We start from the raw sequence: 57671 nt of genomic DNA on the forward strand, positions 1-57671 counted from the left end.
ATAATCCAAGCAAGGAAGAAGCTGAGAAAAAAAGTTGATAATAATATGAATAGTTTCTTCATAGTAGACTCCTTGTATAAGAGAATAACCCTATAGAACAAAGATTTCATGTTTTATAAATTCTTAGAATTATTTTCCTAGTTTAATCAATCACACCCTGAACAACAAGACAATAATACTCTTCAAAAATCTCTTCAAACCGCGTCAACGTCGCCTTGCCGTAGATATATGTAACTGACTTCGTCAGTCTTATCTACAACCTCAAAGCAGTGCTTTGAGCAACCTGCGGCTAGCTTCCCAGTTTGCTCTTTGATTTTCATTGAGTATAAATTTAATCCTTTCTTATTTTGAAATCGGTTTCTTATAACATAAATATATCACTTTCTATATAACCTGTCAACATATTGTATCAAGGTATCGTTAGTAATAAAATTTTACAGTTCCCTCAAAAATAGATGTCATTAACGAATTTTATTCCAGTTTTTCCCATTCATATTATCCGAGAAAAATAGATGATATTATAGTAAAAGGCAATTCAAACTATTGTAAAATTTCTACAAAAAAGAGAGCCTAAACTCTCTTTTTTATCTTCTTTTACTTTGATTCATCGACATAAGAGTGATATCACGCAAACTAAAGTAGGCTAAGGCCAGCATAGCGATTGCGACAAAGAATTCTGCTGGTAATTGAAAAATTTGAAAAACTGACAACATAATCAAAATCACGAGTGACATTCCAACAAAAATAATTACAAAGACATTAACGGTTCCCTTAATACTTTGTGGTGTCGCAAATACATAGAGTAGTAATAAGAGGAGCCCTATGATTAAATAGATCATCTTTAACTCTTTCTAGCTCTTACTCAGCTGATTTTTTCTTCTTGTTGGCTTTTTCACGCTCTGCCTTGTTAAGGATTTGTTTACGCAAACGAATAGACTCAGGTGTTACTTCCATATACTCATCATCGTTCAAGAACTCAAGAGACTCTTCAAGTGTCAAGATACGAGGTGTCTTAATAACAGCTGTTTGGTCCTTAGTAGCTGAACGAACGTTAGTCATTTGTTTTGCCTTAGTGATGTTAACGGTCAAGTCATTTTCACGAGAGTTTTCACCGATAATCATTCCTTCATAAACTTCAGTACCTGGGTTGACAAAGATCGTACCACGTTCTTCGATAGACATGATTGAGTAAGTTGTAGCCTTACCAGCATCGATAGAAACAAGGGCACCACGGTGACGACCACCAATTTCCCCTGGAATCAATGGCAAGTATTGGTCAAAGGTATGGTTCATGATACCGTATCCACGAGTCATTGACAAGAACTCAGTTGAGTATCCAATCAAACCACGTGCTGGAACAAGGAAGACCAAACGAGTTTGACCATTACCAGTTGAAATCATATCCAACATTTCACCCTTACGTTCAGAAAGGCTTTGGATAACAGAACCTTGGTATTCTTCTGGAGTGTCGATTTGAACACGTTCAAATGGCTCACATTTAACACCGTCGATTTCTTTTACGATAACTTCTGGACGAGATACTTGAAGTTCATATCCCTCACGGCGCATTGTTTCGATAAGGATTGACAAGTGCAATTCTCCACGTCCTGAAACAGTCCATTTATCTGGTGAATCAGTTGGGTCAACACGAAGGGAAACGTCTGTTTGCAATTCGGCCTGCAAACGTTCTTCCACCTTACGAGAAGTCACCCATTTACCTTCTTTACCAGCAAATGGTGAGTTGTTGACCAAGAAAGTCATTTGAAGAGTTGGCTCATCAATGTGTAGAATTGGAAGAGCTTCTATTGCGTCTGTCGGAGTAATGGTTTCACCGACAAAGATGTCTTCCATACCTGAAACGGCAATCAAGTCACCCGCTTTTGCTTCTTGGATTTCACGACGTTCCAAACCAAAGAAACCGAAGAGTTTAGTAACACGGAAGTTTTTAGTTGTGCCGTCAAGTTTAGAAAGGGTAACTTGGTCCCCAACCTTAACTGTACCACGGAAGACACGACCGATACCGATACGTCCAACGAAGTCATTGTAGTCCAAAAGTGACACTTGGAACTGCAAAGGCTCATCTGAGTTATCTACTGGAGCTGGTATATGGTCGATAATGGTGTCAAAGATTGGTGCCATAGTAGTTTCTTGATCAGCTGGATCATCTGACAATGAAGAAGTTCCATTAATCGCTGATGCATAGACCACTGGGAAGTCAAGCTGGTCGTCATCTGCACCAAGCTCGATGAAAAGTTCCAAGACTTCGTCCACTACTTCTGCTGGACGGGCTGATGGTTTATCGATTTTGTTAACAACCACGATTGGGACAAGATCTTGTTCCAAGGCTTTTTTCAATACGAAACGAGTCTGTGGCATTGTTCCTTCGTAGGCATCTACGACCAAGACAACACCGTCAACCATTTTCATGATACGCTCAACTTCTCCACCGAAGTCCGCGTGTCCTGGTGTATCCATGATGTTGATACGAGTTCCGTTGTAGGCAACAGCTGTATTTTTAGCAAGGATGGTAATTCCACGCTCTTTTTCGATATCGTTTGAGTCCATAGCACGCTCTGCCAATTCAGTACGTGCATCAAGAGTCTCTGATTGTTTCAATAATTCGTCAACGAGGGTTGTTTTACCGTGGTCAACGTGGGCGATAATCGCAATGTTACGGATATCTTCTCTAAGTTTTGTCATGATTTCCTCTATAATATTCAAAATTTATTTTCTAACTGAACGATTATACCATAATTTCAAGTAAATAACATAATTCAAGCAAGTGTAAATGTTTTCACGAAGCTTTTCTTTTCCTGTCAAGACTTTTCAAAGTAAGAGACTTATGATAAGATAGGCACAGTATGCGTTTAGATAATTTATTAGCCCAAGAAAAAGTTAGCCGAAAGGCCATGAAACAAGCCTTACTAAAAGGAGAAATTCTAGTCGATGGTTGCCCAACCCGCTCCCTAGCCCAAAATATCGATACAGGACTACAAGAACTCCTTTTTCAGGACCGAATCATTCGAGGTTATGAGCACACCTATCTTATGCTTCATAAGCCTACTGGTGTCGTTACAGCCAACAAAGACAAGGAACTCCAAACCGTCATGGACCTGCTGTCACCTGACATCCAGTCTGACAAGCTCTATGCCGTCGGCCGACTGGATCGAGATACGACGGGACTCCTCCTCTTGACTGACAACGGTCCCTTGGGCTTTCAACTCCTCCATCCCCAATATCATGTCGATAAGACCTACCAAGTTGAGGTTAATGGACTTCTGACACCTGACCATATCCAAGCCTTTCAAAAGGGAATTGTCTTTTTAGATGGCACTATCTGTAAACCTGCAAGACTAGAGATTCTATCTGCAAGTCCTTCCCTCAGTCAAGCCTCTATCACCATTTCAGAAGGAAAATTTCATCAAATCAAGAAAATGTTCCTCTCAGTTGGTGTTAAGGTCACTGCTCTAAAACGAGTTCAATTCGGTGATTTCACTTTAGACCCAAAACTAGGAGAAGGTCAATATCGTCACTTGAATCCAGAAGAATTAGAGATCATTAAAAACTATTTAGAGATGAGTCGATAAAATAAAAAAGCTTTAAAAATAAAGCTTTTTTAATCTTCTTTAACTCATGTGTAAGATAATTCCAATAATCCAGTTTAGAGCAGAAAGAACAATGCCTACTATAGCTATAATTTTTTCTGTTTTATAATCAAGTCCAGATTCTTTTTGAAGTGAGTTAGCATACAATAAACTGGTAATACTTAAACCAATACCCCCCCCCCACGAAAATAACAAACCAAGAATAATCGACAAGATACCCAGAAAAAGTGGATTTTTCTTCTTTTCTTTCATGTTCTAAGAACTCCTTAAATTTTATACAAATTAATTATGGTATAAAACAATAGCTTCATCCTATCATTCAACTGCTTTTGAAATAAGATTAGCTAGTCTTCACTTTCCCTTTCCAAGAATCCAAGCCATAAGAAAGGATATAAATCTCAGAAAAACCTTGTTTTTTCAAATAAAGGGCTGCATTTGTCACACGTTGCGCACGTTGGTTTTCGTAAAGAAGGACAGGTTTATCTTTACGAAGGGCTGCAAGACTAGTCTTCAACTGACTTGAAGGAATATTGCGGGCACCAAGGATATGTTTTCTATGGAATTCAGCTGGGTCGCGCAAATCAATCAATTGGCTAGTCCGAATCAAGGCCTCAAACTCTGCATTGTCCACAATCTTAGCTGCACGGCGAATACGAAGATAGTTAAAGCCCATCCACGCTAACATTGCTAGTATAAGTATCCACAAAATCCAAGTAACCATTAATTCTTTTCTCCATTTTTCTCAATATAATCCAATTCCACCTTGTGCTCTCTGCGAAGAACCGCTTCTGCTTCTAGATAGTCTAATTTGTCCATCAACCCTGCGTCATAAATCCGAGAGAGTTCCAACTTCATCAGTTCAATATCATATAAGCGTTTTCCCATGTAAACAATAATACCAAATTGCTTGAGGAACTGTTGCACATCATAGAATGTTTTCATAAGACTCATTTTAGCAAAATTTTGTGTTTTTTTCAAGAAGAGACTCACACAAGAAGTATCACAGAAATAATTAAAAAAGCTGCATCTTCTGCAGCTTTTTAATCTGGTGGAAAATAGCCCAACTGCTCAGCGATGTGAATCGCCTCCTGCCTGTTAGTCACTCCTAACTTTGAAAAGATATTGGCCAAGTGATTGGAAACTGTACGTTTACTCACATAGACCTTGTCACAGACATCATCAATGGTCAAGCCATTTCTAACCAGTTCTAGTATCTCGATTTCTCGTGGTGTTAGCACCTCTACCATCACTTCATCTGAAAAGACCTTACCACCTAGATAAATCTTTTCCAGTTTTTTCACCAACTCATCTGGATCCATACTTTTGTCCAGAAAGCCATAAGCCCCCATAACTTTAGCTCGGTGTTCATACATTTTTTTACTGTAACCTGTCAAAATCACAACCTTACTAGAACAACCATTGTCGATAATCTCTTGTGCCAAGGTCAGCCCATCAGCTTGATACAGACTCGTCAGGTTGATGTCAATCAAAATAATGTCGTAGTCATCAAAAGCAATCTCCGAAATAGTCGAAAAATTATCCACTAACTGGACCTTTTTAATGTTTTCCGATAACTCTAAAATCATCTTGATACTTTGGCTAAATAATTTATGATCATCAATTAACAAAATTTTCATAACACAACTCCTTATCAATCGGGAGAGTAATTTCTACACGAAATCTCTTATTATTTTCAAAAATCTGCATTTGACCACCTAAAACACTAATTTTATTAGACATATTTTTCAAGCCATAACCTAAGGATTTTTCTGTTTGAAGGCAGTTATTTTCAGAAATGATAAAAATAGCGTCATCATGCACATCAATCTTCAAAGAAATCCTTCCACCACTAGCGTACTTAACGGCATTTGTCGTCAGTTCCTCAACCAGACGATAGGCAATTTTATCGTAAGGAGATAAAAGCCTAAAGTGGGCAGGAAACTGTGTGACAACTTCATTTTCTGCGTGATAGCGCTTGACAATCCGATTAATCAGCCCTTGATACTGGATGTCTAACTGCTCGTCTGTTTCTACCATTGGCTGATAATAATCCATCCGCTCGCGAATCCGCTGAACCAACTCCTCTGTCACCAGATTGATCTGTTCACCAAAAGCTTGATTGCTACTATATTTATTGAAATTTTTTATTGCCATCACATTTTGCAGGATTTCATTGTGAAGAAATTCGGAGAACTGTTGTTCTGTGTCTTCATTTGCCAGCAGACTTTTCACCATACGGTTACGCTTTAAAAAGAGAACTTTTACATAATCCCTAGCATCTAGCATTTCAGCAGAACGAAAGAGGCGAATCAATTCTTCCGAACAAATCCCGAACAATAGTAACATGATATTCAAGACCAAAAAGCTCGTGTTTAAGTCTAAATGAAAGATGATGAAAATGCCTACTAACAAAAACATAACCAATAAAAACAAGCGTGAAAAAGCTTTTATATAGGACAATTTCAACTCTGATACCTTTTTTTGAAGAGAGCTGACAATCGTTTTGAAGTGTAAAAAAGCTAAGATGCCAAGAATTTCCAGATACCAAACTAGGTTCATCACTCCTGAGCCCGTCGTATTGATATACAAAAAGAAATAAGAAAGAGGCAATATCAAAGCTAATATCCACAAATTTCGTCTCTGATACTTGAGTTTACTTTTCAATTCTTTATGATATAAAATCAGTAAAATCAAGGGAACAAGGTTTAAAAAGAGAGACGCAAACAAGGACAGAAATAGAAAAATTGAAGGACTTAACAGATACGAACTAATGGTGATTAGTGTCAACACAAAGGACACACTCAACAGTTCTTCTCCTATTTTCTCTCCCAGAAAGATAATAGACAGAGAACTATACACCAATAAAAAAGAGTTGAGCGGATGAAGAATATCAAAAAAGTGCAACAGGGTGTTCGCAACTCCTTGATTAAAGATGGATTGCCAGCTAATGAGAAACATCATCAGGAGCAACCAAAGTTTCAACTCACTATACCGAAAGGTCACAATATTACAAATATAGCTAAATACAATTAAAGCAATAATCAGCAATAAAACCATCTGTAAGGAAAAATCTGTCGAAAAGTCCAGAGGAATCCTATAATAAATATAAATCATCAAAGTTAGATGATTAAAAATCGTCAACCACCACAATAAAAGTGAGTTTTTCGAGATCAATTTGACAAACTGTTTCATATGTATCCACTTCCTGAACTACTTTAATATCATTATAACACAATACCAGAATTGTCGGATAGGCAACTCTGGTATTTGACTTAATTTTCAATCATTTGCCAACTTACTCTGTAAGTCACTAGCAGGTAAAGGACAAATAGTAAGACCGCTACTCCCAGATAGGTGATATCAATAGAAATGCTGGTATTAGCGAAATTCTCAAAATAGCCCAAAAGAGCGGTACTCAAGGCAAATGCTAGCGGACCTGCGATGACCAGCGGAACCAAGAAATAACTTAGAATCTGTTGCAAAAGAATAGATCGATTTTGCTTTCTCTTATTCCCGAGAAGGTATAAGATTTGATAATCATTGACACTATCCAAAGCACTTGTAGAAGTTTGAAGTGACAAGATACTGAGGGAAATAATGATAAAAATAACACTGACAAAAATCATGACAAAGACGATGACGCCCATAAATCCAAGATAAATCTCAAAAATTCTTCCTTTCGTTTGATAGGTGAACGAATTCAACTCTGCTCCATCACGGGTGAAGTAGTATTTTTCTATCCACTGACTTAAGAATGTTTCTACTTTCCGTTTGTCGATATTTTCTTTGAAATTGGCAACATAGGTCGTGTGGTCTTCCGTCAATCCAACTACTACCTTATCTGGTACAATTAAGGTTCCTGTGTCATTTGTACCCACTGACGATAAAAAGTAAACTGTTTCAAGTGGCTTTGAAGAGGCAAGGTTGAGAGAATGACCGTTAATCATGAGGGTTTTGGTCGTTGATAGAAATTCCTGAATCTGCTTGGCAGTTCCTTTATAATTGGCATTGACTAGAAATTGGTCTTCTGCCAAGTCAACCGCTTTTTTCCCTTGCAGTTTGCGGAGATGATTGTAGGCAGAAATTCCTAAAATCGGTACTTTTGATTCAGGAAGTTTCTTATCATGCTCCCAGAGATTGCTAGTATCAATCAAATCTTTATAGGTTAAATCACTAGAATAGATAGGATAACTGTACTCCTCTTTGATGAGGTTAAAGTCAAATCCATCTGCTTTCAGCCTATCTTTTACAGAATCCTGAGCAAATTGGAACTCTTGACCACGATAAAGATTGACAGTTACATCATAAGGTGAGTATTTGTTCAGCTCTCGGTTCATAGTCGTATAGGCACTACCACTAAAAACGAGTAAGCTGAGAGCCAGTGTCAAGGTCAAGGATAAGACAGCCAACGTGACCGAATTACTATCAGCTTGTTTTGAAAATTGACGGATTTTAAAAGTGTTTAGTTTGTTATAGTAGGTTTGAGGCAGTTTTCTAAGGGAGACCAAGATAAAATGGCTCAAGGTATTGTAAAATAAAATCACAAAAATCACGAAGACAGATACCAGCAAGATACCCCAGCTTTTCAAGAATGATAGATGGTGATAGTCTGAAAAATAGAGAGCACCAAAACCAATAACAGCTGTCGAAAGAATAAAGAGAAATGCTTGAAGAACTGGCTTGCCTTTTGGCAAGACAGATTTCTTGACCCCATTTTCTTGAATGAGTGCAATGATATTTTGCTTTCTAAAGGTAAGAATGTCCATGACACCAACAATAAAACTGGTGACCAAATAGGAATAAACTAGTAAGATGACAGACTTGCTATCAAAGAAAAGCAGACTACCAAAGTAATTGGCCATAAAAAACTCAGATGCAACCTTAGCTAGAATGACCAGTAAGATCACTCCAAGCAAGAAACCTAGAATCAAGGAAAAGATATTGACCAGCATGGTTTCAAAGAACAGGGTACGGATAATCTGCTTCTTCTTCATTCCCAGCGTTGCATAAAGTCCCAACTCTTTCTTGCGCCGTCCCAACACAAAATTTGTGGCGTAAACGATGAGAAAGGCAATCGCCGATAAAATCAGATAGGAAAGCAAACCCATGTACTGGCTCATCACTGTCGTCAACATTTCCTTTGCTCCTGATAAACTTTGCATCACTGGATGGCTTGGTAAAGCATTAAAAGCGTAGAGCAAGCTATAAATCAAGGTCAGACTGAAAAAATAGATGGTATAGGTCTGTAAATTTCGAAATACATTTCGTAAAATCAATTTTGGATACATACTCTCCCCCTCCTATCTGGTACGGCTGTAAATCTCTTGTAAATACTGTTCATTAGATAAGCTGTTACGTTCCAAATCATCCATAATCTTTCCATCGCTAAGTAGCACCATCCGTGAGGAATACTTTGCTGCAGCAGGGTCATGCGTAACCAGTAAAATGGTAATACCAAAACTTTTATTGATTTCCTGCAAAAGCGCCATCAGTTTTTCAGAATTGGCAGAGTCCAAGGCTCCTGTCGGCTCATCTGCGATAATCAGTTTAGAATCATCAATCAAGGCTCTAGCAGTTGCCACACGTTGTCGCTGACCACCTGATAACTGATTAGGAAACTTATCTTTTAAGTTCTGGATGGCCAGCTTATCCAAAATTTCCTCAATCTTATCCTGATGTTTTTTAATATTTTTCCCCTGAATTTGAAGAGGTAGAACGATATTTTCATAGACCGTCAAGGTTTCCACCAAGTTGTAAGCTTGGAAAATATAGGAAATGTTTTTAGCACGATAGTCAGCTAGTTCATTTTCCTTGGCATGGATGATGTCAAAATCTTCAAATCGAATCTCACCTGATGTTGGTTTATCAATCGTTGAAATACAGTTGAGAAGTGTTGTTTTTCCACTACCACTAGCTCCCATAATTGCCAGAAATTCTCCTTTTTCAACAGACAAGTTCACATCTGATAAAGCATGAACGATATTATCCCCTTGACCAAATGTTTTCGTTAATCCTGTCACGATAAGTTGTTTCATCATTTCATTCCTCCGTTTCTTTATTACTCTCTCATTATACGGTTTCTTTCAAGGTTTGCCATGAGTATTTTGTGCAATATATTCAAGTAATAAAAAAACCGATGCCTTTTTCAGGTATCGGTTGATGTTGATTATTTGCGATCGTTTCTTTTTTTCATAAAGTAAACAATCCCTATGACAATAACTCCTAAGACCAGTACAGGTGCATAGAATTCTAATGTTCCAATAATTCCTTCCATTTTATCCTCCTGTCAAAAAATAGAGAGTTTTATCCACAGCGCACGTTTGGCAAAATACCTTCATAAGAATATGTAAACCACCAACCACAGCGTCCCTGTGCTGTTAATCTAACAGCCCTACCCCCACCCAGCAGCAGATTTTCCATCCAATTCTTGGCTATTAATTTCCATAATCCAAAGAATCAATCTCAAAGTTGTCTTGTTTTATTTGTATTTCTCCCGTAAATATAACACCAAATCAAAATGTTGTCAATGTTTTGTAATAAAACACTAGAATTGTCCTTTTGTTTTATCTAACAACGAACATTATTTCTCGTACACTCATAAGAATAGGTGAAACACAACCCACACAGATTTGCTAGCGTCATTTTAACAGCTGTGTACCACAAGCTTCTGATTTCCCGAAAAGTTCTTGCTTTTCAACCTCAAAACTTAGAGAATCAATTTCTAAACGATTTGTATTTTTAGCTATAAGGTTACCTCCTTCCTTCTTTTGGATGATTATCTTTACAATAACTAGTATAAACTCTAGTATTGGCTAAGTAATGAGTAAATCGTGCAAGTTTCTTATTTTCGAGAGAAATTTTTATAGTTCTCAATTAAAAATAGCTGAACAATCTCTTAATCAGCTACTTTTTTACCTTATTTACTAAATGATTTAGAAGTTTCTTCTTAACTACTTTACAGAGACTCACACAATGCCCCTTATTTTCTTATCTTCTTTGGCGATTCTGACGCAAGTGTGGTACAATTAAATCATGAGAATTCAACAATTACATTATATTATCAAAATCGTCGAAACTGGCTCTATGAATGAGGCAGCTAAACAACTTTTCATTACCCAACCTAGTCTTTCTAATGCTGTTCGAGATTTAGAAAATGAAATGGGTATTGAAATTTTTATTCGTAATCCTAAGGGCATTACCTTGACCCGTGATGGCATGGAGTTTCTCTCTTATGCCCGTCAGGTTGTCGAGCAGACCCAGCTTCTGGAAGAACGCTATAAAAATCCTGTCGCTCACCGCGAACTCTTTAGCGTGTCGTCCCAGCACTATGCCTTTGTGGTCAATGCCTTTGTATCGCTACTTAAGAAAAGTGATATGGAAAAGTATGAGCTCTTTCTCCGTGAAACACGAACTTGGGAGATTATCGATGACGTTAAGAATTTCCGTAGTGAAGTTGGTGTCCTCTTTTTAAACAGTTACAACCGAGATGTTTTGACAAAGATGCTAGATGATAACCATCTGCTTGCCCACCATCTCTTTACCGCTCAACCGCATATCTTTGTCAGCAAAACCAATCCTCTGGCTAAAAAGGACAAGGTAAAACTATCTGATTTAGAGAATTTCCCTTATCTCAGCTATGACCAAGGGACGCACAACTCCTTCTACTTCTCAGAAGAAATTCTTTCACAAGAACACCACAAGAAATCCATTGTTGTGAGCGACCGTGCTACACTCTTTAATCTCTTGATTGGTTTAGATGGCTACACTATTGCGACAGGGATTTTGAACAGTAACCTTAATGGAGATAATATTGTTTCTATTCCATTAGACATTGAGGACCCAATTGAACTTATCTATATTCAACATGAGAAAACTAGCCTATCCAAAATGGGCGAACGCTTTATCCAGTATCTATTAGAAGAAGTTCAGTTTGATAATTAAAAGTAAATAGCAAAGCAGCTTACTTTCTTTTCTTAAGTAAATTCAAAAATTTGAACTACTTGATTACCATATCACCTCCTTTATCTCCGATATCTTAAACAGTCTTGACTTGGAAATTCATCCTAACTAAGATTAGTTATCCTCACTCATCTATTTAGCTAGTAAGTCCCAGCTAAAACTAAGGATACTGATTTATTAAGCTGTTTTCATAGAACTCAGATACATGAATCCTTCCACTTTAAATTTATAGATAAAAGATATTAGACTAGAAACAAAAGAAAATTCCTAAATACACTATCGTCCGAAAGTTAGCTTTTAAATAACTAACTTTTGGATTTTTTGTTTAATGAGACTTGGTGATAAAAGAGCTAATACTCTTCGAAAATCTCTTCAAACTACGTCAGCTTCACCTTACCGTAGATATATGTAACTGACTTCGTCAGTCTTATCTACAACCTCAAAGCAGTGCTTTGAGCAGCTTGCGGCTAGCTTCCTAGTTTGCTTTTTGATTTTCATTGAGTATAAAACATAAAAAATAAAAAAGATTGAGCTCTGCTCTATACAAAACTCAATCCATGACATCATTTTACAATTAAACTTCTAGCTACAAAATCTTTCGATACTGTATTTTTAAACCTAATTTTACGTCAAATTATTAAAGTCCCAGATTTGGTCCATCCAGCCTTCATAAAAGTCTGGCTCGTGACAGACCATGAGAATGGATCCTTTATACTCTTTTAGGGCTCGTTTTAGTTCATCCTTGGCATCCACATCCAAGTGGTTGGTTGGCTCGTCTAGTACCAAAACATTATTTTCTCGATTCATCAAGAGACAGAAACGTACCTTGGCTTGCTCCCCACCTGATAAAACTTGAATCTGGCTTTCGATATGCTTGGTTGTCAAACCACAACGAGCAAGGGCTGCACGGACTTCTGCTTGATTAAGTGCAGGAAAGGCATTCCAAACAGCTTCAAGAGGAGTTTGGCGATTACCACCTTCTACTTCCTGTTCAAAGTAACCGAGTTCTAGGTAATCACCTCGTTCAACTTCCCCAGCAATTGGTGGAATAATGCCCAAGAGACTCTTCAAGAGAGTTGTTTTCCCAATACCGTTGGCTCCAATAATGGCAACCTTTTGATTGCGTTCAAAGGTAAGGTTTAAGGGATTGGTAAGTGGACGGTCGTAACCAATCTGCAAATCCTTGGCTTGGAAGATAAAGCGCCCTGGTGTACGAGCTGATTTGAAATCAAAGGATGGTTTTGGTTTCTCACTTTGCAGTTCGATAATATCCATCTTATCCAATTTCTTCTGACGGGACATGGCCATATTTCGTGTTGCAACACGCGCTTTATTACGAGCTACAAAGTCTTTGAGGTCTGCAATTTCTTTCTGCTGACGTTCGTAGGCTGCCTCCAGCTGTGATTTTTTCATGGCATAAACTTCTTGGAACTGGTAGTAGTCACCAGAATAACGCGTCAGCTGTTGATTTTCCACATGATAGACGATATTGATAACGTCATTGAGGAATGGAATATCGTGTGAAATGAGGACAAAGGCATTCTCATAGTTTTGGAGATAGCGTTTGAGCCAGTCAATATGCTCAGCATCCAAGTAGTTGGTCGGCTCGTCCAACAGCAAGATATCCGGCTTTTCAAGGAGGAGTTTAGCCAAAAGCACCTTGGTTCTTTGTCCACCTGACAAAGAGGTTACATCCGTATCCATGCCAAAGTCCATGACACCAAGGGCACGCGCTACTTCATCAATCTTAGCATCCAAGGTATAGAAATCACGACTCTCTAAACGATCTTGAAGTTCGCCAACTTCTTCCATAAGAGCATCGACATCTGCTCCGTCTTCAGCCATTTCCATATAAAGATCATTGATGCGGGCTTCTGCTTTGAAAAGCTCATCAAAGGCTGTGCGAAGCACATCACGAACAGATTGCCCTTCAGCAAGGACAGAGTGCTGATCCAAATAACCAGCAGTCACATATTTGGACCACTCAACCTTCCCTTCATCTGGCAACATCTTACCAGTTACAATACTCATAAAGGTTGATTTTCCTTCACCATTGGCCCCGACCAGACCGATATGTTCTCCCTTGAGGAGACGGAAAGACACATCTTCAAAAATTGCACGGTCACCAAAACCGTGACTCAGATTTTTAACTTCTAAAATACTCATTTTAATTCCTTATTTGTTTTTATGTAATTGTTTATAAAGGAGCCAAGCTAGATAGCCACCCAAGGTATTGGTCCACAAATCATCAATCTCAAAGACGCGATTAAAATCAAAGAAAAAGTCCAAGACTAACTGCGTACACTCAATTCCAAGACTCAGTAGAAAGCTAAAAAGAAGAACCTTTTTTGTCTTCCGCAGGTTTGGAAAAAGATAAAGGAGTTGGAACATCAGAGGAAAGAGCAAGAAGACATTGAGGATATTTTGTAAAAATATCCAACATAATTGCCCCACATCACTCACTTGGTCCAGTTTCCAGAGAGAATTGAAAGGAGTCAAAAGAAAAACCAGGCGTCCAAGATGCTGAATACCTGGAGTTTCCACTCCCGCAGGAGAATGTTCTTGAGGAGTAAAGCAAAAATAGATAATACAAATGCTATAGAAAATAACTCCCCAAACCAAAACATGATTATAAGTTTTCTTCATCATTAAGGATTGACTGCTGCGACTGCTTTCTGGCGGTCACGTTTCATTGTATTAGAGCGCAATTGTCCACAAGCTGCATCAATATCTGTACCATGTTCTTGACGAACAACACAGTTGACCCCTTTTTTCTTAAGTGTATCGTAGAAGGCCATGACGCGCTCCTTAGGACTACGGCTATATTGGTCATGCTCACTGACTGGGTTATAAGGTATCAAGTTAACATAAGACAATTTCTTGATATTTTTGAGCAATTCAGCCAACTCAAGAGCCTGTTCTACACCATCATTGACTTCATTGAGCATGATATACTCAAAGGTTACACGGCGATTAGTTGTTTCAATATAGTACTCGATAGCGGCGAAGAGTTTTTCAATCGGAAAGGCACGGTTAATCTTCATAATACTTGAACGAAGTTCATTGTTAGGTGCATGAAGAGAAACGGCAAGATTGACCTGAACACCTTCATTAGCAAAATCACGGATCTTGTGAGCCAAACCAGATGTTGAAACTGTAATATGTCGAGCACCGATTGCCATCCCCTTGTCATCATTGATGGTACGGACGAAATTCAAGACATTATTGTAGTTATCAAATGGTTCACCGATTCCCATGACAACGATATGGCTGACGCGCTCATCCTGACCACGCTCATCAAAATATTTCTGAACCAGCATGATTTGCGCTACGATTTCACCGTTATTGAGGTCACGTTGTTTCTTAATCAATCCAGAAGCACAGAAGGTACAACCAATATTACAGCCGACCTGAGTTGTTACACAGACAGACAAGCCATAATGCTGGCGCATAAGCACCGTCTCAATCAACATACCATCTGGTAATTCAAAAAGATATTTAACCGTCCCGTCAGCAGATTCTTGAACAATACGTTGTTTCAAAGGGTTAACCATAAACTGATCATTTAGTTTAGCAATCATATCCTTGGAAAGGTTGGTCATTTCTTCAAATGACTGGACACGTTTACGGTAGAGCCATTCCCAAATTTGATCTGCTCGGAATTTCTTTTCACCTTGCTCGAGCACCCATTCCTGCATGGCTTGGCGCGTTAAACTATAAATAGACGGTTTCATTTTCTCTCCTTATATTCCATTCACTTCTGTCGAATAACAAAATGACGCTGACCCTTGTCCTCAATCTGAGAATGCTGGTTTTTATGGCGACGTTTATTTTTCTTATCTGCATTGGGTTTTCTTTTGTTTTGAATAGCTTTTTTAGCGTTTTTTGAAGGACTTTCTTCTTCCTTCTTACGCATTTTTTTGTCAAATGTAGCCCTCTTAGGTGTCTCATTTAATAAAACAAAATAGGCACAACCATAACTACAATATTCCAAGAGATAATCCTGTAGACGACTGATTTTTTCGAGTTTTTCTTCCGTTCGTTCATCCTTGTAAAAACCTCGGAGACGAAGTTGTTCATTACTCCAATCTCCCACGATATAATCAAATTTGGTTAAAACTTCTGAAAAACGCTGATTAAAAGCTGTTACATCAAAAGCGTCCTTGATATTTTCAACCAAGGTAAAACCTATCCCTTCTGTTTCAACCTTGTCCCCATATAGATGGAACTCTGGGCCAGGAAACTTGTTATAGTTGTATAATTCAGGTGCAATTTCTTTTCGCATACTTATCCTTTTTCCACGATTACTTACCACCTATTCTACCATAAATTCTGCAAGTTAGCACGTTTCTTATGAAAATGAAAAAAGTCTGACGATTTAGTCAGACATCTGTTTGATAACCTTAAAAAGAGAAGAATCATTCTTCCCTCCAACTATCATTATTTAGCTGCTGCATAGAGTTCATCTACTTTGTTCCAGTTAATAACTGAGAAGAAAGCTTTGATATAATCAGGACGAACATTACGGTATTTCACATAGTAAGCATGTTCCCAAACATCCAAACCTAAGATTGGTGTTTTACCTTCTGAGATTGGAGTATCTTGGTTAGCCGTTGAGGTAACTTCAAGTTTACCTTCTTTATTGACAACCAACCATGCCCATCCAGAACCGAAGCGAGTTGTTGCTGCCGCAGTGAAAGCTGCTTGGAATTCTTCAAATGAACCAAATGTTGCATCGATTGCTGCTGCAAGTTCTGCTGAAGGAGCTGTTTTTTCTGGAGTCATTAATTCCCAGAAAAGAGCGTGGTTCAAGTGGCCACCACCGTTGTTGATAAGCGCTTGACGGATATCTGCTGGGATAGAATTAACATCTGCAAGTAAAGCTTCAAGATCTTCTCCGATTTCAGGATGTTTTTCAAGAGCTGCATTAGCATTGTTGACATAAGTTTGATGGTGTTTGTCGTGGTGCAAATGCATTGTTTCAGCATCGATGTATGGTTCCAAAGCGTCGTATGCATATGGAAGTTCTGGTAAGATAATAGCCATCTGTAATACCTCTTTTTCTTTCTATATGAAAATGATAACGTAAACATTCACTTTTTTCAAGTTTTTTGCTTATAGATAAGGAAATCACTGAGATACTTTCTAATAAAATAAGCAAGAAACCCACGACAAGATAATCTTGACGCGGGTTGTAGTTTCAAACTTATAATCAATTGACCTGACTAGCAATCTGCAAGAGTGCTTTTTCAAAAAGGAAACCTTTTTCATAAAGACCTGTCTTAATCTGATAGTCTGTCTCAATCAAATAAGAAATAGCTTGCTTCAAAAAGCTCAAAGAAAGTCCTCGTGAATCTCTCAAGGCAAACTTGATTTGATAGGGATTGGGATTGCGTCCCAGATAACTACCTAGACTACTTGCAATCTGGGCTTCTGTTTGACCAGACTCCGCCAAAATTTTCACCTGAGTAAAAGTCCGAAATTGTCCTAGCATGACTGCAATCAGTTTGATTTCATCTTCACCTTGCAAGGTCAAGTCTCTAATCAAGTCGCGCGCCTGATCCATCTTTTTGGTTAGAATAAACTGAGTTAGATCAAAGATATTGTCTTGTAGGGTCTTGGGAATAGCTTGGATAATATCTTCTTCCTCAATAACCCCATCAGATTTATAAGACTGCAAAAAGAGCAGGTTCTTCTGAATTTCGCTAAATTGAAACCCCGACTTGACGAGAAGATTTTCAAAAGAATGATTGGTAAACTGCAAGCCTTGTTTCTGACTCCACTTTTGAAAATACTGGCGCAGTTCTTGTTCTTTGGCTTCTACTGCATCAAAAATCTTGGCATCACGCTTAAGTAATTTGACCAACCGTCTTTTGCTATCTAGTTTTCCTTCTGCAAATATCAACAACTTGGTTGTTGGCGAAGGATTCTCCAAATATTCTTCAAAAGACTTGAGTTCATCTTCCGTCAAAAAACGTTTCTTAGCAGTCGTTATATCGACAAAATGATCTAAAATCACAATTTTTTCATCTGCAAAGAAAGGAAGACTAACCAGCTCTAATTCCAAGTCCCTATAAGCTGCTTCTTTCATATCAAAATAGGCAAAGTTGAGGTCAGCAGAATCATAACCAATCTGTTTCAACACTTGTCTCTTCATAACTTCAAACTGACCCTGATCTGTCCCTGTAAAAAGGCTCAGACTCGGTAAATTTGATAAAGTCAACTTCTGACTTTCTTCAATGGCTAGCATCTTTTCTCCTTTCTTCTGACTTTTTAGTTCATTTAATCGATATAGCGCAATTTCCCACGGAAATCTTCTAGGCTTTCGTACCCTTTTTCCGCCATGATTGCTTTCAGTTCATTAGTAATGCGTTCAAAAGCACCGACACCTTCTTTGTGAAGGGTGGTTCCTACCTGCACCATACTGGCTCCACAGAGGATATGTTCAAAGGCATCACGACCAGTCAGCACTCCTCCTGTACCGATAATTTGGATTTGAGGGTTTAAGCGTTGATAGAAGGCATGAACATTAGCAAGAGCAGTCGGTTTGATATACTCTCCACCAATACCACCGAAACCATTTTTAGGACGGATAACGACAGACTCATCTTCTATATAAAGGCCGTTTCCGATAGAGTTAACACAGTTGACAAACTTAAGCGGATACTTGTTAAAAATAGCTGCCGCTTGGTCAAAGTGAACAATGTCAAAATAAGGTGGCAATTTAATTCCAAGAGGTTTGGTGAAGTAGGCAAACACCTCTGCCAAAATACGGTCTGTTGTCTCAAAATCATAGGCAATCTGAGGTTTACCTGGAACATTTGGACAGGAAAGGTTTAGCTCAGTCAGACCACGAAAATCACTCTCTTGGACTTTTTTCAAGATAGTATGGGTTTCGTCCGGAGACATGCCGACTAGAGATAAGAAGAAAGTTCGGTTTGGCTCTTTTTCCTGCAAATCCAAAAGATAGTCCAAATAATAGTCTAAGCCATTATTTGGCAAGCCCATAGAGTTGATAGAACCAAGTGGAACATCTTGGTAGCGTGGCTCAGGATTTCCCTGACGGAAGTCCAAGGTCGCTGTCTTAGTGACAAAGGTTCCTGCCGCTGAGTTTTTAACCCCTTCTAACTCCTCTATCGTCATACAAGCCACACCTGCTGCATTCATCAAGCAATTGTTAAACTCAAAACCAGCAATTTTTGTTTTTGTTGATACCATGATTCTAATCCTCCAGATTCCTTTTATTGCTAATATTATACCACATTTTCAGATTTCCTCTCTGAGAAAGATATGTCAAAGAAAAAGGTTCGTATTTTATGAATTAAAGAAAAATCTGGAACTAAATTGATAGAATTTTTAGAAAATTTTTGTTTTTCTCTTTACAGTTAAAAAAAATTCTGCTATAATGACTCATGTAATAAAATATGACAATAAAAGGAGAACCATATGACATCTGCTAAAGAATATATCCAAAGCGTGTTTGAAACTGTAAAAGCTCGTAACGGGCACGAGGCTGAATTCCTCCAAGCTGTTGAAGAATTTTTCAACACTTTGGAACCTGTATTTGAAAAACACCCTGAGTATATCGAAGAAAATATCTTGGCACGTATTACTGAACCAGAGCGCGTGATTTCTTTCCGTGTGCCTTGGGTTGACCGTGATGGAAAAGTTCAAGTAAACCGTGGTTACCGTGTTCAATTCAACTCAGCTGTTGGACCATACAAAGGCGGACTTCGTTTCCACCCAACTGTTAACCAAGGGATTTTGAAATTCCTCGGATTTGAACAAATCTTCAAAAACGTCTTGACTGGACTTCCAATTGGTGGAGGTAAAGGTGGATCAGACTTCGATCCTAAGGGTAAAACAGATGCTGAAGTAATGCGCTTCTGCCAAAGCTTCATGACTGAATTGCAAAAATACATCGGACCATCACTTGACGTGCCTGCTGGTGATATCGGTGTAGGTGGACGCGAAATTGGTTACCTTTACGGTCAATACAAGCGTCTTAACCAATTTGATGCTGGTGTCTTGACTGGTAAACCTCTTGGATTTGGTGGTAGCTTGATTCGTCCAGAAGCAACTGGTTACGGTTTGGTTTACTATACTGAAGAAATGCTTAAAGCTAACGGTAATAGCTTTGCTGGTAAGAAAGTGGTTGTTTCAGGTTCTGGTAATGTTGCCCAATACGCTCTTCAAAAAGCGACTGAGATCGGTGCGACTGTCATCTCTGTATCTGACTCAAACGGCTATGTCATCGATGAAAATGGTATCGACTTCGATCTTTTGGTTGATGTTAAAGAAAAACGTCGTGCTCGTCTGACTGAGTATGCTGCTGAGAAAGCAACTGCTACTTATCATGAAGGTTCTGTATGGACTTACGCTGGAAACTATGACATCGCTCTTCCATGTGCGACTCAAAACGAAATCAACGGTGAAGCAGCGAAACGTTTGGTTGCTCAAGGCGTTATCTGTGTATCTGAAGGTGCCAACATGCCAAGCGACCTTGATGCCATCAAAGTTTACAAAGAAAATGGTATCTTCTACGGACCTGCCAAAGCTGCCAACGCTGGTGGTGTAGCTGTTTCAGCCCTTGAAATGAGCCAAAACAGTCTTCGCCTCTCATGGACTCGTGAAGAAGTTGATGGACGTCTCAAAGACATCATGACAAACATCTTCAACACAGCTAAAACAACTTCAGAAACATATGGTCTTGATAAAGACTACCTAGCAGGAGCTAACATTGCTGCCTTTGAAAATGTAGCAAACGCTATGATTGCACAAGGTATTGTTTAAAATTATAAAGACAGTTACAAAAAGATGCTTTTTCAACTGTAGTTGGTTGAAAAAAAGCTAAAATCAAGAAAGGATAAATCTTGTCCTTTCTTTTTTTTATGTTCAAAGCGATGAAAATACGTTTTTTAAAATTGCAAAGTTTCGAAAACCAAAGGAATTTTGTTATCACATATCGATGTTATTGCATTTCATTATAAATGTTATCATACTTCTTCTACAAAAAATAGACTCCATACTATGAGTAGAGCTTTTACTCACTAATAATAGTATAGAGCCTGAATAATACGAAACCTATTTTCCTTACTTGAACACAAAAAAGAGAGGACACCTTCGTCCTCTCAAATCCTTAGATCTTCTTCAGCTAGAATAAGATCTTGCCAACTACTTTATTAGTTAAAATTTGTTTCATTTAAAAATGGATAGCCTCACGGGTTTTCTCATATGAGCTTACAAAACGCTTAGAAACGCCAGGTTCTGCAACTTCCAGTGCTTCCGAAATCTTATCAAATGAAGCACGGTAATCAAAATCTGTTTCAAAAATAGCTAGAGCTTCATTAAAGGCTTCCTGGATTCGTTCATCAAATGAGCGATAACGGTTAGAATACTGTAGTAATTGTTCTGTCAATGTCGCATATTGGACAATATTATATGTCTCAGTTTCCAGTGTTTCCATATTATTCGTTACAATTTCGAGAATACGAGTAACTGCTTCAATATTAACCAATTTATGATCTAATTCAGCCATTAAATCTTCGGTATTATTGCTTGCTGTAAAGAACAACTTCAAGAAAGACTGTGGAATACCAGGTAAATTTCGTTTTTCCATGTATCTCTTAATGGTATGAAGACGATTAGCATAAATAGTTGCTTTTTGGCGAGCATTATAGTCATCTTTTTCAATACGAGCAAGGCGCTCACTTATTGAAATTTGTTCATCTTCTATTTCTTTCAGTTTTTCCTGTAAAGATTCAAGGTTTTCTTCAATAATCGAATAAGCTTGAGTTGGCTCATCTTGATTTGAAGTCGCTTCTTCAATAGCTAGTTCAAAGCTCTCTAATTCTCTCTGTAAACGACTAACATGACTTTCATCAGATTCAGAAAGCAAATAGTTCTTATTTAAACGCTCAATATCTTTGATTAATAAAGCATTATTTTCCTTCATATGTTTAAAATAAGTAGGAAGTGTTGCTACTAAACCTTCTACCACTTTCTGTGCAGCAATTTCCCTTGTAAAGATATCATAGAGGGAATTAATTTCTTCTTGCACTTGGGTATTTTCGTATTCAGCATTGTCTAGTTCTAATTGAGCAATGTTTTCATTATTTTTCTTCAAGGCTTCATAAAGCAATTGGAAACGAGCCTCAATATCAGTCTCAACAAAATGATAATTTGCATCCAAAAGTTTACGATAACCATCTTCTAGATCTTCCAATTGGTCAGGCAAGTCTTTAGACAATGTTGTTACAATTGCTGGCATACGATCAACAATATGAGTCAAAGCTAAAATATGATTTTCAACATTATCCAAAATGACAGCTGCTTCAACTGGATCTCCAGAAGAATTCAAAGTCACAAATTGAGAAAACTCTGATTGAATATTCTCCAATTGTTTTTCAATCTCAGATAAACCTTGTCCATACTCTTCTGAATGATCCGCAACCCGATGCTGAAGTTCTTCAAATAAATCCAAAGTATGAAGAACACGACCACTATTTTTAGCCTCTTGTTTCTCTAAATCTGCTAAAGCATTTCGAATAGAGGCTATATCCTCTTCAATTAATGTAATTTGACTCTCTATCTGATCGATTTGATGACTTGCCTTGAAAAATCGGAATGAATTATTGTATCCTTCTGCTTCGAAAAGGTTATTCTCGATATCAGCAAAAGAATTGAGTGACAGATCAACCCATTTTTGATTCCATTCACGGAAGGCCACTTGGCTCTGCCCAATCAAATGCATGTTTTTTACAGCTTCAACTTCATCATTTACTGGAAGATTGTAGAGCTCTTCTTTTTTCTCTTCTAAAATGGCTAGTTTGCTTTCATTACGTTTTTTTACATAGATAGCTACAACATATGAAATAAGCAAAAGAATTGCAACTGCAATTATAAGATATATTACCAGATTACCAGACATATTAAACTCCTTTTTCACTTGAAACAATCGTAATGATTATATCATATTTTTTAGACCAAGGGAACTACTTCGCCCTATTTTTTAGATATCCAATGTACTATAGACAGCATTTTCTTCGATAAATTCACGACGAGGTTCAACACGATCCCCCATTAACATATCAAAGATTTTATCTGCTTCAGCAGCATCATCTACCGAAACTCGCGCCATTAAACGATGTTCTGGATCCATAGTTGTTTCCCACAACTGATGGTCATCCATTTCACCAAGACCTTTATATCGTTGGATAGTTGGCTTTGAACGCCCTTCACTATAACGTGCTAGAGCTTCTTGGAGTTTAATTTCTTGATCTGCTCCTGGTTGGATGTATTCTTTGATTTCACTTCCCACCTTCACACCATAAATTGGTGGTTGAGCAATATAGACATAACCTGCTTCCAGGATCGGTTTCATATAGCGATAAATCAGGGTCAGTAAGAGAGTACGGATATGAGCACCATCGACATCAGCATCTGTCATCAAAACAAGTTTTTGGTATCGGGCTTTACTTACATCAAATTCTGCACCGAACCCTGTTCCCATAGCTGTAAAGAGGCTACGAATTTCTTCGTTAGCAAGAATCTTATCCATGGTAGCTTTTTCAACATTCAATATTTTACCACGAATTGGCAAGATAGCTTGAAATTCACGATTTCGTCCAGATTTTGCTGAGCCACCAGCTGAATCTCCCTCAACGATGAAAAGTTCTGTTTCAGCAGGATTATTTGAAGAACAATCTGCTAGTTTCCCTGGAAGATTAGAAATTTCCAAGCCCGACTTCTTGCGAGTCACTTCACGAGCACGTTTAGCAGCTACACGAGCCTTGGCAGCGACAATCCCTTTCTCAACAATACGTTTTGCAATTTGAGGATTTTCCATGAGGAAATCAGAAAAGGCATCACTGAAGAGGCGGTTGGTAATCTTTACAACTTCACTATTACCTAGCTTGGTTTTGGTTTGTCCTTCAAACTGTGGATTTGGGTGTTTAACTGAGATAACAGCTGTCAAACCTTCACGGACATCTTCTCCTGTTAAGTTGTCTTCATTGTCTTTCAGTAACTTATTTTTACGAGCATAATCATTGATAACACGTGTCAAGGCTGTACGGAAACCTTGTTCATGCGTTCCACCTTCATGGGTATGAATATTATTGGCGAAACTCATGACATTCTCATGATAGCCTGTGGTGTACTGCATGGCCACTTCAACGGTAATGTCTTCCATTTCACCATCTGTATAGATAGGTGTCTCAAAAACAACATCCTTGTTTTCGTTGATATATTCAACGTAACTAGCAATCCCACCCTCATAATGGTAACGCTTGGTCTGTTCAAGACCTTCACGCTTATCAGTAATAGAGATTTGCAGTCCTCGATTTAAAAAGGCCAATTCTTGAATCCGTTTATTTAATTTATCAAAGTCAAAAGTTGTCGTTTCAGTGAAGATTTCTGGATCCGGTGTAAAGTGAACTGTTGTTCCCGTTCTATCCGTATCTCCAATCACCTCAAGATCAGCAACAACATGACCACGACGGTATTCTTGGTAATGAATCTTACCGTTTTTGTGGACATGAACGTCTAATTGAGTGGACAGAGCATTTACTACGGACGAACCTACTCCGTGAAGTCCACCTGAAACCTTGTAACCACCGCCGCCAAATTTTCCTCCTGCGTGAAGAACAGTAAATACGGTTTCAACGGCAGGTCGACCTGTTTTTTCCTGGATATCAACAGGAATACCACGTCCATCATCAACAACAGTAATAGAGTTATCTAGTTCAATAAAGACTTGAATATGGTTGGCAAATCCTGCCAAGGCCTCGTCAATTGAGTTATCAACAATTTCCCAGACTAGATGGTGAAGCCCTTCTTTTGAAGTTGAACCAATATACATCCCTGGACGCATACGAACAGCCTCTAAGCCTTCTAAAACTTGAATTTGACTGGCATCATAATCCTGTGCCTGCAGATTTTTGATTTCTTCTGTCATCTTATTCCTTTTTCTTATATGTCTAATACTTGTCTTAATTTCACGATACTCTCAAACAAATGAGTATCTAAACCAGCTGCCTGTCCTGCTTCTACGTCGATTAATCGATCTCCAATAACAAGACCAGAATCTATGTTATATTTATTCTTCAAATAAAGCATGGACTCAGGATTAGGTTTTCTCTTAAATCCTGAACTTGATGTCACCACTTCTGTAAAATAGCTAGCAATCTTTGTTTTCTTCAAAATGTCCAGCACTTGATTATCTCTATGAGAAACCAAAAAATGACGACCACCTTGTTTTGAAATATCTTCCAACAAAGCTGATACACCATCAAACAAGATAGGATGTTCAAGCTCGATGGCCTCGTTTTCCTTATATTTCTCTAAAAAACGCTCTAAATTGGGAGCAAATGTTACAATTGCAAAGTCAGTAGAAACTTTTAAAGCTTGATACACACTATCATGATCTTGGACAATTCCATACTCTGCTAATGTTTCTACAAAAGCAGCTGTAGATGTCTCATAATTATCCAGTAACGTTCCACCTAAATCCCATATGTAATCGTGATATTTCATAGCTTTCATTATAGCATTTTTTTGGTAAAAAAGCGATGATTTCCCTGTCATTTCCACACAAAAAAGCGAGAAAATTCTCGCTTTACTGATTTTTTTCAAAAACATCTCGATAGAGCATTCCTTCTCTCAAACTTGCAGAATCACCACCGAGTTGGTCCACTAACTCATAAGCAAAGGCAAGTGCTGTAGCTGGTCCACGGCTAGTTATTAACTGACCATCTACATGAACGGTTTTCTTAATATACTCTCCATCAGTTATCTGCTTCTCTATACCATCATAGCAGGTAAATTGCTTGTTCTTAAGAACTCCTGCTTGATGAAGGGCAATCGGTGCAGCACAAATAGCTGCTATTTTCTTGCCTGCTTGTTCAAATGATTGGATTTCACAAATCAAGGCATCATTATCACGCAAATGGGTTGACCCTGGCATTCCCCCAGGTAAAACAAGCAAATCATAATCTGATAAATCCCCATCAAAAACACGATCAGCTTTCACTTGAATGGCATGTGACCCAGTGACCTGCTCCTTAAAACCAACCATATCACAATCAATATTTGCTCGACGTAAAACATCCACAACTGTCAGAGCTTCAATTTCTTCAAATCCATCTGCTAGTACAACTGCAACTTTAGACATAATAGACACCTCATTTTATTCGTTTTAGGACAATTTTTTTTCTTCTAGATGGTACTCTTCCACTTATTTCTTCTGCAATTGTTAACTGATAACTCATTGAAAGTAGTAAACCAACACCAATTAGATTACTAATAATTGCAGAGCCACCTTGTGAAATAAAGGGAAGTGGAATTCCTGTCAAAGGAAGCAAACCTGTCACGGCACCAATATTTTCAAAAATGTGGAAAAGCAACATCATGATAAAACCTGTTGAAATATATGTATAAAACTGGTTATTTGATTTTAAGGTAATCTTTAACATACGATAGATAAGTAGTAGATACAGAACAATGACAAAAACCGATCCTATAAAACCGAAGTCCTCTGCTATGACAGTAAAAATCATATCGCTCTCTCTAACTGGAATGAGTAGATTAGAGGCATTAAATCCTTGACCAAATAAACCACCACTACCGATAGCAATCTGACCTTGGGCCTGTTGATAAGTTGTAGTTTGAGCAAAGTCAAAAGGATTAAGCCAAGCTAGGATACGATTTATTTGATAAGTAGGCATGCCTATTTGATAAAGAAAGGCTCTGCCATCTTTATTTATAAAAATGGCAAGAAATCCTGCAATTCCTGTCACAGCTGTTACAAATACTGGAATAATTATTTTCCACGAGACCCCAGATATCAGAACCATTCCTGAAAAAATCGCTACAAAGACTAGCGCTGTCCCCAAGTCACTTTGTAAAGCTAGGAGAATTAAAACAGGAATAGTAAAAGCAATCATCCAAACAATCAATAAGAAATCCAAAGGAATAGTCCGTCGCCAATCCTTATGTTTTTGGGTAAACTGTACGATAAGGCGTGCTAAAATGAGAATATAGGATATTTTCATAAATTCAGATGGTTGAAATAAAGTAATACCATTTATTGATACCCAGTTTTTTGCTCCTGTTGAAGCAACTAAACTGGGGTTATAAAATACTATCGGCAGTACCATCAGTCCCAAACCAAAAATATATAAAAAAGGAGTTACTTTCCAAAGAAATTCTGTGTTAAACAGCATGACTACAAAGCTAATGACAATACCAAGAGCAATCCATGCAATTTGTTGTCCCAAAATAGGTAAAATGTTGTTTGGATAATCATGACTCACAGCTATATAAATAGCTACTACACCGATTACCAGTAGAAAAAAAACTGGCAATAGTAAACTGTAATCGACCCGAGAGTCGAGAGAACGTTTCATATACAATAACCTTATACTTTCATATTAAAATATTTATCAAAGTCCCTTAAAGAAATCCTGAATAACCTTATTTAGTTCAGATCTAGCACAAGTTTTAATGGTCACTTCTTTCGATAGAGAGGTAATTATTTGTTTCGCATATCGTTTTCCAACCATTCTACTATCTAAAATTAGAGTTAAAGCCCGTTGGTGTTCTCGTCTCATACTTCTTCCTAGAGCTTGTTTCAAACGAATGATGGCCATTGGAAGTTGATAATCATAAAAAGGATTTTTCCCTTCTTGGCTAAGTTCCAGATTGATTTTTTTTGTTAGGGGCTCCTGAGGATTCTGAAAAGGTAATCTGGGAACTACTTGAATAACAAAAGGATGAGTAGAAAAATCAACTCCTTCCCAGAAACTAGTAGCACCAAGAAGAATTTGTTGCTCACCTTTCTCAAAGCGTTTTTTTAACTGATGAACATCACCGTTTTTATACTGGGCTAGGTGACTTACAGGCAATTTATCAGAAACTGATAACAAGAGATCTTTAGCAGTAAATAGGACCATAATTGGTTGCTGAAGCTGGTGAATATCCAACAAAAGAGCAACAATTTCATTGGCATAATCTTCTAAAGAGGTTTCTGTTATCGAAGGAAAATCTTTTATCAAAACAAGCTCTTGGTCTTGTTTTCTGTTGGCATCAATCTTAACAAATCTTGCTTCAGGATAGCCCAATAAGGTAGACAATGAAACTCTCTTGCTAATTTCTAGTGTGGCCGAGACTCCCAATAATTGACAAGATTCAGGTAGTAAAGACGATAAGAGAATACGACCTGATTTAGAAGAGGAAATTTGAACTTTATTTTGACTACCGTCATGTAATTCTAACCAATAATCGCAATCAGATGTAAAAAATCGAGTAAGCTCTCCAAGACCTTCTACTCTTATTTCAGAAAAATACTGTTGTAAATTTGAAAGAGAATCTAGAATATTTTTCCTAGGCTTACCTGATTGAAATTGTTCAATCAAGTAAATACACTCAAAACGAATACTTTCCAGTATACGTTGTTGAACCTTGGTTTGTTCCTCCAGTAATGCTGAATCAATTAGATCAAGGATATACTGAAGATCATAGGTCTGTCGAAGTAGATTTTCTAGAGTCAATAATATCTTTTGAACTTCATCAATAATCAACAAACAATCAGCCACAAAATCAGGATCATCTTCTAGTCGAGTTACAAGATAGGCATGATTGGTAAGAACCACCTTACATGCTTTTGCTTTCTCCTGACTTCGCTTCCAAAAATCTTCTGACTCAAATAAACTGTGAGATGAAAGGTAGCCATCATGCCGTAAATCCTTTAGAAAATGTTGGTAACGATAAAGTTGACCAATTTCATCAAAATCTCCCGTTTCTGTCTCTGTTAGCCAGACTAACAGTTGCATTTTAAATCGTGAAAATAGTCTATTTTCATCTTTTCTTTGTAAAGATTGATAAAAGGCGTCCAATTTCAGATAATTCTGAGGCCCCTTTAAAGAATGAATATCAATATGGAATACTTCTTTAAGACGGTTTCCTTCTTGTTCCATAATTTGATTCTGAAGGATTTTTGTAGGTACACTGAGAACAATTTGATGCTGATCAACTTTTGACAATGCTGGTAATAGATAGCCATATGTTTTGCCAATACCAGTCGGAGCTTGAATAAGGGATACCCTTTCATTCTCCAAGAGACTATCAACCTCTACAGCAAAGGTTTCTTGGGTTTCTCTTAATTCTAAATCTAACAAGGAAATATTTTTAGAAAAATCTTGAGATAACTTTCTAGACTTCAAATGCGCTGGAGGTCTCTTAAAATAAATACCTTGTACTTCAAGTAAATCTGATGATTCTATGAGGGATTGATTTTGAAAAATTTCCTCAATAACAAGGTAGGATTCATACAATAAAGCATCGGATAGGCTAAGCAAATGTTCCAAAAGTCCTTTGGGAAGTTGCGACATCTTTTCCCGAAGTAAAAGAAGTAACTCTGCCGTAGCCTGAGCATCTGCGAGAGCAGTATGAGCGTGTTTTAGAGAAATTCCTAATTCTCGACACAAAAAAGACAAATTGTATTTTACTAATGTTGGAAAAAAGACTTGAGCTAATTCAACAGTATCAACTCTTGGAGTTCTCAACTCATAGCCTTCAAAAAAGAGATGTTCAGCTAAAAGATTGGCATCAAACTGAACATTGTGGGCTACAAAAATCCCATCCTCAACCAAGTCAAAGATTTTTCTGGCAACTTGTGAGAAATCAGGTGCTTGCGCCAGACGTTTGTCTGTCAATCCTGTCAGTTCTTTGATATGACTATCCAAAGGTTCGTGTGGATTGACATCCGTCGTGTAGTGATCGACGATTTTTCCGTCCTCAATCACAACAATTCCCACTTGGATAATTTTAGCCTTACTACCTGTGCTAGTTGCCTCTAAATCAACCACAACATAGCGATTACCAATCGTTTTCATTATAAAAATTATACCAAAAAAAGACCAATTTGGCACTTGGAAAATTGGGAAATTTACACTATTAAAAACAGTATTTCCCTTTACAAATCTTCTATTTAAAGCAAAGAAGGCCTTGTATTTACTTTATTCTTTCAATAAAAAAATTAAGAGAAGAAATGTTTTCTTCTCTCAACGAACCATATACTTTATTTAACCATATCAGGATCGTAATCATAGAATCCTGTATCAAGGAATCGGTTTTTAGGGTGAAGTTTACGCACTTCTTCATCCAGCAAGAAGGCTTGGTCATGGCTAAAGTTACCCTCTTGAATCAAACTACGCGCTTGGATAAAGAGCTTTGCAATCTCAACAAAGTTCTGACCAGGAGTGTAGAGCCCTTCTAGTTTCCAGTGAGTAAAACCATGCTCTACCAATTCTGTCAATTTGGTCATCAAATCAAGGTCATTATTAGCAAAAATGTGGGTACCATGATTGTCTTCAAAAATGGAATAGTGGCTCTCAGGATCACTTGGCTCAGCCAAGAAAAGGTCACGCTTGCGAGTCTTTTCATCATCGATATGCGTAAAGTTATAGTAGTTTTGCAGGAGCGGACGCTTAGAATGATGGATAACACTAGCACCATAAACCAGAACTTCAGCAGGAATTTCTAAAATCTCAGGCATTTTGAAGAGTTCAGCCGATGGAATTTCACGCGCCAAAACAGCCTCAGATGCGCCAGCCTTTTGTCCCCAGAAGTTAATCTGACGACTGCTAGTTACCATAGTCGAAGCATCGTAGATGGTCTTAAAGGAATAACCATCGCGGTTAACCACATAAAAGACACCTGCATCCCCAATCGTAATGTAGTCTGTCTTGATTTCTTCCAAAAAGTCTAAGAAAGGCTTGATACGGTCCATCATATCTTGGTGCATGAGGGCATTAACCGCAACAATCAATTCCTTACCAGCATCATGAACCAGCTTAGCAATTTCACGCAATTGGTCATGACTAAAGATCGTTGGCAGACGAAGGCCAAAATCTTTCTCACCTACATAGATACGGTCTACCCCAGCCTCGAGCAGTTGTTTAACTTGTTCAATACTTTCAGCAGTTGCTGTAATGATAATCTTTTCCATAAGAAAAATTATACCATATTTCTCAAAAATCAGCTATTCTTTGAATATGAAAAGAGACTTTATCAATTTTGTAACCTTTCTGTAATAAACATATGGTGAAAAAATGATAAAATAGATAGGTACTGTTAAGGAGAGAATCATGCCTGTAAGAAAATTACAATCCTATGAGGTAGACTATCAAGAAGAACTAAACCATCAGCTTCCTCGCTATCAAGATTACACACCTGAAGCGCAATCTGATGCCAATCTCAAGGAAATCCTATTTTTTGTTAATATCGCTGTTTTTTGTATCTGTATTGCTATCTTTAGTTTTATCTTTTTAGCATTAAAATTATCAACTGCACTCGCTCTTGGTGCAGCCATCCTATCTAGTTTATTTGTTTTAAAACTTCAACGTTCTGTTATCAAACGAAAATTTAAGAAAAAATAAATCTAAAATCTCGCCTATCTAGAGCGAGATTTTAGATTTATTTTTTCTTTTTTGATGGTGTTTGAATGACTACTTTTACTTCAAATATTGTTCCTCTGGGTTTATTGTCTTTGACGGCAATCGTTCCTTTTAAGGCATCTACTATTTGCTTGGCTAAAGACAGCCCTAAACCAAATCCACCTTTTTGACGGGTTCTCGCTTTATCTACACGATAAAATCGATCAAAAATTTTCTTTTTATCTTCCGTTGAAATTCCAACCCCATTATCTGATACTGTTAAATATAGGTGTCTGTCAGTTGCTGAAATAACAAAATCAATTTCACCGTCTTCTTCTGTATACTTTATAGCATTATCAAATAAAATCGTCATCAACTGTTTTAATAGAAGAGGGTCGGTAATGATTGTACGATGGACACGATTTTCAAACCGAAAAATCTTATCATTTTCTGAAGCTATTATCTCATAATTTGTAAAAGTTGTATTGAAAAAACTAGTAGGCACTTCAGCAAGCTCAGGTTTGATCCCGTCATCTCTCCGAGCTAGATTTAGCAAATTAGTTGTTAAAAATCGCATATTCCTCACTTCTTCTAAGCTAGAAGCAATACTTTCACTCACATCCATAATGGTTGCTTCTGGCTTGCGAAAAAGAGTTTCTAGGCGATTCTGTAAAACGGCTAAAGGAGTTCTTAACTCATGACTGGCATTTTCCACAAAAGACTGTTGTTTTTGCATACTTTCTAACAAAGGACGTACACTAACTCTTGCAAGATAGAGACTAGCTATTAAAGATAAAATCCAAAAACTCGCCATAACAATTACAATCAGCTGTTCATGCTTCTGGCTGACTTGCTCTAGCTGGCTGGTATTTATTAAAACAGCAGCATATTTTATATTGCTTGATATAGAACTAAGATTTATTTGCATTAAAATCATTCGATAGATTTCTTCTTGACCATAGCTGTTCAATACTTGAATTTGATAGATATGGCCTAGTTCCTTCTGTTCTAACCGAATCTTTTCCAAGCCTAAAAAACGATTACCGGACAGTAATTGGGTAAAATTCTTATCAAATAAAATGACCTCTGTATTGGAACTAACATTCGGTTTTATATCTGTCTTACTTGCGTCTGCAGTAGCATTCTCTAAGTCTTTAATCTCCTCATTCGCTCTGTTTACAGCAAGCTGAATAACCGCTTGAGGTTTTTCACTAAGACCATGAAGCTTATCATCCACCGAAGTATAAAGACTGGAATGCATAACCTGTAAAATAATCAAGGTCATGGTAGAGAAAATAAAGGTAAATACACCAAAGTTACGGATAAAGTAACTAAAATCATCAGCATACCATGTTTTTTTTAGTTTATTGAACATCTTTTAAAATATACCCAACACTACGCAAGGTCTGTAAATTCTCTGCAAAAGTGGTTCCCTTCAATTTCTTACGAACTTTTGAAACATAAACTTCTACAACTGAAATTGTCGTATCACTATCAAATCCCCAAAGACGATCAAAAATCTGCGTCTTAGGTAAAATGACATTTTGGTTTTGAAGGAAATAAACCAGTAAATCAAATTCTTTTCCTAATAATTCGACAGGAGTATCTGCTACTTTCACTGTATTTGTCGATAGATTAACGACAAGGTTTCCATAAGATAAGGTATTTTCGTTAAATTTTCCTGAACGTTTTAGCAGGGCTTGAATCCGCATTTTCAGTTCTTCAAGATAGAAAGGCTTAGTCAGATAATCATCCGCTCCCAGTTCAAAACCATGTCCCTTGTCATCCAGACTTTCCTTGGCAGTCATGATCAGAACTGGTGTCGTAATTCCTTTTTCACGCAATTCTTTCAAGACTTGGAAGCCATTTTTTTCTGGCAACATCAAATCGAGCAAAATCAAGTCATAGACACCACTCTCAGCTTCGTAGAGACCTTCTTCCCCATCAAATACCTGCATGACATCCGCAAAATCGTCTAAAAAGTCAAATACTGAATTGGACAGGCCTAGGTCATCCTCGACTAATAAGATTTTTATCATGAGAAACTCCTCCTTATTAAAACCATTATACCAAATTTGCCTTAAAAAAACTCAACTCCCTCTTACTTTAAGAGAGAAAGTTGAGTTTTTATTATTTTACGAATGTTTAAGCTTTCCCATATTGAAGAACGACTGCTTCCACCGCAGCTTTTTCACGGTTAATCAAGTCAACACGCGCTGCAATTTCCTTGATTCCCATACCGATGTTACGGCTAAGAGCAAGGTCAGAAAGTTGTGGTTCAAAGAATTCCTTGTATTCCGCCAAGCGTTGCTGAGTTTTAAAGATGTGTGATGGGAAGATAACAAAACTATCAAAACTCATATCACCACCAAGAGCTGCCTTAATCCAAGCCCAGTTTTCACGCGCCCATACCCAAACAGTTTCTTGAGTAGCTTGGTGTCCGAGGAAGTGGAGATACCATGAAGAAAGGTCTTGTGGCTTGACGACAAATTTGTCCTTCCAAGTTGCAAGAAGAGTTTGAATGTTTTCTGCATCTATGCTGTAGGCAAGAGCCGCTGCCAACTGACGTTTAAAGACTGCATCTGTTGCATGAGTGTAGAGGTCAAGATAAGTTGCTACCAAATCCTTGGTCTCATGATGTTTCATCTCATTGATGAGAACTTGTGAGCGGATGGCTGCTGGAAGGCCTGCAAGCTGATCCTTGTTAGCTTCGAAGATTTGGCTAGCGACTTGACTAGCTTCTGCATCATTTGAGCGAATCATCATCGAAACAGCCAACTGACGAACCAATTCATCCTCATCTGATTCTCCATCTTTAGCTTCAAAACCAAGACGATCATAGTTATGACGAGCCAATTTCGCAACCAATGCTTTGAAGGCTCTTTCAGCTTCTGTTCCTTCATCGATAAAGCGCTCAAGGGCAGAAATCACTTGAGAAACAGCTGAAACGACAAGGTAAGATTCTTCTTTAGCAAGTTTATCAAGGACTGGGAGCAAGTCAGCATAAGAAATGTGCCCTGCTTCAGCAAGCAAACGACGTTCTTGAACGATTTGCAGTTTGCTTGTGTTATCAAGCTCAACTAGGTCAGCAAGAACAGCTTCTAACAAGTCTCCTTGATAGTCTGTAATGTAGTGGGCTGTATTTTCAGTATTGAAACGAAGAGCTCCATCATTTTCAGCAAGAAGAGCTGCGTAGCCAGGGATTTCGATACTTTCAGTTTCGAGTGTATCAGGTAAGCCTTTCCAGTTACTATTGAGTGGGACAACCCAGAGACGGTTCTTGTCCTCGTGCTCACCGATAAAGAATTGTTTTTGCGAAATCTTCAAGACATCATTTTCAACTTTGACAGTGAGAACTGGATAACCAGGTTGTTCCAACCAAGAATCCATGAAGGCTGCGACATCACGTCCTGATGCTTGACCAAGAGCATTCCAAAGGTCACGACCAATGGTATTGCTGTATTGGTGTTTTTCAAAGTAGGCATGCAAGCCTTTGGCAAAATCGGCATCACCTAGCCAACGACGAAGCATGTGCATGAGGCGACTTCCTTTGGCATAGACGATAGCGCCGTCAAAGAGCGTATTGATTTCATCTGGATGTTTAACTTCCACGTGAACAGACTGAACGCCATCAGTCGCATCGCGTTTCAAGGCAGACGGAACACCACCTGTTTGGAAATCTTCAAAGATATTCCAGCTTGGTTCAATAGCATCCACACAGACGTACTCCATCATGTTGGCAAAACTTTCATTGAGCCAAAGGTTATCCCACCATTTCATCGTTACGAGGTTACCAAACCATTGGTGAGCCAATTCATGGGCCACAACAAGAGCAACTTCTTGACGGCTGGCAAAAGTTGAGTTCTCATCCACAACCAAGTAAACTTCACGGTAGGTCACAAGACCCCAGTTTTCCATAGCACCAGCTGAGAAGTCAGGGAGGGCGATATGAAGAGATTGAGGAATTGGGTACTTAACTCCATAGTAATCTTCGTAAAACTCGATAGAGCGAACAGCGATATCTAGTGAGAAATCAAGGTTAGATAATGGATGGGCTTTGGTTGAGTAAACACCTACAAGGGTACCGTTCTTAGTTTTAGCTGTCACACCTTGCAAATCACCTGCGACAAAGGCTAACAAGTAAGAAGACATGCGTGGTGTTGTCTCAAACTTCCAGATACCTGTTTCCTTACGGTTTTCAACATCGATTTCTGGCATGTTAGACAAGGCCAATTCACCTTCTGCTTGGTCAAAACGTAGAGAGAGGTCAAAAGTCGCTTTGGCTTCTGGCTCATCCACACATGGGAAGGCTTCGCGCGCAAAATGACTCTCAAATTGAGTAGACAATACTTCCTTCTTGACTCCATCAACTGTGTAGTAAGATGGGTAAATCCCTGTCATGTTGTCTGTAATTTTTCCTGAAAAAGCGATAACCACTTCGACTTGACCTGCTTCCGCAAGTTCGATATGAAGGGCTTCATTGTCATGATCAACTGTAAATGGACGAGTCTGACCTGCAACTTCTACAGAAACGATTTCCAAATCTTTTTGGTGAAGGGAAATACGGTCACTCTGTGCTTGACCAGTGATGGTCACCTTCCCTGAAAACGTCTTGGTCTCACGACTCAAGTCTAAAAATAAATCATAATGTTCAGGAACAAATTGCTTAATAAAATGTTCAACTGCTTGCATAGTTTTCTCCTATCTAAGTTTAAGAGCTAGAGCTCTTCTTCAAACAAACTTATTATATCATTTTTTGCTTGAGAAAAAAGGATTGGACGGTAATTTCCAAAACTTTCTTCCTGCTAACAGTCTACAATGGGTAGACCTTGCGAAATTCTTCTAAAACAACCTTGCTGTTTGGCGTAAAAGTTAGTCCTGCTTGACCCAAACAGTCTGTGAAAAAATCCTCGTGAACCTGACGCCAATAGGTCAGAGATTTGTCTCCCTCACCTTCCTTATAGGCATGTTGCGCAGAAACTTGATTGAAGGGCTGAACGGAAACCCTTGTAATTTCGACAATGCAGACAGCCTGATTTTGACTGTCTAAAATGACATCAAATGTCCCTTCTTGCGGAAGAGATTCGCCTTCTAGTGCGTAGAGATCGTAGGCTGAAGCTGTTGCTGTTTTTTCGCCTTTTAAAACCAAATCCGCTAAAAGGTCTGATTCCTCTCCAAAAGCCCAAGCATCGATTTCATCTCCGATAGAGGGGTTAATTTTCTTGTATGCATTCCACATTTCTTGCGGTGTCATGGGCGCTCCTTTGTATTAAATTTTACTCCCCCTACTTCAAAGACCAGCCACCATCTATTGTCAGAATTTGTCCCTGCATGGCGCTTGCATTTCCACTTGCTAAGAAAAGGCTAAGGTCTGCTACTTCCTCTGGCTCTATCCAGCGCTTGATAGGGGTCTCGCTAGCCACCCAGTCAGCCAAGCCACCTGGCTCAAAATCCGCAGCGGTCATAGCTGTCTTAACTGCTCCTGGAGCGATACCAAAGACCTGAATCCCAGCTTCAGCATAGTCTAAAGCCAACTGCTTGGTAAAGCCTGCCAAGGCATGCTTAGATGAAGTATAGGCGTGACCACCTCCACCTGCTAGGCTCGAAGCGATGGAGCACATATTGATAATGGTCCCTTTTTTATTCTCCAGCATTTGCGTCAAATAATAGCGAGTCAACTCAACAGGCGTCACGTAGTTAATTTCAAAAATTTCTTGAATTTCCTGCGCTGATTGTTCCAAAAGTGGTTTATAATCATCCAAAACTCCCGCAGTATTGCACAAAACATCAACCTGAGGACACCAATCAAAAATAGGCTCTAAATCCAAGGTCAAATCTCTCTGTAAAAAGTGGAAATCACCCTTTAGGAATGGATTTTCACCTTGGTCCACTCCATAAACTTGATAGCCCTTTTCTAAAAAAAGTCGAGCTTGAGCCAGGCCAATTCCTGAACTCACTCCTGTAATGAGTACACGTTTAGTCATGCACTTCTACCCAATCCATCGCCAAAACATCACAAGGTGTCGGGCTCCACATAGAAAAACCTTCACCTTCTCCAGACACGTTAATTAGGAAATAGGGAGTCACCTCAAGTGCAACCCCGTTTTGTTCAATGGTGTCAAAAAGCTGCACATAGTTTTCAGCTCCTCCCCAACCAGTACGTACAAATTTTTTCTTAGCCTTTAATCCAGGCAGCATTTCTTCAAATGTCATGGTTTTCTCCTTTTATATCAATAAATCTTCACTTCATTATAACAAAAAACCGCTTTGCAACGGCTTTTTGACTATATTTCACTCCATTTCATCTTCTTAAATCCACGGAACAAGACAAAGATTCCAATAAAGAGAACTGCTAAAGGAATAACTTTTGTAAGAAAAACATTTGAAATACCCATCCACGCATAATAACGGAGCAGAGAGCCTACAACAAGATGGGCAACAATCATACTGACAAAAGGACGAAAGACCGCTTCTTTCCAATTCCAAATACTGATGACTAGAGAAAGCGTAAAGACAAGGAAACTATCCCAGGGAGCAGGAAGATAAAAGGCTCCTTCTTGTATGAAGCTTGCCATTCCTACATATCCCAGAACAACTAGCAGAACAAGAATCCCAACGACAACATAGGTGCCAATTTTCATCTTAGGAGAATCTTGGACTAAGCTTTTTCGTAAAATTGTAGCCACAAGTCCAAAGCCAACTAGAAAAAGAAGAAGTTGTCCTAAAAACGTAAACAAATTGACTGTTAAGAGAGGACCTTTAGAAAAATCGCCTAGCAGTTGGTAGTAACGTAATACCGCTAATACAAGAATTGGTGTCAAAAGGGACTCCTTGATAGAACTGCGGGGTGCTTCCTTGAGCATCTCTTTCATTATTTTTTTAGGATTCTTACCTAAATAATCCTCTGCACTCATGCCATCTCGTTCTGCTTCTGAAAAATCTAACATCATCAAATAGACCTGCTCTCTAAGATAGTCCTCATCATAGAGAAATCCAGCAAGATTAAAACTATCCCACAGTTCCTCAAAATACTGCTGATTCTCCTCAGAAAACTCATGCAGCAAAGCGCTTGTTTCTTCGTAATACTTCATTTTCTTCATCGTTTACCCCCATTCTTAATCCCTTCTACTTTTTGACTCAAATCGTCCCATTGTTGCCAAAAGACTGAGACACGCTCTTCTCCTTCTTTAGTTAATGAAAAATACTTCCGATCTGGACCATCTGGCGACGGACGCATGTCGCCTCTTATCCATTGATTTTTTTCTAACTTTTGCAATAAAGGATAGATAGTTCCTGGAACGATAGTATCAAATCCAGCCTCTCGCAAAGTCTGAACCAACTCATAACCATATCGCTCTTTTTGACCAATCATATCCAATACACAACCTTCAAGAACACCTTTTAACAGTTGAGTTTCTTTCATTCCTTTCCCCTTCCATCTATTTTGTAATACCTACTAGTGGCTTCATCTATAGTATACTACTCTCACACTAGTTTGTAAAGCATAATAGTTAAAATAAAAAAAAAAACAGAACTAGCATGAACTAGTCCTGTCTATTTTTACCCAATTACACTTCCGTTTGGTACAGCTGGATCAACTGTAAGAAGTGTTAATTGTCCATCATGTTCAGCTGAGAGAATCATCCCTTGGCTGACATATTTCTTCATCATTTTACGAGGTTTGAGGTTAGCAACGATTTGAACTTTCTTGCCGACCAATTCTTGTTCATTTGGATAGTATTTTGCAATCCCTGAGAGGATTTGACGATCTTCACCATCACCAGCATCCAAGCGGAATTGAAGCAACTTATCTGAACCTTCTACTTTAGATACTTCTTTGACTTCTGCGACACGGATTTCGACCTTGTCAAAGTCTTCAAACTTGATTTCTTCCTTGTTGAGTTTAAGCTCGACTTCATCTGGGTTCCACTCTTTTTCGACAGCTGGCTTGTTGCCTTCCATTTGTTCCTTGATATAGGCGATTTCTTCTTCCATATCAAGACGTGGGAAGATTGGAGTTCCTTTGTCAACTACAGTTACACCCTCAGGGAAAGCAGCCAAACTCAAGTTTTCAAGACTAGAAACTTCTGCTAAACCAAGTTGAGTCAAAACTGCACGACTGGTTTCCATCATAAATGGTTCAATCAAGTGAGCAACAACACGAAGGCTAGCTGCCAAATGGCTCATAACACTTGCCAATTGGTCACGAAGAGCTTCATCCTTGGCCAAGACCCATGGGGCTGTCTCGTCGATGTATTTGTTAGTACGAGAGATAAGAGTCCAGACTGCTTCTAAAGCACGTGGATAGTCAACTGCTTCCATATATTTATGGTAATCAGCGATTGATTCAGCAGCTACTTGAGCAAGAGCGTTGTCAAACTCTGTTACACCTTCTACATAGGCAGGGATTTGTCCATCAAAATACTTGTTAATCATAGAAACCGTACGGTTGAGGAGGTTTCCAAGGTCATTGGCTAATTCATAGTTGATACGGCCTACATAGTCTTCTGGAGTGAAGGTTCCGTCTGAACCAACTGGAAGGCTACGCATGAGGTAGTAACGAAGTGGGTCTAGTCCATAACGCTCTACCAACATTTCAGGGTAAACCACATTCCCCTTAGACTTAGACATTTTGCCATCTTTCATGACGAACCAACCGTGAGCAATCAAACGTTCTGGCAATTTGATATCCAACATCATAAGAAGGATTGGCCAGTAGATTGAGTGGAAACGAAGGATGTCTTTTCCTACCATGTGGAAGACTGTGCCATTCCAGAATTTGTCAAAGTTAGCGTGTTCATCTTGAACGTAGCCAAGAGCTGTTACATAGTTAAGAAGGGCATCAATCCAAACGTAGACAACGTGTTTTGGATTTGATGGGACAGGCACTCCCCATGTAAAGGTTGTACGAGAAACCGCCAAATCCTCTAAACCTGGCTCGATGAAGTTGCGCAACATTTCATTCAGACGACCATCTGGAGTGATAAACTCAGGATGAGCTTTGAAAAAGTCTACCAAACGATCTTGGTATTTGCTGAGGCGAAGGAAGTAAGATTCTTCTGAAACCCATTCAACCTCGTGACCTGATGGAGCGATACCACCCGTCACATTTCCTGCTTCATCACGAAATACTTCTGCAAGCTGGCTTTCTGTAAAGAATTCCTCGTCTGAGACTGAGTACCAGCCAGAATATTCACCCAAATAGATGTCATCTTGAGCAAGCAAGCGTTCAAAGACCTGTGCCACAACTTTTTCATGGTAGTCATCAGTCGTACGGATAAATTTATCATATGAGATATCTAGTAATTGCCAGAGTTCTTTAACTCCAACAGCCATCCCGTCAACATAGGCTTGAGGTGTGATGCCAGCTTCTTCTGCTTTTTGTTGAATCTTCTGACCATGCTCGTCAAGACCTGTCAGATAAAAGACATCGTAGCCCATCAGGCGTTTGTAACGAGCTAGGACATCACAGGCGATGGTTGTGTAGGCAGAACCGATATGCAGTTTACCAGATGGATAGTAAATCGGCGTTGTAATATAAAAATTCTTTTCAGACATAATTTTTCCTTTCCAGGCAAATGAAACCTGTTTTTCTAACACTTCATTATATCATATTTTTAGTGATTTTCGATAGAGAAATCCATACAAAAACAAGATAGACGAGTGTCCATCTTGTTGATTTTATTCATAACGAAGGGCTTCGATGGGATCAAGTTTCGATGCCTTGTTGGCTGGCAAGACCCCAAAAATCATACCCACACTAGCCGAAACTGCAAGACTAAATAGGGCAACTGGAATTGATACTCCCACTTCTATACCCGCAATCAAACCTTGTAAAAGTATACCAGCTATAGCGGTTAAGCCTGTCGCAATGGTCAAACCAATGACTCCACCAAGCAAGGTCAAAATCATGGATTCAATCAAAAACTGGATTAAAATATTGGCACGTGTTGCACCCAAAGCCTTACGAAGACCAATCTCACGAGTACGCTCCGTCACCGAAACCAGCATGATGTTCATAACACCAGTCCCTCCAACAAAGAGGGAAATTCCTGCGATGGCACTAATAATCGTCGTCATAAATCCAAAAAGTTGTTGTACTTCTTGGAAGGCTGCAGTCGCATCTGACACCTGATACTCCCCTTGCTGAAGACCAGCAATTTCGGTCATTTTTCTAGCTAATTCTGGTCCCACCGTCGGTGTCAAACTGGTATCATTGACACGGAAGACAATGTCAGAAATTTCATCCATATTGAAGTTATTGGCAAGAGAAATATTAGTCGTAATTGGAAGTCCACCAATACCAAAAGTCTTAGCAGCCTTGGCCTCATCGCTAGTATAGACACCAATGACACGATAACTAAAACCACCAACATCTATAATCTGATTAACAGCTTCTTGAGCTGATCCAAACAGACTATTGGCAAGTTCCTGGTCTAGTAAAATGACACTGGCCACCTCTTTATAATCCTGAGCTATCAGACTTCGGCCTGCAACAATTTCATTTTCAACTGCCTTCATGTAGGTAATATTCCCACCTGTCAAGCTAGCGCGCTCCACTTTTTTATCTTTATAAGACAAGGTGGTATGTGTTGAGTTGGTTACATAATAACTATCTACACCCTTTAGTTTGGCCGCCTCCCTGACCCAGGATTCTTGTGGTTTTGGTGGTTCAACAGGAACGTTCTCTTCTTTCCCAGAGACTGTCAAAGCTGATTGTTTTTGGGTAAAAGAACCGTCTTTACTTTTAATAGGCGAGAAAAAGACACGGATATTCTTCTGTGACTTGGTCATGTTTTTATTGACCTGACGAGACATAGAATCACCTAGGGCCATAATCACAACAACCGATGACACACCAATGATAATTCCAATCATAGTGAGAAAAGAGCGCATCTTGTGGGCCATGATAGATGAAAAGGCAAATTTCAGATTCTGCATCTTAGTTTTCCTCCTTTTCTAACTGAGCACTATCAGACGAAATGACCCCATCTCGAATAACAATCTGGCGTTTGGCATAAGCAGCGATTTCAGGTTCATGCGTTACCATGATAATCGTTTTTCCTTCTTTATTTAGTTCAACCAATAATTGCATGATTTGATTCCCTGTTTTGGTATCCAAGGCTCCTGTCGGTTCGTCCGCTAGAATGATGGAAGGATTGTTTACCAAGGCACGCGCAATAGCTACACGTTGCTTTTGACCACCAGATAATTCCGAAGGCAAATGATGACTACGTTCTGTCAAGTCAACCTTATCTAGATATTCCTCAGCTAACTTGCGCCGTTTTGAAGCCGAAACTCCTGCGTAAATCAAGGGCAATTCTACATTTTGTAAAGCATTGAGCTTGGATAGAAGAAAGAACTGCTGAAAGACAAATCCGATTTGTTGGTTACGGACCTTGGCTAATTGTTTTTCACCCAGTCCAGCCACTTCTTGGCCTTCAAGATAATATTCTCCACTGCTTGGTGTATCCAACATGCCAATGGTATTCATGAGAGTAGACTTACCAGAACCAGATGGTCCCATGATGGCAACGAATTCACCCTCATTCACTTCAAGGTTGATATTTTTGAGTACCTGCAGTTCTTGATCACCATTACGGTAACTTCTGCAGATATTTTTTAGACTAATTAGTTGCTTCATCAGACTTCACCTCTTTTCCTTCCTCTAGAGAAGACGTTGGGTTACTGATGACCTTGACTCCATTTGTCAGACCTGAAGTGATTTCTTGGTTATCTGCATCAGCATTACCCAAACCAACTTCCACTTTCTTAGCCTTGTTCTGCTTGTCAAGTACCCAGACATAGTTTTTATTATTTTCAGTCACAACACTTGTTAAAGGAACCAGAATGGCTTTACTCTTATTCTTCACCTCAACACTCACTGAGAATCCTTGTTTCAAATCACCAATTTCACTTGTAACATCGATAGTATATGGATATTTAGAGCCAGAATTACCAGCTGCTGCGGCAGTCGTTGCGCTTGCTGCTTCGCCACTGTTTTTAGGGTAGTCTGAGATATAACTAATTTTACCAGTCCAGCTCTTATCTTGATAAACTTTAGAAGTAAAGGTTACTTCTTGACCAACAGATAGATTGGCAAGATTGTATTCAGATAATTCACCCTTAACTTGCAAGTTTTCATTACTTACGATATGAACTACTACCTGGCTAGCTCCTGTTGGAGATTTAGAAACATTGCGATTGACTTCGACCACAGTTCCCTCTAGGGTACTGAGAACAGTCGTTGCATTCAACTGACTTTGAGCCTTGCTTAATTGCGCTGCTGCATCTGCACGGGCATCACGAGCATCACCCAGTTGTGCATCAATAGATGAAACTGAATTTCCTGCTACTGGAGCTGGAGCTTGCGCTGAAGCACCTTCTCCTCCTGCTGGCGCTGGTAACTGTGGAGCCGGAGCTGAAGCGGCTTCATTTCGTGCTTGATTGAGTTCGTTGATATGACGATCTGCCTTAGCTACTGCTCGGCTCGCTGAATCATAGGCCGCCTGGGCTTCTGAACTACTGTACTTGACTAAAGCCTGTCCTTCGCTGACCTTATCTCCCACAGAAACAAGGATTTCATCTAAATCTCCCTTACTAGCATCAAAATAAACATATTGTTCATTTTTTGCCGTTACTGTCCCTGACAATAAAACAGAGGAGGCCACACTTCCTTCCTTAGCAACAACAAGATGAGTAGTCTCATCTTTTACAGCAGTCTGAGAAGGTTGTCTAAAGAGCAAAATCCCCCCGGCACCCAATACAACTACACTCGCAGCACCAACTGCTGCATACAATTGCCACTTTTTCGCTTTACCATTCTTCTTCATCATGAAACTCCTTTTTAATTTAAAGTCCTTAACAATATTATATAAAAATTACCAAATACAAACAATAACCATTCAGAACGAAAACATAGCATTTCAAGATTCAATTATTGTTCGTAATTTATTTTAATCATTATTGTACTAGATATATAATACACTTTATTTTTCTTTTTAGCAAGTCTTTTCTTTAAATTTTTTGAACGTAGCAGATTTTTGCAATCAAATCAAAAAAAAGATAGAATATGACTATCAAAAAATGACACTCTACTATTTCAAAGAGTACAAAGGAGTTTTCAATGAGAGAATATGATATCATTGCTATCGGTGGAGGTAGTGGAGGAATTGCTACAATGAACCGTGCTGGTGAACACGGAGCCAAAGCGGCCGTTATTGAGGAAAAGAAATTAGGTGGAACCTGTGTCAATGTCGGTTGTGTCCCTAAAAAAATTATGTGGTACGGGGCACAAATCGCGGAGACTTTCCATCAATTTGGAGAAGATTACGGCTTTAAGACTACTGATCTTAACTTTGACTTTGCAACCCTCCGTCGCAATCGTGAAGCCTACATTGATCGCGCTCGTTCTTCTTATGATGGCAGTTTTAAACGCAACGGTGTAGACTTGATTGAAGGACATGCTGAATTTGTCGATTCTCATACTGTAAGCGTAAATGGTGAACTGATTCGTGCTAAACATATCGTGATTGCTACTGGTGCCCATCCAAGTATTCCAACTATCCCTGGTGCTGAACTAGGTGGCTCTTCTGATGATGTATTCGCCTGGGAAGAATTGCCAGATTCAGTTGCAATTCTAGGTGCCGGTTATATTGCTGTTGAATTAGCTGGCGTACTCCACACTTTTGGTGTTAAGACAGACCTCTTTGTTCGCCGCGATCGTCCTTTACGTGGTTTTGATTCTTACATCGTTGAAGGTTTGGTCAAGGAAATGGAAAGAACAAACTTGCCACTTCATACTCACAAAGTCCCTGTTAAGTTAGAAAAAACTGCTGAAGGCATTACCATTCATTTCGAAGATGGTACTAGTCACACAGCTAGCCAAGTTATCTGGGCTACTGGTCGCCGTCCAAACGTTAAGGGCTTGCAACTTGAAAAAGCTGGTGTGACTCTAAACGAACGTGGCTTCATCCAAGTAGATGAATACCAAAATACTGTTATTGAGGGAATCTACGCTCTAGGTGATGTAACAGGCGAAAAAGAACTGACTCCAGTTGCAATCAAGGCTGGACGTACTTTGTCTGAACGTCTCTTTAACGGCAAAACAACTGCTAAAATGGACTACTCAACTATTCCAACCGTTGTCTTTTCACACCCTGCTATCGGAACGGTTGGGTTGACCGAAGAGCAAGCTATTAAAGAATACGGTCAAGACCAAATCAAGGTTTACAAATCAAGCTTTACTTCTATGTACTCTGCTTGCACTTGCAATCGTCAAGAAACACGTTTCAAATTGATCACAGCTGGTTCCGAAGAAAAAGTTGTCGGACTTCATGGAATTGGCTACGGTGTTGATGAAATGATTCAAGGCTTTGCCGTTGCTATCAAGATGGGCGCAACAAAAGCAGACTTTGATGCTACAGTCGCAATTCATCCAACTGCATCCGAAGAATTTGTAACTATGCGTTAATCGAAACAAAAGAAGCTGAGCAAAAAACACTTCTAAATATCAAAAAGCGAGTATTTCCGTAGTTGGAGATACTCGCTTTCTTATGTCTTATTTTATAGTATGTTGAAATAAGATATGAAAAAATCAATTAGCAAGCCATAGCAAAATATAAGGATTATAACACAATCATTTATTCTTTTCTTTAAAAGATTCATATATTTTTTTATATAACACTTTCATCTCTTTTTTCTGAGAATTCAACTCTTCATTACCGTAGTCAAAATTTGCTACTACAAATCCCTCGTCAGCATTAGAAAAAGTAAAAAATTCTATTCCAATGAGTTTATTATGCTTAGAGTCCTCTATAGTGTCTCCTAAACCATTATTGAATTTCTTCACTTCTTCTTCACGAACTCCGAACCCCGCAGCAGCTCCATTTGCAATGATGTTTGAAAATACTTCTTCTGAAGATGCTACTTCTTTCACAGTTATGAAGTATATACCTTCTTCCGTTTCTACTTGTCTCACTTTATTCCATTTTTCTGTATCACTAGAAGAAAGCGTATAGACTGTTAACTCTACCGTTGGTTTATTGGTATTTTCTTTTGTAATCATTTGTTTTCCAAAGAAGAAAATAGCAAGTAGCCCAGCTACAAAGATCAAAGCAATATAAATTATCTTTTTCATACATTATCCCCTATATCTTTCATATCAATAATCACATCAACTTCGTTATAGACAGCTGGATCATGCGTCGCTATAATAACATATTTGTCTTCAGCTGTCTCATTCAATAATAAACGAATAATTTCTTTTCCAATCTCACCATCTAAAGCTCCTGTAGGCTCATCTGCTAAGATAATTTTACGTGGTTTCATTAACATTCTGGCAATAGCTACACGTTGAGCCTGCCCTCCAGACAGTTCATATATTTTTTGATGTAAATAGTCACTTGACAGTCCTACTTTTTCAAGTACATCTGTTATTGTTTTTTTGTCTTTAGTGATCAGTTTCAAATTATCATATACTGTTTTGTTATCTATTAAAGAATAATTTTGAAATACATATCCAACAGTATTTTTAAAAAAAGTTCTTTCTTTTATCTTCCAAATATCTTGTTCATCCACTAAAACATTCCCACTGTCAATTTTTTCTAATCTTCCTATAATATTAAGAAGGGTACTTTTACCAGAGCCAGAACCTCCAATCAATGCATAACTTTTTCCAGATTCAAATTTTAAATTTAAGTCTGTAAAGATCTTTTTTGAGCCGAAACTTTTTGAAACGTTCAAAAGGTCAATTGTCATGTTTCATCTCCTTTTAAAATTTTAGTATAGCTTTCAGATAATTTTCTAAAACTCATGATTATCGACAACATCAAAACAAGCAGAGAAGCAAGACCAATATATAGCAGCTCTATTTGCCCTGTCATAAGAAATGTAAATAGGATAACCATTGTAATAGTCATCATAAAATACTTGAGACTTGAAATTGCTATATATGTTTTGGACAGACCCAAAATGATTTTTTTCACATATTCATTTTGTTTTAGGGCAATATAAAGTTGGACATATTGATAAATGAGTATAAAGACAATACTGTAAATTATATTCTGCAAGATTTGTGAAAGTAGAATTTGGTGCTCTAAGGACTGGATCTTTAATTTCACAATTTGGTAAACATCTACTGGATTCATTGAAAAATTCAACTGGGTAGCCATCTCATTTATTTTATTTACCGCCTCAGGACTAAAAAGAGACTTATATGTTATATTAGTAGCCAAAGAAAAGTTGTTGTTTTCAATCATTTTGTCCGTATCTAACACAACAACAATGTTATCTGTGCTATCTGCTACACTTGCCATTGGTAAAAACTCTTTCATTTTATGATTATCATCAGCATCTTCATTAAAATAAAAAATTTTATTACCATCAGGAATTATTTGTACTGCAATTTCTTCTTTTGTATAGTTTGTCCTAATAAATTGTTCTGCTACAACTGTATTCTCAATAGATTTCTGATTTTCTTTCCATTTCTCAGGAATATAAATGGTTGCTATCTTATTATCTAAAAGATGATAGTTTGTTCCATTCACTTTATTTTGTAGGTTAGCACCTGTTTGATTGATATAAATCAACTCTTTATTTATTTCTGGATTCGTTATTCCGTCATTTTCTAATTTTTTAGAAAAGTCTTCCATAACATGTGAAGTTTTCATGAAATCTGGAACATATGCTGAGGATCGATCTATATATAAATAATCTAAGTTTTTTAAGGAAGCAGCTATCTGTAGATACCGACCATCTGAATCATTAACTTCTCCATTTTTAGTAGAGTTCCTTTCAATTCCAAGGAACTCAATCCTTCTCCAGTCTTTTACTGTGTCCCATGGTACTAAATTCTGTATCTGAATGTTCATACTAGATTGACTGCTCTTTGTTTCTTGTAAAAAAATTCCTGAGATAAGGATGATAATCGAAATGATAACAAGCCATACGACAAAAATAAGTTTATTTTTTGCCTTGTTTTTGATAATTTCAATGGGCTTTTCAACCTGAATCGTCAACCAAAATAAAACAAAGGTGATAAGATCAATGATTTGAAATAGTATAAAATTCGTTAAAAGCAGAGAGAAAAATAACTTAGAACTATAGGTGAAGAAACCATTTCCCAAAAAAGAACTGTAAGAAATCATCAATAAAGCCATCATAATCAGTTCAAAAATAAGAGAAATGCCATACTCTCTTCTTAAATCGTATACAGGCAAGCCCAAAGAACGTCGTATCACTCCTTCTTTAATCTGCCTCGTTCTAACAACAAATAACACAACTAATAAAGTTAAGTAAATTGAACCCATTAACAGTATTCTTAAAGTTCCAGTAAATTGTAATATTCCTCCTATATACCAAGGATAAGCCATATATACTGTTTGCAACCCCGTCATCCTAAGTGGTTTCAAACTATCTATATCCATTTTCCCAAGGGTATAATACATCCCTATTATTGGTGCTGACTTTAATTGTTCATTATTTACATCATCAAAATTTACATACTCCAACTGACCAGAACTCTGAACGATGGGCTTGTAAATAGTAACCTTTTCCCTTTTTGATACGTCACGAACCATTTCGTATATTTCGTTATTAGAAAGATTGCTTTTTCCTTGAATAGAAAAAGCACCATCAATTGGTAAAGGTATGGGCATTTCGGTATCGCTGATAGTGACCAGACCAATTGCAGCAATCAAACAGAAGAAGAATCCAATGATACATAATTTTAATTTCATAAGCAATTACCATATTACAAAAGACCCTATTTTATAATTGGGTCTCTTGTTTTCATAAATTATTTTTAAAAACTATAATAATCCCAATATGCATTTAATCGAACATCGCTCCAAGATTTTGTAGCACTGGAATATGCCCATCCATAATCTTGTTCATCCTGAGCTTTAACTGTTCCCCAAAAATTCGTTACTGAAGATCTTGAACCAATATTATCTGGAGAACTAACAAAGTAATTCGAATAACCATAGCTATCATTTACACCATATTCCCATGTATCAATAATCGGATATAGAGCAGGGTGTGGCGTTACTACGCTAACGACACTAGCTGTAGTAGCAAATCCAAAACTGAAAAAAATTGCAACTAGAAAAATAGATGCTTTCTTATTAATTCTTTTTTTACTTTACTTCTCCTCGAATTTAAATATTTGATGAAGATTAAGTAATAGTTCCTCCATATTACTTTAATATGAATTGATTATATTTAGGTTTTTAATCACCGTTATGGTATCTAGAGTCGTTAAAATATCTTATAACTATCTCTCCTTTTAAAATTGAACACATCTTAATGTATCCGTTTACATTTATTAATATAGCATTTATTTTTTGGTTTGTCAATTATTTATAGTATATTTTTTATTGATAAAATGGGATTATCTATAAAGAAGATTTACAAATCGACAAAAAATAATTATCCAACTGACCTAGTCAGCAAAATCGGCCGTTACAGTTTTTGTTATCTTGTTATAAAAATTGGTTGACAATGATATTAATTTAAGTATAATAGTTACTATACATAAGAAAAGAGGTTAACTATTTTGAAAAAAGCTCACGTTTATGCTATCCCTGCTATTGGGGCTGCTATCATTGCTGTTTTGGCACAAATCAGTCTTCCAATTGGACCTGTTCCCTTCACTCTGCAAAACTTTGCAATCGGCTTGATTGCCACTGTCTTTAGACCGAGAGAAGCTGTATTTTCTGTTGGTCTCTATCTTCTTCTAGGTGCTATCGGTCTTCCAGTTTTTGCAGGAGGTGGAGCTGGATTTCATGCTTTGATTGGTCCTACTGCAGGCTATCTTTGGTTTTATCTTGTTTACTCTGGACTTACCTCTCATCTAACTAACAGCGATAGTGGTTTTGTCAGAATTTTTCTAGCAAATCTCTTGGGAGATACACTTGTCTTTGTAGGTGGAATCATTGGATTGCATTTCCTAGCTGGAATGCCATTTGAAAAAGCTCTTGTTGTGGGGGTATATCCCTTTATCATCCCAGATCTTGGTAAAATTATTGCTATTAGTTTTATTAGCCGTCCATTACTTCAACGCCTTAAAAATCAGACTTACTTTGCTAACTAAAAAAGGATATCGAGTTGTCATAACTCAGTATCCTTTTCTTTCATTTTGAAAACTTATACTCTTCGAAAATCTCTTCAAACCACGTCAGCTTCGCCTTGCCGTATGTGTAGGATACTGACTACGTCAGTTCCATCTACAACCTCAAAACAGTGTTTTGAGCAACCTGCGGCTAGCTTCCTAGTTTGCTCTTTGATTTTCATTGAGTATTAATTGCCTTTAAAGGCATCCACCATCGTTTGAAATTCTTCATTAGAGAGAGTAATTCCTTTGCCCATTTTAGTATGGTCTGGGTTCCAAGCACGAATATCAAACTTTGCAGGGGCACCATTAAAGCTTACACGGTTGATTTCCTTGGTCCAACCTTTTTCGTTTTCAGAAAGAGTCAATAAGTGTTCTTCAATTTCAAATGTAAATTCTGCCATTTTCTTCTCCTTTTTTAGCTTTCATTTGATTATTCGTAAAATCTTGTAGATTTTAGGAAAATTTTATATAATATTGATATAAAAGAAGGGAGGCCAATATGAGACATAAATTCCAGCAAGTTCTAGATAAAATACATGACTTTTTAAATGGACATGACCAACCTGACCAAACTGAAAGCAACTCCCTTACCGCTTCTATTGAAGAGGCTATTCAAAAACAAACTGCTGTCCACCTTATCTTATCAGACACCAGTTTCACAGGCGATATTATAAAATACGATTCCGACCGCCAACAAATTATCGTGAAAAATTTCGCTAAGAATGTCAGTCGTATTATCCGTATCAGTGATATTCAAAGGATTCGTTTTGTCCCTTCAACTATACAGACAGCCCAAAAAAATCGATTTAAGAAAGAGTGAGATGCCTACCTTCATCCCACTCTTTTTTCTTAGCGAATTTGTTCAAAATGCAAATGAACAGCGATATGATCTCCATAGCCACTTCTTTCCAAATCTCGTTGTAAACGATAGGAAATGTAGTGTTCTGCAATGGTAATGTAACCTGCACCCAATAAACGGTGTTCAACCATAGACTGAATCATGCTAATGGTAGCACGTTCCACCTTGGCCTCTTCCAAGTCCAAAACTACTTTCTTTGTGACTTGAGCAAGGTTTTGACGCAAATCATCTGTCAATACATAAACAGTTTGGGCTGCCTTCAAGATGGCTTGGTATATCTTATCTGGATTAAATTCAGCAATTTCTCCATCACGTTTGATTACTTGCATAGGTTTCTCCTTTATTCTTTGTTTTCTTTAATTTCTGCCAGCATTTTTTCTCCTTCTGCTGTCAGTTGATAGTGTTCAAGCAAATCCGGTCTGCGCTCGTATGTTTTCTTCAAACTCTCGTACAGGCGCCACTGACGAATCTTTTCATGATGTCCGCTCATCAGAACATCTGGAACGACCATGCCTCGATAATCATAGGGACGTGTGTACTGAGGATATTCGAGAAGTCCTGATGAAAAGCTATCATCTTGGTGACTCGATTCCTTGCCAATCACTTCTGGAATCAAGCGAACAGTCGCATCAATCATGGTCATAGCCGCAAGTTCTCCACCAGTCAAGACATAATCTCCGAGGGAAATTTCGTCTGTCACTAGAGTCTTGATTCGCTCATCATAGCCCTCGTAGTGCCCACAGATAAAGATCAGTTCCTCTTCTTTGGCCAAATCCTCAGCATAAGCCTGATCAAACTGCTTACCAGCTGGGTCGAGGAGAATGACGCGCGGATTTTTCTTTTCAATAGCGTCAAAGGCATCGAAAATGGGTTGGGCTCGGAGCAACATGCCCTGGCCACCTCCGTAGGGTTCGTCATCAACATGACGGGCCTTTTCAGCGTATTCTCGAAAATTATGATAATAGATATCCAAGAGCCCTTTTTCACGAGCCTTTCCAACGATTGAGTGCTCGAGTGGTGAAAACATCTCAGGAAAAAGGGTTAAAATATCAATCTTCATCGTCTAACCCTTCTAAGATTTCCACATCGACCCGTTTATTTGGAATATCAACATTGAGAACCACTGGTGGGATATAAGGCAATAATAAATCACGCTTGCCTTTCCGCTTGACCACCCAGACATCGTTGGCACCTGGTTGCAGGATTTCCTTGATGGTTCCAACAAAATTATCACCCTCATAGACTTCCAAACCGATAATCTCGTGATAGTAAAATTCACCATCGTCTAGGTCATTCAAATCTTCCTCAGCGACCTTGAGACTGTATCCCTTGTACTTTTCAATCGCATTGATATGGTACATATCTTTGAATTTAATAATGTCAAAATTCTTCTGTTTACGGTGACTAGCGATGGTCACTGTTTGGACAAACTGATCTTTTTCATCAAATAAGGCTAGATCAGCCCCTTTTTTAAACCGTTCTTCTGCAAAATCTGTCACAGACAAGACTCGCATCTCACCCTGCAATCCTTGCGTATTGACGATTTTCCCAACATTAAAGTAGTTCATCTTGTCTCCTGTACACTATTTCTATCCTTTATTTTAACACGTTCCAGTGATTTTCTCAAGTTGGATAAATCTCATCTTACAGAGTTACTACTTCTTCAAAGAATTCACCAATTATCTGATTAAACTCTTCAGGATGGTCATTCATCGGTTGGTGTTTGCTATCTGAAATCGTTACTTGACGTGCATTGGGATTTAAGGCCATGATTCCATCGTAAATCATTTTTAGGTGTTTGGGAAAATCATTTTCGCCTCTTACTAATAGCATAGGTGGATTGCCATGATAACCCTCTATCTCATGGACAGCCAAAAAACCTGTGATTCCAAGATTCAAAAAAACATCTCGCCCAGTTTCTATAATGGCCGTCTTGACTAATTCTCTTGTGATAGGATTATCTGTACACATTTTTGAGTTCTTATCTGCAATCACCTTCCAAGGAATCGTTTTGTACATAAGGGAACTATATTTTATGCGATTTCTCTCTTTATCTGATAGGTAACGATGCTGTCCCCAACTATCTACCATGACCAAAGCTAGGACTCTTTCTGGATGGCGATAGGTGTACTCTTGAAGCGGATTTCCTCCCCAAGAATGTCCGACCAATATCACCTCTTCTAGCTGGAAATAGGATAAAATAGCATCTACATCTTGAACAGCACCTTCTAAGTCAGGTAGACCAACTTTCATAGGTGATTCACCCTGTCCTCTAACATTGACAAAGTAGAGATCAAATCCTTCAAAGGCATCATACTGGTGGGCCCACATCTGACTACGGCCACAAGCTCCATGATAAAAAATAATGTGTCCTTTACTTGAGCTTCCAGGGCGATGATAAACAGTCAAGTCACAATCTAAGACTGGTATAATGTGACGTACCATAGTCTCGGGTTTTCTGTTATAAAAAGCAATAGCTTCAGCTATATCATTTTGTTTCATTTCTACACTCTCTCCTCTCTATCCTAGCATCATTCTTTTTATCTATTTTATCATGCTATATTAAAATCATCATTTTCTAAACTTTATTCCATTAAAAATTTTGAATTTTCTGTATCATTTAGATTAAGAAAAAGACTGCTAAGCAATCTTTACTTTTTTCTCATCAGATTCATGCCTAAAATTCCAGCAATAATCATAGTGGCTCCTATCACATGGTAACTATAAATTGGTTCATGGAGGATAAGGGCTCCGGCTAGAATGGTTAAAACTGTTCCAAGATTACCAAAGACACTGACGGTTGATGCTCCAAGTCGAACAATAGCATAGATAGTGAGACTACCAGTAACGATAGAGGCTAAAATTCCCAAATAGAGAATGGAAAGCAGATAGGGCAGCTGTCCAAACGGCGCAAAGTAGGCTAATATGTTCCCCTCTAGATAGTGCGAGGTCAGACTCAGCGTATTAAAGGTGACGAAGCCAACAAATATCACAACAGCTGTCATATCCATGGCCCGATAGCGACCTCCTTTAGCCTTGCTGAGGATATTGTTTATTGCATTGGAGAGAACAGATCCCAACATCAAGAGAAAGCCAAAGCTAGCAGTCTCAGTACCAAAATTAGCTCCTTTACTAAGGAAGATGAAAACTACTCCTGCTACGGATAAAAATAAAAAGAACTTTTGAAGCAAGCTTGTCTTTTCCTTGAGAAAGGCCGATGCTAAAAGGAGCGTAAAAATCGGGACAAGAGCCTGTAAAATTCCAGCTTCAGAAGACGATATATACTGTAAAGCAAAGGATTGAAAAATAAAAAAGAGAAGAGGATAGAAAAGACTCATAGGAAGAATAGAAAGAATATCTTTTCTACTTAAACTCACTTTGATAAGTTTGGTTTGATGAAGAACGACCATTACTAAAGCTGCGATTGTATAGCGATGCGCTAAGTTTGTGAGAGGACTGGCATAGCCTAAAGCAATCTTAGTAAATAAAAAAGAAAATCCAATGATTGCTGAAAAGGATAAGGCTGCTAGGTAAGCTTTTGTTTTCTCGTTCATAGACTGTTACTCCTTTTTAAATAGCTATTCTCAAGATTGATGGACTATAATTCTTTGAGACTACCTTTCCATTGTAGCATAGTAGAATCCTAGATGCTATTTCTAGGATTAGTATTTTATGCCTTCTATCACCGTTTGTCTAATTCATTGACTAAAAAAGACTCTACCAGTCTAATCTGCCTTTCTTGTTCTTGTCTCACAAGTTCTAACTTGTCTACCTCTTGGAGATTTCTCACTTTGATAGCATAATCCACCATTTTCCTTGCTTTATCTTTCTTATATTTACTAATACCTTCTTTATTAGTAAAAAATCATTTCTTATCGTCTTAGAGGTCCCCTTCAAAAAGCCTTACAAATCACGTTCATGCTGGTACTTAATGGTTGCAGTTTTATCTTTCTCAAAGATAGTATTGGTAAGGTCAATATGATTAATAGCTGCGATTGCGACGGTGTAGTGAATGATATCAGCCAGTTCTTTGGCTAGTTCCTCATTTGAGTCCTTGACACCCTATTTTCTACCCGAACGACCATTCAAAACCTCAGCTACTTCTCCGACTTCCTCCACTAACTTCATAAAGAGACCTTCCTCAGTTCGAGACTACTGGTAATGTTCGAGTAATACTCTTCGAAAATCTCTTCAAACTACGTCAGCTTCACCTTGCCGTAGATATGGTCACTGACTTCGTCAGTCTTATCTACAACCTCAAAACTGTATTTTGAGCAACCTGCGGCTAGCTTCCTAGTTTGCTCTTTGATTTTCATTGAGTATAACTAGTCTTGTAATTGTCTAAACCTTAAATCCTTCATATCTTGCTTCTCGCAAAAAAGCGAGACATTCGTCCCGCCCTTCTTATTTTTCGTCAATAACGATTCTTACTTTTTTGTCTTCAGTTGGGACAGAGTAGACAATCGTTCTTATCGCAGAAATAGTGCGACCCTTACGACCTATTACACGACCCACATCGCTTTGATCAAGATCCAAATGATATTCCAAAAATTCTGGTGTATCTTCAATCTTGATAGTTAAGGCATCTGGTTGTGAAATCAAGGGTTTCACAATCGCAATTATGAGATTTTCAATCGTATCCATCTGTCAACCTACTTTAAACTTATTTCGAGAATTTAGAATCGTGGAATTTCTTCAATACACCTTCTTTTGAAAGGATGTTGCGAACTGTATCTGAAGGTTGAGCTCCATCAGCCAACCATGCAAGAACGCGGTCTTCTTTCAAAGTCACTTGGTTTTCAGCAACAAGTGGGTTGTAAGTTCCAACTGTTTCGATGAAACGTCCGTCACGTGGTGAACGTGAATCTGCTACGTTGATACGGTAGAAAGGTTTTTTCTTAGAACCCATACGAGTCAAACGGATTTTAACTGCCATTTTTAAAGTCTCTTTTCTTATTTTTTATTTGAGTGAAATAGCTGAGCTATTTAGCACATGTTCTATTATAGCAGATTTCTGACAGGTGTCAAGAAAAAAACTTGACAGACTATAAAATTTTTAAAACTTAAGAAATCCCTACAAAATCATTAACATTTGAAATCCCCTTCCTTTTAGGGTACAATGGTAAAAATGAATTTTGAAAGGATTCCAATGAAAAAATTAGCAAGCCTTCTTTTACTTTCAACTATTGCCCTTGCTGGATGTAGCAGTATCCAACGTACCTTACGCGGGGATGACTATGTTGATTCTAGCATAGCTGCAGAAGAAAGTTCCAAAGCAGCAGCCCAATCAGCTGAAGAGTTGAACGATGCTTTAACAAATGAAAATGCCAATTTCCCCCAACTATCTAAGGAAGTTGCTCAGGATGAAGCTGAAGTCCTTTTACACACCAGCCAAGGGGACATCCGTATCAAACTTTTTCCAAAGTTAGCACCTTTAGCAGTTGAGAATTTCCTAACTCATGCCAAGGAAGGATATTACAATGGTATTACCTTCCACCGTGTTATCGATGGTTTTATGATTCAAACTGGAGATCCTAAGGGTGATGGCACTGGTGGCCAATCTATCTGGCACGATAAGGATAAGACAAAAGACAAGGGAACTGGTTTTAAAAACGAGATTTCTCCTTATCTTTACAATATCCGTGGTTCACTTTCAATGGCCAATACTGGTCAACCAAATTCCAACGGTAGTCAATTCTTTATCAACCAAAATACAACAGATATTTCTGCCAAACTTCCTACAAGCAACTATCCTAAAAAAATCATCGAAGCCTATAAAGAAGGTGGAAATCCTAGTCTTGATGGAAAACACCCTGTCTTTGGTCAGGTTATCGAGGGCATGGATGTTGTAGATAAAATTGCCAAAGCAGAAAAAAATGAAAAAGATAAACCAACCACTGCTATCACCATTGATAGCATCGAAGTGGTGAAAGACTATAACTTCAAATCTTAAGGAATGAAAAACAGTATCTACTTTTGATACTGTTTTTAACTTTTTTAAGTTAGATAAAAAATTTCAGATTTGAGGAGCTTCATTTTTAAGAAATCATATCTCAATAATCACCACTTCTTTCTTAACAAAGTAAATAAACTTCATTATAAGCACCTAATGTTTTATTTATAATCAAAAATTCCCCCTGCCAACTTATCTGCTAACTTAGGAAAGAGGCTATAAAACTTATGGGCGAGATTGAGTAAGATTGGAAGATTGAGTTCGCGTTTGTTTTTGCCAATTATTTTAACAATCTTTTTCGCCACTGCATCTGGCTCTAGCAAGAAGCGTTCAACCGATTTGAGATAAGTGCCGTCTGGGTCAGCTTGGTCAAAAAATCCTGTTCGGATTGGACCTGGATTGACTGTTGTCACATAGACTCCATAGGGCATAAGTTCGAGGCGCAGAGCATTTGAAAAACCAATAGCCGCAAACTTGGTGGCTGAGTAGAGACTGGATTTGCTAGTAGCAATCAAACCTGCCATGCTAATGATATTGATGATATGACCTTTTCGGCTTTCCTTCATTCGAGCCGCAAAGCGCCGAGACAGATTCATCAGGGCAAAAGTATTGACCTCAAACATCTGATGAATATCTTGGTCAGAAATCTGATCAAATTCCTCAAAAATCCCGTAACCAGCGTTGTTTATCAAGACATCAATCTTGCCATAGCGGAGAGAGAGGTCTGCTACCAGAGTTTCTAGAG

The 57671-nt window shown here is 38.2% G+C and carries 58 protein-coding genes and 2 pseudogenes (1 of these 60 running past the window's edge); 9 read left to right on the forward strand and 51 right to left on the reverse strand.

All coding sequences use genetic code 11. The annotated features are described in order from the left end of the window. Window positions 1–194: 194 nt before the first annotated feature. The 3 genes from QZ114_RS07690 to typA form a co-directional block, all read right to left on the reverse strand. Window positions 195–320 carry a hypothetical protein gene (locus QZ114_RS07690; protein ID WP_295501719.1) on the reverse strand — a complete coding sequence of 42 codons (126 nt, stop codon included), beginning with the start codon at window positions 318–320 and terminating at the stop codon, window positions 195–197. A 264-nt stretch (window positions 321–584) separates the two neighbouring features. Beyond that, a complete protein-coding gene (locus QZ114_RS07695) occupies window positions 585–839 on the reverse strand; it encodes a DUF3165 family protein (protein WP_295501721.1) in 255 nt (84 codons plus the stop codon). A gap of 19 nt (window positions 840–858) precedes the next feature. Next, the gene (gene typA / locus QZ114_RS07700; RefSeq protein ID WP_033684034.1) at window positions 859–2700 is read right to left on the reverse strand and encodes a translational GTPase TypA; all 1842 of its coding nucleotides are present in this window, start codon (window positions 2698–2700) and stop codon (window positions 859–861) included. Between the two features lie 161 nt (window positions 2701–2861). Between typA and QZ114_RS07705 the strand changes: the two genes are divergently transcribed. Continuing rightward, window positions 2862–3587, forward strand: a complete 726-nt coding sequence (locus QZ114_RS07705) for a 16S rRNA pseudouridine(516) synthase (RefSeq protein WP_295501725.1) — start codon at window positions 2862–2864, stop codon at window positions 3585–3587. Window positions 3588–3626: 39 nt separating this feature from the next. Here QZ114_RS07705 and QZ114_RS07710 read toward each other — a convergent pair whose 3' ends face one another. The 5 genes from QZ114_RS07710 to QZ114_RS07730 form a co-directional block, all read right to left on the reverse strand. Further along, window positions 3627–3857, reverse strand: coding sequence for a DUF4190 domain-containing protein (locus QZ114_RS07710; RefSeq protein WP_295501727.1), 231 nt, complete (start codon window positions 3855–3857; stop codon window positions 3627–3629). Between the two features lie 88 nt (window positions 3858–3945). Continuing rightward, window positions 3946–4326: a rhodanese-like domain-containing protein gene (locus tag QZ114_RS07715; RefSeq protein WP_295501729.1), complete on the reverse strand. Its 381-nt coding sequence runs from the start codon at window positions 4324–4326 to the stop codon at window positions 3946–3948. Continuing rightward, on the reverse strand, window positions 4326–4595 hold the full coding sequence (locus tag QZ114_RS07720; RefSeq protein WP_025171619.1) for a YqgQ family protein: 270 nt from the start codon (window positions 4593–4595) through the stop codon (window positions 4326–4328). Before QZ114_RS07720 ends, QZ114_RS07715 begins: the two co-directional genes overlap by 1 nt. Before the next feature lie 50 nt (window positions 4596–4645). Next, window positions 4646–5242, reverse strand: a complete 597-nt coding sequence (locus QZ114_RS07725; RefSeq protein WP_295501733.1) for a response regulator transcription factor — start codon at window positions 5240–5242, stop codon at window positions 4646–4648. Then, window positions 5223–5951 carry an ATP-binding protein gene (locus tag QZ114_RS07730; protein ID WP_295501735.1) on the reverse strand — a complete coding sequence of 243 codons (729 nt, stop codon included), beginning with the start codon at window positions 5949–5951 and terminating at the stop codon, window positions 5223–5225. Before QZ114_RS07730 ends, QZ114_RS07725 begins: the two co-directional genes overlap by 20 nt. 534 nt (window positions 5952–6485) lie before the next feature. On the opposite strand from QZ114_RS07730, the gene QZ114_RS07735 reads away from it, so the two are divergent. Continuing rightward, the gene (locus tag QZ114_RS07735) at window positions 6486–6638 is read left to right on the forward strand and encodes a hypothetical protein (protein WP_226946464.1); all 153 of its coding nucleotides are present in this window, start codon (window positions 6486–6488) and stop codon (window positions 6636–6638) included. A gap of 239 nt (window positions 6639–6877) precedes the next feature. On the opposite strand, the gene QZ114_RS07740 is transcribed toward QZ114_RS07735, so the two are convergent. After that, complete coding sequence (locus QZ114_RS07740) at window positions 6878–8893, reverse strand: FtsX-like permease family protein (RefSeq protein ID WP_295501738.1); 2016 nt, start codon at window positions 8891–8893, stop codon at window positions 6878–6880. A gap of 12 nt (window positions 8894–8905) precedes the next feature. Next, window positions 8906–9640, reverse strand: a complete 735-nt coding sequence (locus QZ114_RS07745; protein WP_050489878.1) for an ABC transporter ATP-binding protein — start codon at window positions 9638–9640, stop codon at window positions 8906–8908. A gap of 997 nt (window positions 9641–10637) precedes the next feature. On the opposite strand from QZ114_RS07745, the gene QZ114_RS07760 reads away from it, so the two are divergent. Continuing rightward, window positions 10638–11546 carry a LysR family transcriptional regulator gene (locus QZ114_RS07760; RefSeq protein ID WP_001222594.1) on the forward strand — a complete coding sequence of 303 codons (909 nt, stop codon included), beginning with the start codon at window positions 10638–10640 and terminating at the stop codon, window positions 11544–11546. A gap of 642 nt (window positions 11547–12188) precedes the next feature. Here QZ114_RS07760 and QZ114_RS07765 read toward each other — a convergent pair. From QZ114_RS07765 to QZ114_RS07795, 7 genes are all read right to left on the reverse strand, one after another. After that, window positions 12189–13730, reverse strand: a complete 1542-nt coding sequence (locus QZ114_RS07765) for an ABC-F family ATP-binding cassette domain-containing protein (protein WP_295501741.1) — start codon at window positions 13728–13730, stop codon at window positions 12189–12191. Window positions 13731–13739: 9 nt separating this feature from the next. Beyond that, window positions 13740–14213 carry a VanZ family protein gene (locus tag QZ114_RS07770; RefSeq protein ID WP_295501743.1) on the reverse strand — a complete coding sequence of 158 codons (474 nt, stop codon included), beginning with the start codon at window positions 14211–14213 and terminating at the stop codon, window positions 13740–13742. Further along, window positions 14213–15298, reverse strand: coding sequence for a 23S rRNA (adenine(2503)-C(2))-methyltransferase RlmN (rlmN, locus tag QZ114_RS07775; RefSeq protein WP_295501744.1), 1086 nt, complete (start codon window positions 15296–15298; stop codon window positions 14213–14215). Before rlmN ends, QZ114_RS07770 begins: the two co-directional genes overlap by 1 nt. A 20-nt stretch (window positions 15299–15318) precedes the next feature. Continuing rightward, entirely contained in the window at window positions 15319–15849 is a 531-nt protein-coding gene (locus tag QZ114_RS07780; RefSeq protein ID WP_295501746.1) for a YutD family protein, read from the reverse strand. Between the two features lie 155 nt (window positions 15850–16004). Continuing rightward, complete coding sequence (gene sodA, locus QZ114_RS07785; protein WP_295501748.1) at window positions 16005–16610, reverse strand: superoxide dismutase SodA; 606 nt, start codon at window positions 16608–16610, stop codon at window positions 16005–16007. Window positions 16611–16776: 166 nt separating this feature from the next. Beyond that, the gene (gene holA, locus QZ114_RS07790; RefSeq protein ID WP_295501750.1) at window positions 16777–17814 is read right to left on the reverse strand and encodes a DNA polymerase III subunit delta; all 1038 of its coding nucleotides are present in this window, start codon (window positions 17812–17814) and stop codon (window positions 16777–16779) included. 32 nt (window positions 17815–17846) lie between these two features. Further along, complete coding sequence (locus QZ114_RS07795) at window positions 17847–18782, reverse strand: dihydroorotate oxidase (protein WP_295501752.1); 936 nt, start codon at window positions 18780–18782, stop codon at window positions 17847–17849. 228 nt (window positions 18783–19010) lie between these two features. On the opposite strand from QZ114_RS07795, the gene gdhA reads away from it, so the two are divergent. Continuing rightward, window positions 19011–20357: an NADP-specific glutamate dehydrogenase gene (gene gdhA, locus QZ114_RS07800; RefSeq protein ID WP_295501754.1), complete on the forward strand. Its 1347-nt coding sequence runs from the start codon at window positions 19011–19013 to the stop codon at window positions 20355–20357. A 409-nt stretch (window positions 20358–20766) separates the two neighbouring features. Here gdhA and ezrA read toward each other — a convergent pair whose 3' ends face one another. From ezrA to QZ114_RS07835, 7 genes are all read right to left on the reverse strand, one after another. Continuing rightward, complete coding sequence (gene ezrA, locus QZ114_RS07805) at window positions 20767–22494, reverse strand: septation ring formation regulator EzrA (protein WP_295501756.1); 1728 nt, start codon at window positions 22492–22494, stop codon at window positions 20767–20769. Between the two features lie 81 nt (window positions 22495–22575). Further along, the gene (gene gyrB / locus QZ114_RS07810; protein ID WP_295501758.1) at window positions 22576–24522 is read right to left on the reverse strand and encodes a DNA topoisomerase (ATP-hydrolyzing) subunit B; all 1947 of its coding nucleotides are present in this window, start codon (window positions 24520–24522) and stop codon (window positions 22576–22578) included. A 14-nt stretch (window positions 24523–24536) separates the two neighbouring features. Then, window positions 24537–25100 (reverse strand): HAD family hydrolase, encoded by a 564-nt coding sequence (locus QZ114_RS07815; protein ID WP_295501760.1) that lies wholly within the window; start codon window positions 25098–25100, stop codon window positions 24537–24539. An 82-nt stretch (window positions 25101–25182) separates the two neighbouring features. Next, a complete protein-coding gene (locus QZ114_RS07820; protein WP_295501762.1) occupies window positions 25183–25737 on the reverse strand; it encodes a DJ-1 family glyoxalase III in 555 nt (184 codons plus the stop codon). Between the two features lie 10 nt (window positions 25738–25747). After that, window positions 25748–26971: an FtsW/RodA/SpoVE family cell cycle protein gene (locus tag QZ114_RS07825; protein WP_295501763.1), complete on the reverse strand. Its 1224-nt coding sequence runs from the start codon at window positions 26969–26971 to the stop codon at window positions 25748–25750. Window positions 26972–27007: 36 nt separating this feature from the next. Beyond that, window positions 27008–29458: a bifunctional DnaQ family exonuclease/ATP-dependent helicase gene (locus QZ114_RS07830; RefSeq protein ID WP_295501765.1), complete on the reverse strand. Its 2451-nt coding sequence runs from the start codon at window positions 29456–29458 to the stop codon at window positions 27008–27010. Window positions 29459–29643: 185 nt separating this feature from the next. Next, window positions 29644–30573 carry a peptidase U32 family protein gene (locus QZ114_RS07835; protein ID WP_295501767.1) on the reverse strand — a complete coding sequence of 310 codons (930 nt, stop codon included), beginning with the start codon at window positions 30571–30573 and terminating at the stop codon, window positions 29644–29646. 139 nt (window positions 30574–30712) lie between these two features. Here QZ114_RS07835 and QZ114_RS07840 point away from each other — a divergent pair, with 139 nt between their 5' ends. Continuing rightward, window positions 30713–31003: a DUF3270 domain-containing protein gene (locus QZ114_RS07840; protein ID WP_295501768.1), complete on the forward strand. Its 291-nt coding sequence runs from the start codon at window positions 30713–30715 to the stop codon at window positions 31001–31003. A 14-nt stretch (window positions 31004–31017) separates the two neighbouring features. Here QZ114_RS07840 and QZ114_RS07845 read toward each other — a convergent pair. From QZ114_RS07845 to QZ114_RS07900, 12 genes and pseudogenes are all read right to left on the reverse strand, one after another. Next, a pseudogene (locus QZ114_RS07845) lies at window positions 31018–32375 on the reverse strand (HAMP domain-containing sensor histidine kinase). After that, window positions 32365–33039: a two-component system response regulator CiaR gene (gene ciaR / locus QZ114_RS07850; RefSeq protein WP_295501770.1), complete on the reverse strand. Its 675-nt coding sequence runs from the start codon at window positions 33037–33039 to the stop codon at window positions 32365–32367. Before ciaR ends, QZ114_RS07845 begins: the two are co-directional and overlap by 11 nt. Before the next feature lie 106 nt (window positions 33040–33145). After that, window positions 33146–35692 carry a M1 family metallopeptidase gene (locus QZ114_RS07855; protein WP_295501772.1) on the reverse strand — a complete coding sequence of 849 codons (2547 nt, stop codon included), beginning with the start codon at window positions 35690–35692 and terminating at the stop codon, window positions 33146–33148. A 121-nt stretch (window positions 35693–35813) separates the two neighbouring features. Continuing rightward, window positions 35814–36254, reverse strand: coding sequence for an ASCH domain-containing protein (locus QZ114_RS07860; protein WP_295501774.1), 441 nt, complete (start codon window positions 36252–36254; stop codon window positions 35814–35816). Window positions 36255–36285: 31 nt separating this feature from the next. After that, window positions 36286–36984, reverse strand: coding sequence for a 3-oxoacyl-ACP reductase (locus tag QZ114_RS07865; protein ID WP_295501776.1), 699 nt, complete (start codon window positions 36982–36984; stop codon window positions 36286–36288). After that, window positions 36977–37213: a DUF2829 domain-containing protein gene (locus QZ114_RS07870; RefSeq protein ID WP_295501778.1), complete on the reverse strand. Its 237-nt coding sequence runs from the start codon at window positions 37211–37213 to the stop codon at window positions 36977–36979. The genes QZ114_RS07865 and QZ114_RS07870 overlap by 8 nt, the downstream gene beginning before the upstream one ends. A gap of 71 nt (window positions 37214–37284) precedes the next feature. Then, on the reverse strand, window positions 37285–38100 hold the full coding sequence (locus QZ114_RS07875) for a hypothetical protein (protein ID WP_295501780.1): 816 nt from the start codon (window positions 38098–38100) through the stop codon (window positions 37285–37287). Further along, the gene (locus tag QZ114_RS07880; RefSeq protein WP_261086493.1) at window positions 38097–38423 is read right to left on the reverse strand and encodes a PadR family transcriptional regulator; all 327 of its coding nucleotides are present in this window, start codon (window positions 38421–38423) and stop codon (window positions 38097–38099) included. Before QZ114_RS07880 ends, QZ114_RS07875 begins: the two co-directional genes overlap by 4 nt. A 137-nt stretch (window positions 38424–38560) precedes the next feature. Beyond that, window positions 38561–40558 carry a methionine--tRNA ligase gene (gene metG / locus QZ114_RS07885; protein WP_295501783.1) on the reverse strand — a complete coding sequence of 666 codons (1998 nt, stop codon included), beginning with the start codon at window positions 40556–40558 and terminating at the stop codon, window positions 38561–38563. A gap of 123 nt (window positions 40559–40681) precedes the next feature. Next, entirely contained in the window at window positions 40682–41941 is a 1260-nt protein-coding gene (locus QZ114_RS07890; RefSeq protein ID WP_295501785.1) for an ABC transporter permease, read from the reverse strand. A gap of 1 nt (window position 41942) precedes the next feature. Beyond that, window positions 41943–42644 (reverse strand): ABC transporter ATP-binding protein, encoded by a 702-nt coding sequence (locus tag QZ114_RS07895; RefSeq protein WP_295501787.1) that lies wholly within the window; start codon window positions 42642–42644, stop codon window positions 41943–41945. Beyond that, window positions 42628–43836 carry an efflux RND transporter periplasmic adaptor subunit gene (locus QZ114_RS07900; RefSeq protein WP_295501789.1) on the reverse strand — a complete coding sequence of 403 codons (1209 nt, stop codon included), beginning with the start codon at window positions 43834–43836 and terminating at the stop codon, window positions 42628–42630. Before QZ114_RS07900 ends, QZ114_RS07895 begins: the two co-directional genes overlap by 17 nt. A 290-nt stretch (window positions 43837–44126) precedes the next feature. On the opposite strand from QZ114_RS07900, the gene gor reads away from it, so the two are divergent. Continuing rightward, window positions 44127–45473: a glutathione-disulfide reductase gene (gor, locus tag QZ114_RS07905; RefSeq protein ID WP_295501791.1), complete on the forward strand. Its 1347-nt coding sequence runs from the start codon at window positions 44127–44129 to the stop codon at window positions 45471–45473. 165 nt (window positions 45474–45638) lie between these two features. Here gor and QZ114_RS07910 read toward each other — a convergent pair whose 3' ends face one another. The 4 genes from QZ114_RS07910 to QZ114_RS09850 form a co-directional block, all read right to left on the reverse strand. Continuing rightward, complete coding sequence (locus QZ114_RS07910; RefSeq protein ID WP_295501792.1) at window positions 45639–46139, reverse strand: hypothetical protein; 501 nt, start codon at window positions 46137–46139, stop codon at window positions 45639–45641. Further along, window positions 46136–46759 carry an ATP-binding cassette domain-containing protein gene (locus QZ114_RS07915; protein WP_295501793.1) on the reverse strand — a complete coding sequence of 208 codons (624 nt, stop codon included), beginning with the start codon at window positions 46757–46759 and terminating at the stop codon, window positions 46136–46138. Before QZ114_RS07915 ends, QZ114_RS07910 begins: the two co-directional genes overlap by 4 nt. Next, entirely contained in the window at window positions 46756–48738 is a 1983-nt protein-coding gene (locus QZ114_RS07920) for an ABC transporter permease (protein WP_295501795.1), read from the reverse strand. Before QZ114_RS07920 ends, QZ114_RS07915 begins: the two co-directional genes overlap by 4 nt. Before the next feature lie 65 nt (window positions 48739–48803). Further along, window positions 48804–49112 carry a hypothetical protein gene (locus tag QZ114_RS09850; RefSeq protein ID WP_366926347.1) on the reverse strand — a complete coding sequence of 103 codons (309 nt, stop codon included), beginning with the start codon at window positions 49110–49112 and terminating at the stop codon, window positions 48804–48806. A gap of 444 nt (window positions 49113–49556) precedes the next feature. On the opposite strand from QZ114_RS09850, the gene QZ114_RS07925 reads away from it, so the two are divergent. After that, the gene (locus QZ114_RS07925; protein WP_261055221.1) at window positions 49557–50093 is read left to right on the forward strand and encodes a biotin transporter BioY; all 537 of its coding nucleotides are present in this window, start codon (window positions 49557–49559) and stop codon (window positions 50091–50093) included. 74 nt (window positions 50094–50167) lie between these two features. On the opposite strand, the gene QZ114_RS07930 is transcribed toward QZ114_RS07925, so the two are convergent. After that, entirely contained in the window at window positions 50168–50293 is a 126-nt protein-coding gene (locus QZ114_RS07930; protein WP_295501799.1) for a hypothetical protein, read from the reverse strand. 6 nt (window positions 50294–50299) lie between these two features. Further along, window positions 50300–50515, reverse strand: coding sequence for a YdbC family protein (locus tag QZ114_RS07935; RefSeq protein ID WP_102210715.1), 216 nt, complete (start codon window positions 50513–50515; stop codon window positions 50300–50302). Window positions 50516–50613: 98 nt separating this feature from the next. On the opposite strand from QZ114_RS07935, the gene QZ114_RS07940 reads away from it, so the two are divergent. Continuing rightward, window positions 50614–50934 (forward strand): hypothetical protein, encoded by a 321-nt coding sequence (locus tag QZ114_RS07940; RefSeq protein WP_295501802.1) that lies wholly within the window; start codon window positions 50614–50616, stop codon window positions 50932–50934. 29 nt (window positions 50935–50963) lie between these two features. Here the strand turns inward: QZ114_RS07940 and QZ114_RS07945 are convergent, their stop codons facing one another. From QZ114_RS07945 to rpsP, 8 genes and pseudogenes are all read right to left on the reverse strand, one after another. Beyond that, complete coding sequence (locus tag QZ114_RS07945) at window positions 50964–51302, reverse strand: ATP cone domain-containing protein (RefSeq protein ID WP_001196040.1); 339 nt, start codon at window positions 51300–51302, stop codon at window positions 50964–50966. A gap of 11 nt (window positions 51303–51313) precedes the next feature. Next, window positions 51314–52033 carry a tRNA (guanosine(37)-N1)-methyltransferase TrmD gene (trmD, locus tag QZ114_RS07950; protein ID WP_261055219.1) on the reverse strand — a complete coding sequence of 240 codons (720 nt, stop codon included), beginning with the start codon at window positions 52031–52033 and terminating at the stop codon, window positions 51314–51316. Beyond that, window positions 52023–52541: a ribosome maturation factor RimM gene (rimM, locus tag QZ114_RS07955; RefSeq protein ID WP_295501805.1), complete on the reverse strand. Its 519-nt coding sequence runs from the start codon at window positions 52539–52541 to the stop codon at window positions 52023–52025. Before rimM ends, trmD begins: the two co-directional genes overlap by 11 nt. 76 nt (window positions 52542–52617) lie before the next feature. Continuing rightward, window positions 52618–53475 (reverse strand): alpha/beta fold hydrolase, encoded by an 858-nt coding sequence (locus tag QZ114_RS07960; RefSeq protein WP_295501807.1) that lies wholly within the window; start codon window positions 53473–53475, stop codon window positions 52618–52620. 149 nt (window positions 53476–53624) lie between these two features. Next, window positions 53625–54527, reverse strand: coding sequence for a DMT family transporter (locus tag QZ114_RS07965; protein ID WP_001003372.1), 903 nt, complete (start codon window positions 54525–54527; stop codon window positions 53625–53627). 349 nt (window positions 54528–54876) lie between these two features. Then, a pseudogene (locus QZ114_RS07970) lies at window positions 54877–55146 on the reverse strand (MazG nucleotide pyrophosphohydrolase domain-containing protein); the annotation flags it as partial. A 231-nt stretch (window positions 55147–55377) separates the two neighbouring features. Further along, complete coding sequence (gene kphA, locus QZ114_RS07975) at window positions 55378–55617, reverse strand: RNA-binding protein KphA (protein WP_000379617.1); 240 nt, start codon at window positions 55615–55617, stop codon at window positions 55378–55380. 19 nt (window positions 55618–55636) lie between these two features. After that, on the reverse strand, window positions 55637–55909 hold the full coding sequence (gene rpsP, locus QZ114_RS07980; protein WP_000268760.1) for a 30S ribosomal protein S16: 273 nt from the start codon (window positions 55907–55909) through the stop codon (window positions 55637–55639). A 213-nt stretch (window positions 55910–56122) separates the two neighbouring features. On the opposite strand from rpsP, the gene QZ114_RS07985 reads away from it, so the two are divergent. Continuing rightward, window positions 56123–56926 carry a peptidylprolyl isomerase gene (locus tag QZ114_RS07985; RefSeq protein WP_295501811.1) on the forward strand — a complete coding sequence of 268 codons (804 nt, stop codon included), beginning with the start codon at window positions 56123–56125 and terminating at the stop codon, window positions 56924–56926. A 161-nt stretch (window positions 56927–57087) separates the two neighbouring features. Here QZ114_RS07985 and QZ114_RS07990 read toward each other — a convergent pair whose 3' ends face one another. Continuing rightward, a protein-coding gene (locus QZ114_RS07990) for an SDR family oxidoreductase (protein ID WP_295501812.1) crosses the window boundary here: on the reverse strand, window positions 57088–57671 show its 3' portion. Its footprint extends 172 nt past the window's final position; 584 of the gene's 756 nt are visible here — the last part of the coding sequence; its start codon lies off the right edge, out of view; its stop codon occupies window positions 57088–57090.

It is taken from the genome of uncultured Streptococcus sp., from assembly GCF_901875575.1.
In the GTDB taxonomy this organism is placed as follows: Bacteria; Bacillota; Bacilli; order Lactobacillales; family Streptococcaceae; genus Streptococcus.

Bases quoted from the DNA above. Each gene is read 5' to 3' on its own strand.
- QZ114_RS07690 (WP_295501719.1), bottom strand. From the start codon at position 320: ATGAAAATCAAAGAGCAAACTGGGAAGCTAGCCGCAGGTTGCTCAAAG.
- QZ114_RS07695 (WP_295501721.1), bottom strand. From the start codon at position 839: ATGATCTATTTAATCATAGGGCTCCTCTTATTACTACTCTATGTATTT.
- typA (WP_033684034.1), bottom strand. From the start codon at position 2,700: ATGACAAAACTTAGAGAAGATATCCGTAACATTGCGATTATCGCCCAC.
- QZ114_RS07705 (WP_295501725.1), top strand. From the start codon at position 2,862: ATGCGTTTAGATAATTTATTAGCCCAAGAAAAAGTTAGCCGAAAGGCC.
- QZ114_RS07710 (WP_295501727.1), bottom strand. From the start codon at position 3,857: ATGAAAGAAAAGAAGAAAAATCCACTTTTTCTGGGTATCTTGTCGATT.
- QZ114_RS07715 (WP_295501729.1), bottom strand. From the start codon at position 4,326: ATGGTTACTTGGATTTTGTGGATACTTATACTAGCAATGTTAGCGTGG.
- QZ114_RS07725 (WP_295501733.1), bottom strand. From the start codon at position 5,242: ATGAAAATTTTGTTAATTGATGATCATAAATTATTTAGCCAAAGTATC.
- QZ114_RS07730 (WP_295501735.1), bottom strand. From the start codon at position 5,951: ATGTTACTATTGTTCGGGATTTGTTCGGAAGAATTGATTCGCCTCTTT.
- QZ114_RS07735 (WP_226946464.1), top strand. From the start codon at position 6,486: ATGAAGAATATCAAAAAAGTGCAACAGGGTGTTCGCAACTCCTTGATT.
- QZ114_RS07740 (WP_295501738.1), bottom strand. From the start codon at position 8,893: ATGTATCCAAAATTGATTTTACGAAATGTATTTCGAAATTTACAGACC.
- QZ114_RS07745 (WP_050489878.1), bottom strand. From the start codon at position 9,640: ATGAAACAACTTATCGTGACAGGATTAACGAAAACATTTGGTCAAGGG.
- QZ114_RS07760 (WP_001222594.1), top strand. From the start codon at position 10,638: ATGAGAATTCAACAATTACATTATATTATCAAAATCGTCGAAACTGGC.
- QZ114_RS07765 (WP_295501741.1), bottom strand. From the start codon at position 13,730: ATGAGTATTTTAGAAGTTAAAAATCTGAGTCACGGTTTTGGTGACCGT.
- QZ114_RS07770 (WP_295501743.1), bottom strand. From the start codon at position 14,213: ATGATGAAGAAAACTTATAATCATGTTTTGGTTTGGGGAGTTATTTTC.
- rlmN (WP_295501744.1), bottom strand. From the start codon at position 15,298: ATGAAACCGTCTATTTATAGTTTAACGCGCCAAGCCATGCAGGAATGG.
- QZ114_RS07780 (WP_295501746.1), bottom strand. From the start codon at position 15,849: ATGCGAAAAGAAATTGCACCTGAATTATACAACTATAACAAGTTTCCT.
- sodA (WP_295501748.1), bottom strand. From the start codon at position 16,610: ATGGCTATTATCTTACCAGAACTTCCATATGCATACGACGCTTTGGAA.
- holA (WP_295501750.1), bottom strand. From the start codon at position 17,814: ATGCTAGCCATTGAAGAAAGTCAGAAGTTGACTTTATCAAATTTACCG.
- QZ114_RS07795 (WP_295501752.1), bottom strand. From the start codon at position 18,782: ATGGTATCAACAAAAACAAAAATTGCTGGTTTTGAGTTTAACAATTGC.
- gdhA (WP_295501754.1), top strand. From the start codon at position 19,011: ATGACATCTGCTAAAGAATATATCCAAAGCGTGTTTGAAACTGTAAAA.
- ezrA (WP_295501756.1), bottom strand. From the start codon at position 22,494: ATGTCTGGTAATCTGGTAATATATCTTATAATTGCAGTTGCAATTCTT.
- gyrB (WP_295501758.1), bottom strand. From the start codon at position 24,522: ATGACAGAAGAAATCAAAAATCTGCAGGCACAGGATTATGATGCCAGT.
- QZ114_RS07815 (WP_295501760.1), bottom strand. From the start codon at position 25,100: ATGAAATATCACGATTACATATGGGATTTAGGTGGAACGTTACTGGAT.
- QZ114_RS07820 (WP_295501762.1), bottom strand. From the start codon at position 25,737: ATGTCTAAAGTTGCAGTTGTACTAGCAGATGGATTTGAAGAAATTGAA.
- QZ114_RS07825 (WP_295501763.1), bottom strand. From the start codon at position 26,971: ATGAAACGTTCTCTCGACTCTCGGGTCGATTACAGTTTACTATTGCCA.
- QZ114_RS07830 (WP_295501765.1), bottom strand. From the start codon at position 29,458: ATGAAAACGATTGGTAATCGCTATGTTGTGGTTGATTTAGAGGCAACT.
- QZ114_RS07835 (WP_295501767.1), bottom strand. From the start codon at position 30,573: ATGGAAAAGATTATCATTACAGCAACTGCTGAAAGTATTGAACAAGTT.
- QZ114_RS07840 (WP_295501768.1), top strand. From the start codon at position 30,713: ATGCCTGTAAGAAAATTACAATCCTATGAGGTAGACTATCAAGAAGAA.
- ciaR (WP_295501770.1), bottom strand. From the start codon at position 33,039: ATGATAAAAATCTTATTAGTCGAGGATGACCTAGGCCTGTCCAATTCA.
- QZ114_RS07855 (WP_295501772.1), bottom strand. From the start codon at position 35,692: ATGCAAGCAGTTGAACATTTTATTAAGCAATTTGTTCCTGAACATTAT.
- QZ114_RS07860 (WP_295501774.1), bottom strand. From the start codon at position 36,254: ATGACACCGCAAGAAATGTGGAATGCATACAAGAAAATTAACCCCTCT.
- QZ114_RS07865 (WP_295501776.1), bottom strand. From the start codon at position 36,984: ATGACTAAACGTGTACTCATTACAGGAGTGAGTTCAGGAATTGGCCTG.
- QZ114_RS07870 (WP_295501778.1), bottom strand. From the start codon at position 37,213: ATGACATTTGAAGAAATGCTGCCTGGATTAAAGGCTAAGAAAAAATTT.
- QZ114_RS07875 (WP_295501780.1), bottom strand. From the start codon at position 38,100: ATGAAGAAAATGAAGTATTACGAAGAAACAAGCGCTTTGCTGCATGAG.
- QZ114_RS07880 (WP_261086493.1), bottom strand. From the start codon at position 38,423: ATGAAAGAAACTCAACTGTTAAAAGGTGTTCTTGAAGGTTGTGTATTG.
- metG (WP_295501783.1), bottom strand. From the start codon at position 40,558: ATGTCTGAAAAGAATTTTTATATTACAACGCCGATTTACTATCCATCT.
- QZ114_RS07890 (WP_295501785.1), bottom strand. From the start codon at position 41,941: ATGCAGAATCTGAAATTTGCCTTTTCATCTATCATGGCCCACAAGATG.
- QZ114_RS07895 (WP_295501787.1), bottom strand. From the start codon at position 42,644: ATGAAGCAACTAATTAGTCTAAAAAATATCTGCAGAAGTTACCGTAAT.
- QZ114_RS07900 (WP_295501789.1), bottom strand. From the start codon at position 43,836: ATGATGAAGAAGAATGGTAAAGCGAAAAAGTGGCAATTGTATGCAGCA.
- gor (WP_295501791.1), top strand. From the start codon at position 44,127: ATGAGAGAATATGATATCATTGCTATCGGTGGAGGTAGTGGAGGAATT.
- QZ114_RS07910 (WP_295501792.1), bottom strand. From the start codon at position 46,139: ATGAAAAAGATAATTTATATTGCTTTGATCTTTGTAGCTGGGCTACTT.
- QZ114_RS07915 (WP_295501793.1), bottom strand. From the start codon at position 46,759: ATGACAATTGACCTTTTGAACGTTTCAAAAAGTTTCGGCTCAAAAAAG.
- QZ114_RS07920 (WP_295501795.1), bottom strand. From the start codon at position 48,738: ATGAAATTAAAATTATGTATCATTGGATTCTTCTTCTGTTTGATTGCT.
- QZ114_RS07930 (WP_295501799.1), bottom strand. From the start codon at position 50,293: ATGAAAATCAAAGAGCAAACTAGGAAGCTAGCCGCAGGTTGCTCAAAA.
- QZ114_RS07935 (WP_102210715.1), bottom strand. From the start codon at position 50,515: ATGGCAGAATTTACATTTGAAATTGAAGAACACTTATTGACTCTTTCT.
- QZ114_RS07940 (WP_295501802.1), top strand. From the start codon at position 50,614: ATGAGACATAAATTCCAGCAAGTTCTAGATAAAATACATGACTTTTTA.
- QZ114_RS07945 (WP_001196040.1), bottom strand. From the start codon at position 51,302: ATGCAAGTAATCAAACGTGATGGAGAAATTGCTGAATTTAATCCAGAT.
- trmD (WP_261055219.1), bottom strand. From the start codon at position 52,033: ATGAAGATTGATATTTTAACCCTTTTTCCTGAGATGTTTTCACCACTC.
- rimM (WP_295501805.1), bottom strand. From the start codon at position 52,541: ATGAACTACTTTAATGTTGGGAAAATCGTCAATACGCAAGGATTGCAG.
- QZ114_RS07960 (WP_295501807.1), bottom strand. From the start codon at position 53,475: ATGAAACAAAATGATATAGCTGAAGCTATTGCTTTTTATAACAGAAAA.
- QZ114_RS07965 (WP_001003372.1), bottom strand. From the start codon at position 54,527: ATGAACGAGAAAACAAAAGCTTACCTAGCAGCCTTATCCTTTTCAGCA.
- kphA (WP_000379617.1), bottom strand. From the start codon at position 55,617: ATGGATACGATTGAAAATCTCATAATTGCGATTGTGAAACCCTTGATT.
- rpsP (WP_000268760.1), bottom strand. From the start codon at position 55,909: ATGGCAGTTAAAATCCGTTTGACTCGTATGGGTTCTAAGAAAAAACCT.
- QZ114_RS07985 (WP_295501811.1), top strand. From the start codon at position 56,123: ATGAAAAAATTAGCAAGCCTTCTTTTACTTTCAACTATTGCCCTTGCT.